Source organism: Psychrobacter sp. K31L (genome assembly GCF_017942195.1).
Lineage (GTDB): Bacteria > Pseudomonadota > Gammaproteobacteria > Pseudomonadales > Moraxellaceae > Psychrobacter > Psychrobacter glaciei.
Genome location: NZ_JAGKSC010000003.1, coordinates 115,343 through 173,013 on the forward strand (window position 1 = coordinate 115,343; position 57,671 = coordinate 173,013).

At 43.2% G+C, this 57,671-nt stretch carries 51 protein-coding genes (1 of these 51 cut by a window edge); 26 read left to right on the forward strand and 25 right to left on the reverse strand.

All coding sequences use genetic code 11. The features are described 5' to 3' along the window. The first annotated feature begins 16 nt into the window (after positions 1-16). From J5X94_RS06015 to J5X94_RS06025, 3 genes are all read left to right on the forward strand, one after another. Positions 17-1,015 carry a lysophospholipid acyltransferase family protein gene (locus J5X94_RS06015; RefSeq protein WP_228293193.1) on the forward strand — a complete coding sequence of 333 codons (999 nt, stop codon included), beginning with the start codon at positions 17-19 and terminating at the stop codon, positions 1,013-1,015. A gap of 186 nt (positions 1,016-1,201) precedes the next feature. Next, positions 1,202-1,948, forward strand: a complete 747-nt coding sequence (locus tag J5X94_RS06020; RefSeq protein ID WP_194620402.1) for a glycosyltransferase — start codon at positions 1,202-1,204, stop codon at positions 1,946-1,948. Positions 1,949-2,067: 119 nt separating this feature from the next. Beyond that, entirely contained in the window at positions 2,068-2,925 is an 858-nt protein-coding gene (locus tag J5X94_RS06025) for a hypothetical protein (protein ID WP_210540614.1), read from the forward strand. Positions 2,926-2,936: 11 nt separating this feature from the next. Here the strand turns inward: J5X94_RS06025 and J5X94_RS06030 are convergent, their stop codons facing one another. Continuing rightward, entirely contained in the window at positions 2,937-4,049 is a 1,113-nt protein-coding gene (locus J5X94_RS06030; protein WP_210540615.1) for a glycosyltransferase, read from the reverse strand. A 334-nt stretch (positions 4,050-4,383) separates the two neighbouring features. Between J5X94_RS06030 and J5X94_RS06035 the strand changes: the two genes are divergently transcribed. From J5X94_RS06035 to J5X94_RS06050, 4 genes are all read left to right on the forward strand, one after another. Beyond that, on the forward strand, positions 4,384-5,385 hold the full coding sequence (locus J5X94_RS06035) for a capsular polysaccharide biosynthesis protein (RefSeq protein ID WP_210540616.1): 1,002 nt from the start codon (positions 4,384-4,386) through the stop codon (positions 5,383-5,385). Between the two features lie 44 nt (positions 5,386-5,429). Beyond that, positions 5,430-6,596: a nucleotide sugar dehydrogenase gene (locus tag J5X94_RS06040; protein ID WP_210540617.1), complete on the forward strand. Its 1,167-nt coding sequence runs from the start codon at positions 5,430-5,432 to the stop codon at positions 6,594-6,596. Next, positions 6,596-7,609 (forward strand): NAD-dependent epimerase, encoded by a 1,014-nt coding sequence (locus J5X94_RS06045; protein ID WP_210540618.1) that lies wholly within the window; start codon positions 6,596-6,598, stop codon positions 7,607-7,609. The genes J5X94_RS06040 and J5X94_RS06045 overlap by 1 nt, the downstream gene beginning before the upstream one ends. A gap of 80 nt (positions 7,610-7,689) precedes the next feature. Further along, a complete protein-coding gene (locus J5X94_RS06050) occupies positions 7,690-8,457 on the forward strand; it encodes a hypothetical protein (RefSeq protein WP_210540619.1) in 768 nt (255 codons plus the stop codon). A gap of 73 nt (positions 8,458-8,530) precedes the next feature. Here J5X94_RS06050 and J5X94_RS06055 read toward each other — a convergent pair whose 3' ends face one another. The 6 genes from J5X94_RS06055 to glnE form a co-directional block, all read right to left on the reverse strand. Further along, the gene (locus J5X94_RS06055) at positions 8,531-9,643 is read right to left on the reverse strand and encodes a glycosyltransferase (protein WP_210540620.1); all 1,113 of its coding nucleotides are present in this window, start codon (positions 9,641-9,643) and stop codon (positions 8,531-8,533) included. A gap of 54 nt (positions 9,644-9,697) precedes the next feature. After that, positions 9,698-10,789 (reverse strand): glycosyltransferase, encoded by a 1,092-nt coding sequence (locus tag J5X94_RS06060; RefSeq protein ID WP_210540621.1) that lies wholly within the window; start codon positions 10,787-10,789, stop codon positions 9,698-9,700. A 66-nt stretch (positions 10,790-10,855) separates the two neighbouring features. After that, the gene (locus tag J5X94_RS06065; protein WP_210540622.1) at positions 10,856-11,737 is read right to left on the reverse strand and encodes a glycosyltransferase; all 882 of its coding nucleotides are present in this window, start codon (positions 11,735-11,737) and stop codon (positions 10,856-10,858) included. An 89-nt stretch (positions 11,738-11,826) separates the two neighbouring features. Beyond that, the gene (locus J5X94_RS06070; protein WP_210540623.1) at positions 11,827-12,663 is read right to left on the reverse strand and encodes a glycosyl transferase; all 837 of its coding nucleotides are present in this window, start codon (positions 12,661-12,663) and stop codon (positions 11,827-11,829) included. 106 nt (positions 12,664-12,769) lie between these two features. Further along, a complete protein-coding gene (locus tag J5X94_RS06075) occupies positions 12,770-13,699 on the reverse strand; it encodes a branched-chain amino acid transaminase (protein ID WP_194363167.1) in 930 nt (309 codons plus the stop codon). Positions 13,700-14,258: 559 nt separating this feature from the next. Beyond that, positions 14,259-17,126, reverse strand: a complete 2,868-nt coding sequence (glnE, locus tag J5X94_RS06080; RefSeq protein WP_194619827.1) for a bifunctional [glutamate--ammonia ligase]-adenylyl-L-tyrosine phosphorylase/[glutamate--ammonia-ligase] adenylyltransferase — start codon at positions 17,124-17,126, stop codon at positions 14,259-14,261. Positions 17,127-17,706: 580 nt separating this feature from the next. Here glnE and tusD point away from each other — a divergent pair. The 4 genes from tusD (at position 17,707) to J5X94_RS06100 (ending at position 19,311) form a co-directional block, all read left to right on the forward strand. Further along, positions 17,707-18,168 (forward strand): sulfurtransferase complex subunit TusD, encoded by a 462-nt coding sequence (gene tusD, locus J5X94_RS06085; protein WP_210540624.1) that lies wholly within the window; start codon positions 17,707-17,709, stop codon positions 18,166-18,168. A gap of 67 nt (positions 18,169-18,235) precedes the next feature. After that, positions 18,236-18,559: a hypothetical protein gene (locus J5X94_RS06090; RefSeq protein WP_210540625.1), complete on the forward strand. Its 324-nt coding sequence runs from the start codon at positions 18,236-18,238 to the stop codon at positions 18,557-18,559. Positions 18,560-18,613: 54 nt separating this feature from the next. Further along, entirely contained in the window at positions 18,614-18,943 is a 330-nt protein-coding gene (locus J5X94_RS06095; RefSeq protein ID WP_210540626.1) for a hypothetical protein, read from the forward strand. Positions 18,944-18,945: 2 nt separating this feature from the next. Then, positions 18,946-19,311, forward strand: coding sequence for a TusE/DsrC/DsvC family sulfur relay protein (locus tag J5X94_RS06100; RefSeq protein WP_228293194.1), 366 nt, complete (start codon positions 18,946-18,948; stop codon positions 19,309-19,311). 75 nt (positions 19,312-19,386) lie between these two features. Here J5X94_RS06100 and J5X94_RS06105 read toward each other — a convergent pair whose 3' ends face one another. Beyond that, positions 19,387-19,953 (reverse strand): tRNA (cytidine(34)-2'-O)-methyltransferase, encoded by a 567-nt coding sequence (locus tag J5X94_RS06105; protein WP_210540627.1) that lies wholly within the window; start codon positions 19,951-19,953, stop codon positions 19,387-19,389. Between the two features lie 360 nt (positions 19,954-20,313). Between J5X94_RS06105 and J5X94_RS06110 the strand changes: the two genes are divergently transcribed. Then, positions 20,314-20,454, forward strand: a complete 141-nt coding sequence (locus J5X94_RS06110; RefSeq protein WP_189584958.1) for an entericidin A/B family lipoprotein — start codon at positions 20,314-20,316, stop codon at positions 20,452-20,454. 123 nt (positions 20,455-20,577) lie between these two features. Here J5X94_RS06110 and hemW read toward each other — a convergent pair whose 3' ends face one another. Then, a complete protein-coding gene (gene hemW, locus J5X94_RS06115) occupies positions 20,578-21,804 on the reverse strand; it encodes a radical SAM family heme chaperone HemW (RefSeq protein ID WP_189584955.1) in 1,227 nt (408 codons plus the stop codon). A 383-nt stretch (positions 21,805-22,187) separates the two neighbouring features. Here hemW and J5X94_RS06120 point away from each other — a divergent pair, with 383 nt between their 5' ends. The 5 genes from J5X94_RS06120 to accC all read left to right on the forward strand — a co-directional run bounded on the left by J5X94_RS06120 (position 22,188) and on the right by accC (position 28,037). Continuing rightward, positions 22,188-22,685: an EVE domain-containing protein gene (locus J5X94_RS06120; protein WP_189584944.1), complete on the forward strand. Its 498-nt coding sequence runs from the start codon at positions 22,188-22,190 to the stop codon at positions 22,683-22,685. A 156-nt stretch (positions 22,686-22,841) separates the two neighbouring features. Continuing rightward, the gene (locus J5X94_RS06125) at positions 22,842-23,882 is read left to right on the forward strand and encodes a hypothetical protein (RefSeq protein ID WP_210540628.1); all 1,041 of its coding nucleotides are present in this window, start codon (positions 22,842-22,844) and stop codon (positions 23,880-23,882) included. Between the two features lie 484 nt (positions 23,883-24,366). Beyond that, positions 24,367-25,734, forward strand: coding sequence for an MATE family efflux transporter (locus J5X94_RS06130; RefSeq protein ID WP_210540629.1), 1,368 nt, complete (start codon positions 24,367-24,369; stop codon positions 25,732-25,734). A gap of 373 nt (positions 25,735-26,107) precedes the next feature. After that, complete coding sequence (gene accB, locus J5X94_RS06135; RefSeq protein WP_210540630.1) at positions 26,108-26,536, forward strand: acetyl-CoA carboxylase biotin carboxyl carrier protein; 429 nt, start codon at positions 26,108-26,110, stop codon at positions 26,534-26,536. Positions 26,537-26,675: 139 nt separating this feature from the next. After that, positions 26,676-28,037 carry an acetyl-CoA carboxylase biotin carboxylase subunit gene (accC, locus tag J5X94_RS06140; protein ID WP_194619846.1) on the forward strand — a complete coding sequence of 454 codons (1,362 nt, stop codon included), beginning with the start codon at positions 26,676-26,678 and terminating at the stop codon, positions 28,035-28,037. 191 nt (positions 28,038-28,228) lie between these two features. Here accC and J5X94_RS06145 read toward each other — a convergent pair whose 3' ends face one another. Together J5X94_RS06145 and leuA are read right to left on the reverse strand one after the other, a co-directional pair. Continuing rightward, on the reverse strand, positions 28,229-28,849 hold the full coding sequence (locus J5X94_RS06145; RefSeq protein ID WP_210540631.1) for a hypothetical protein: 621 nt from the start codon (positions 28,847-28,849) through the stop codon (positions 28,229-28,231). Positions 28,850-29,107: 258 nt separating this feature from the next. Continuing rightward, the gene (gene leuA / locus J5X94_RS06150) at positions 29,108-30,892 is read right to left on the reverse strand and encodes a 2-isopropylmalate synthase (RefSeq protein ID WP_210540632.1); all 1,785 of its coding nucleotides are present in this window, start codon (positions 30,890-30,892) and stop codon (positions 29,108-29,110) included. Between the two features lie 217 nt (positions 30,893-31,109). Here leuA and J5X94_RS06155 point away from each other — a divergent pair, with 217 nt between their 5' ends. Further along, entirely contained in the window at positions 31,110-31,598 is a 489-nt protein-coding gene (locus J5X94_RS06155) for an Lrp/AsnC family transcriptional regulator (RefSeq protein ID WP_210540633.1), read from the forward strand. 5 nt (positions 31,599-31,603) lie between these two features. Here the strand turns inward: J5X94_RS06155 and J5X94_RS06160 are convergent, their stop codons facing one another. The 5 genes from J5X94_RS06160 to J5X94_RS06180 form a co-directional block, all read right to left on the reverse strand. Further along, a complete protein-coding gene (locus tag J5X94_RS06160) occupies positions 31,604-32,860 on the reverse strand; it encodes a YbfB/YjiJ family MFS transporter (RefSeq protein ID WP_210540634.1) in 1,257 nt (418 codons plus the stop codon). A 94-nt stretch (positions 32,861-32,954) separates the two neighbouring features. After that, positions 32,955-34,307: an ABC1 kinase family protein gene (locus J5X94_RS06165; protein WP_210540635.1), complete on the reverse strand. Its 1,353-nt coding sequence runs from the start codon at positions 34,305-34,307 to the stop codon at positions 32,955-32,957. A 71-nt stretch (positions 34,308-34,378) separates the two neighbouring features. Next, the gene (locus J5X94_RS06170) at positions 34,379-35,167 is read right to left on the reverse strand and encodes a HesA/MoeB/ThiF family protein (RefSeq protein WP_416346170.1); all 789 of its coding nucleotides are present in this window, start codon (positions 35,165-35,167) and stop codon (positions 34,379-34,381) included. Between the two features lie 48 nt (positions 35,168-35,215). Beyond that, on the reverse strand, positions 35,216-36,088 hold the full coding sequence (gene prmC / locus J5X94_RS06175) for a peptide chain release factor N(5)-glutamine methyltransferase (RefSeq protein ID WP_210540637.1): 873 nt from the start codon (positions 36,086-36,088) through the stop codon (positions 35,216-35,218). 41 nt (positions 36,089-36,129) lie between these two features. Further along, positions 36,130-38,046: an AmpG family muropeptide MFS transporter gene (locus J5X94_RS06180; RefSeq protein WP_210540638.1), complete on the reverse strand. Its 1,917-nt coding sequence runs from the start codon at positions 38,044-38,046 to the stop codon at positions 36,130-36,132. A gap of 791 nt (positions 38,047-38,837) precedes the next feature. Between J5X94_RS06180 and katG the strand changes: the two genes are divergently transcribed. The 4 genes from katG (at position 38,838) to J5X94_RS06200 (ending at position 44,008) form a co-directional block, all read left to right on the forward strand. Continuing rightward, positions 38,838-41,021 (forward strand): catalase/peroxidase HPI, encoded by a 2,184-nt coding sequence (gene katG, locus J5X94_RS06185; protein ID WP_210540822.1) that lies wholly within the window; start codon positions 38,838-38,840, stop codon positions 41,019-41,021. A 611-nt stretch (positions 41,022-41,632) separates the two neighbouring features. Next, positions 41,633-42,562: a LysR substrate-binding domain-containing protein gene (locus J5X94_RS06190; RefSeq protein ID WP_010201236.1), complete on the forward strand. Its 930-nt coding sequence runs from the start codon at positions 41,633-41,635 to the stop codon at positions 42,560-42,562. A gap of 249 nt (positions 42,563-42,811) precedes the next feature. Further along, positions 42,812-43,831, forward strand: a complete 1,020-nt coding sequence (locus J5X94_RS06195; protein ID WP_210540639.1) for an LLM class flavin-dependent oxidoreductase — start codon at positions 42,812-42,814, stop codon at positions 43,829-43,831. 30 nt (positions 43,832-43,861) lie between these two features. Next, positions 43,862-44,008, forward strand: coding sequence for a hypothetical protein (locus tag J5X94_RS06200; RefSeq protein WP_189584903.1), 147 nt, complete (start codon positions 43,862-43,864; stop codon positions 44,006-44,008). A gap of 99 nt (positions 44,009-44,107) precedes the next feature. On the opposite strand, the gene J5X94_RS06205 is transcribed toward J5X94_RS06200, so the two are convergent. The 6 genes from J5X94_RS06205 to ispF all read right to left on the reverse strand — a co-directional run bounded on the left by J5X94_RS06205 (position 44,108) and on the right by ispF (position 50,357). Further along, positions 44,108-45,139, reverse strand: coding sequence for an ornithine cyclodeaminase family protein (locus J5X94_RS06205; protein WP_210540640.1), 1,032 nt, complete (start codon positions 45,137-45,139; stop codon positions 44,108-44,110). 67 nt (positions 45,140-45,206) lie between these two features. Next, positions 45,207-46,166: an AEC family transporter gene (locus J5X94_RS06210; protein WP_210540641.1), complete on the reverse strand. Its 960-nt coding sequence runs from the start codon at positions 46,164-46,166 to the stop codon at positions 45,207-45,209. 223 nt (positions 46,167-46,389) lie between these two features. Further along, positions 46,390-48,285 (reverse strand): tRNA uridine-5-carboxymethylaminomethyl(34) synthesis enzyme MnmG, encoded by a 1,896-nt coding sequence (gene mnmG / locus J5X94_RS06215; RefSeq protein WP_210540642.1) that lies wholly within the window; start codon positions 48,283-48,285, stop codon positions 46,390-46,392. A 272-nt stretch (positions 48,286-48,557) separates the two neighbouring features. Further along, positions 48,558-49,145, reverse strand: coding sequence for a hypothetical protein (locus tag J5X94_RS06220; RefSeq protein ID WP_228293179.1), 588 nt, complete (start codon positions 49,143-49,145; stop codon positions 48,558-48,560). A 201-nt stretch (positions 49,146-49,346) separates the two neighbouring features. Next, a complete protein-coding gene (grxD, locus tag J5X94_RS06225; RefSeq protein ID WP_010201219.1) occupies positions 49,347-49,697 on the reverse strand; it encodes a Grx4 family monothiol glutaredoxin in 351 nt (116 codons plus the stop codon). Between the two features lie 168 nt (positions 49,698-49,865). Further along, entirely contained in the window at positions 49,866-50,357 is a 492-nt protein-coding gene (ispF, locus tag J5X94_RS06230) for a 2-C-methyl-D-erythritol 2,4-cyclodiphosphate synthase (protein WP_194619872.1), read from the reverse strand. A gap of 277 nt (positions 50,358-50,634) precedes the next feature. On the opposite strand from ispF, the gene mnmA reads away from it, so the two are divergent. The 3 genes from mnmA (at position 50,635) to J5X94_RS06245 (ending at position 53,933) form a co-directional block, all read left to right on the forward strand. Then, on the forward strand, positions 50,635-51,852 hold the full coding sequence (gene mnmA / locus J5X94_RS06235) for a tRNA 2-thiouridine(34) synthase MnmA (protein ID WP_416346171.1): 1,218 nt from the start codon (positions 50,635-50,637) through the stop codon (positions 51,850-51,852). A 67-nt stretch (positions 51,853-51,919) separates the two neighbouring features. Next, positions 51,920-53,311, forward strand: coding sequence for an adenylosuccinate lyase (gene purB / locus J5X94_RS06240; protein WP_210540643.1), 1,392 nt, complete (start codon positions 51,920-51,922; stop codon positions 53,309-53,311). Beyond that, positions 53,298-53,933 (forward strand): DUF2238 domain-containing protein, encoded by a 636-nt coding sequence (locus J5X94_RS06245; protein WP_227669934.1) that lies wholly within the window; start codon positions 53,298-53,300, stop codon positions 53,931-53,933. The genes purB and J5X94_RS06245 overlap by 14 nt, the downstream gene beginning before the upstream one ends. Positions 53,934-53,958: 25 nt before the next feature. On the opposite strand, the gene J5X94_RS06250 is transcribed toward J5X94_RS06245, so the two are convergent. Continuing rightward, positions 53,959-54,144, reverse strand: coding sequence for an NF038104 family lipoprotein (locus J5X94_RS06250; RefSeq protein ID WP_010201200.1), 186 nt, complete (start codon positions 54,142-54,144; stop codon positions 53,959-53,961). 167 nt (positions 54,145-54,311) lie between these two features. On the opposite strand from J5X94_RS06250, the gene J5X94_RS06255 reads away from it, so the two are divergent. Beyond that, on the forward strand, positions 54,312-55,484 hold the full coding sequence (locus J5X94_RS06255) for a cupin domain-containing protein (RefSeq protein WP_194619876.1): 1,173 nt from the start codon (positions 54,312-54,314) through the stop codon (positions 55,482-55,484). 141 nt (positions 55,485-55,625) lie between these two features. Here J5X94_RS06255 and J5X94_RS06260 read toward each other — a convergent pair whose 3' ends face one another. Continuing rightward, positions 55,626-56,315 (reverse strand): 1-pyrroline-5-carboxylate dehydrogenase, encoded by a 690-nt coding sequence (locus J5X94_RS06260; protein WP_194619878.1) that lies wholly within the window; start codon positions 56,313-56,315, stop codon positions 55,626-55,628. A gap of 11 nt (positions 56,316-56,326) precedes the next feature. Next, positions 56,327-57,671 carry the end of a bifunctional proline dehydrogenase/L-glutamate gamma-semialdehyde dehydrogenase PutA gene (putA, locus tag J5X94_RS06265; RefSeq protein WP_210540825.1) on the reverse strand. The gene runs 1,931 nt beyond the window's last position, so the window shows 1,345 of its 3,276 coding nt (coding positions 1,932-3,276); the start codon falls outside the window, past its right edge — the gene reads right to left on this strand; its stop codon occupies positions 56,327-56,329.

A 57,671-nucleotide genomic window follows, 5' to 3' on the forward strand; every position in this document is an offset into this window, starting at 1 on the left:
CACCATGCGAATGGTCATGAATCCGTATCATATTTTCAAATTCGTGCCATTATCTGTATTGCAGATACTGGCACGTTTTGTTGCGTGGGTGATTATAAAAATACCCAGTCTGAGTATCATGCGTACCGTCAATATTAATATAGCACTAACCCGCCACGAGTTACCAGACAATGAAAAACGATCCTTAGTCAAAGATATTATTTACCACCAATGTATGACCAGTATTGAGTCTATCAAAAGCTGGGCAATGCCACCTGAGTGGAGTATTGCTCAAATACAAGATGTGCATAACAAAGACATTCTTTTAGAAGGACTGGCTAGCCCGAATGGTATGCTCGCCATCGTACCGCATTTGGGTACGTGGGAGATGATGAATGCTTGGCTCAATCAATTTGGCTCACCAACCATCATGTACAAGCCCGTTAAGGGTAATATAACTGATGACTTTATACTGCAAGGTCGATCACGCCTCAATGCAACACTAGTGCCCACTGATGGTAGCGGTGTCAAAGCCATATTCAAAACCCTCAAACAAGGCGGCTTTAGCATTGTATTGCCCGATCATGTTCCTGACCCTTCAGGCGGTGTTGTCGTACCGTTCTTTGGTGTTAAAACGTTAACCAGTACTCTCGCCTCCAAACTCGCTAGCAAGACTAAATGTGCGTTGGTCGGCTTATCTTGTATTCGCCGTGACGATGGTCATGGTTTTGATATTTATTGTTATAAACTCGATAGTCCAGCCTTATATGACCGTAATTCCGAAACAGCAGCTCATGCGCTCAATCAGTCTATGGAGCACATGATTAAAGACAACTGTAGCCACTATATGTGGGGCTATCGACGTTTTAAACGCATCCCAACTTTAGGCAATCCCTACCGTGCTAATGAAACGGTATTGGCAGATTTCATTCGTGCCAATCAAGATCATTTATCTTTGTCTGCTGCCTCGTTAGCTACTAAATCATTACCTCCTGATAGTGACGCTAATCATAAAAACGTACTAAACGATAATTAGCAGTAATAACCATACAAAATTTTGAACGTTTAAACATATCGTCAATGATAGCTGTGCTAACATTGACTCATACTTTTATGCCTTTTGCTTTTGAGAGTAACATTTTTTCATTCACATCAATACGAGTGCACTATGGTAACTGACGTAGCCGAAAATTTATCGACAAATCGCCCGCAAAAAGACACCATGCGTGCTGGACAACGGTATATTATTTGTATGAAATGGGGCGATAAGTACGGCCCTGAATACGTCAATCGTCTGTATAACATGGTCAATCGCCATTTAACGTTAGATTTTCAGATGATCTGCCTAACCGATGACAGTACAGGCATCGACACTGCTATTGCCTGTTATCCTATACCTGAAATGGATTTACCAGATGGTCCTGAACGTGGCTGGAAAAAACTGACGACCTTTAAGCCAAATTTATATGATCTAAAAGGGGTAGCGCTATTTTTAGATATCGATATCGTTATCGTTGATAATATTGATAGTTTTTTTACTTACAAAGCTAAATATAATGATAGCGTCGTCATTATCCGTGACTGGAAAAAACCATGGCGGATGATTGGTAACAGCTCGGTCTATCGCTTTAATATTGGTATGAATACCTATCCCGACTTGCTGGCAAACTTTGAACGTAACTTTGAAACCATTCGTACCCAAGTTCGTCACGAGCAAGCCTATCTATCCAACTATTTGCATGAATATCACCACCTAGAGTATTGGGATAAGACATGGTGCGTTAGCTTCAAATACCAATGTATAGCGCCCATTCCCTTTAACCTAGTGCGTAAACCTACTTTGCCTGATGATGCAAAAATCGTTATTTTTCATGGTGAGATCAATCCACCAGACGCCATTGCTGGCGGCGGCGGTAAATGGTATCGACATGTAAAACCAAGCCCATGGTTAAAGAATCACTGGCAATGATCGTTTAAATAATAACGATATTTGAATGGTTCAAAGACAGTCCAAATCATTTAAAGGCAATGCATCATGACGATATTTGAAGTCAACTACTGGGAAGAAGTCAACTACTGGGAAATAGTATGGCGCTATACTTGAGGTTACCTGCTACGGCTAGGTTTAATATTGATAATGAGCTCATCGTTATCGATGCTTTTAATGCCAATGAGCCAGAGCAAAGCCTGCACAAGAAAAACGTTAATATTATCGCCTCAGGCCCCTCTATACAGCAGCTACCATTATCAGAGCTGTTGGACACGCCTACTATCTTTGTCAATGGTAGTATCAGTCTAACTGAGAAACATTGCTTCACCGATATCGTCGGCTATGTCATTAGCGATGCACGCTTTATTCACCATCAACCTGAGATTTTACAGCAGTATTATACTGGTCAACCTCTGTATGCAACGCTAGCTGTGTTTGAAGCGATGGCAACAGCCCTCCCCAATATCATGCGGACTTACCATCACGTCATGCGTGTGTTGTATCCAGTAGACAGACCATGGGGCGTCAAATCAAATAAGCTGTCATTTAGTAAGCTGATTTTTAAGAAAAAGCTACTGAACAAGAAAATGCCGTTATCATACTTTATCAACCATCCAGATTTTATTATTGATGGCAGTTATAAAGCAGTTAATATCGGCGTATCTCTAAATATTACGCATGGCTTTGTAGAGGCAGGAACTGTCGCTTATGTGGCCACACAGTTGGCTTTCTCACGTCATGCGGCTACTATCCACTTATACGGCATCGATTTGCTCAACAGTGAGCAGCCACGCTTCTACGAAAACAAGAACAACAGCGCCCCAAGTATGCTTAGTAAGGTCATGAGCGAGCGCATTGTACCTTCGTTTAACTTGCTAAGTAGAACTTATAAGTCGCATGGTGTCTCCGTCATTAATCACTCCCCTGTCTCCAAAACCCTATTCGATGATCTCTAATACTTATTACCTCATGAATTCAACACTGAACCAAACGCTAAGTATTGCTGGGCGATGTGATTCGGCAGTAGTTGCTGATTTAGCGGTACTATATAGTGTGTGAGATTGTCTATTGCCTGATCGATGAGCATAGCCAACCCATCAATGTCATCTACTGGTACTAAGCTCTTAGCGGGTAACAGCTCCCTTGGACCAAACGGGCAATCAGTACTTATTACAGGTACGTCTAACGCTTGCGCCTCAACGATGGTATACCCAAAACCCTCAAACTTAGAGCTCATTATCAGCAAAGCCGCTGAGTCAATCAATGGATAAGGATTGGCTTGAAAACCAAGAAACTTCACACAATCGTCAATGCCAAGCGCCGTAGCTAACTGTTTAATCTCACTCTCCAGCCTCCCCTTACCCACCAAGACTAAAGGATAGCGCCGTGCTGTTTTGGCATAGGCATGTAGTAAGTCGTGATGACCTTTCATGCTATCGAACGAGGCAACGTGAATCATATAGCCTTTATACGTTATACCGAATTGGCTGAGCGCTAACGATTGCTTGGCGGCTTTCTTTATGTCATCGACAGCGCAAGGATTATAGATGGTCGTCGTCTTATTCACATTGCCTATCAGTGCCAATAAATCCTGACGCGCCCCATCGCTGACGCAGCTACACGGATGGGCGCCATAGACCATTTTTAGATGATTTATAGTCTGTACCGGCGCATCTAATAATGGATTCTGAAACTGCTTAGATAGCGCCGTATGTAGTACATTCACGATATTTGGTAATCGACTATATGCCATGATCCAGTTTATTTTATAGATGTTGGCCAATATCAGATCTGGTGTTCCTATTTGACTCAGTACATAATCATCGATACGCCTAGCGACTGCTTCATAGGCCTGTGCTTGGTTAGATTTTGGCTCGATATTTTGCTCAGAAAACACCTCGTCATATGGCACTACATGATATTGAACACGTGAATCTAATGGCATATCTTGAGTATATTCGAGACAAAGCACATGAACGTTATAATTTAAATCAGCATAAGCACGTGCCAAAGTCGTGACCATGCGCTCAGCACCGCGACCTTCCAGCGCCTTTAGTATTAATAGAATAATAGGTGGCATCAGGGTCTCAGCTCACAATTTTGTTGAGGTATAAGTAGGAAGGGTCAGCCAAATGAGTGTATCAATAGTCATAATTATTGCAGCGTTCTGACTTTATATGCTAGTCTCATCTACCTTTAGACCTTTGCTTTTATTGCTTGAAGGATAGTCATGGCTTGCCTGATTTCCCACAGCATAACAAACCATAGCATAGCAAAATAGTCATCAATTTTTATTGTATAAACCAACTAAACCTTGTCAATACTCATATCAACAAATATCATCGCTGGATTGATGTAGCTAATACAAACATCGGCGTGTTGATAGAACATGTTTACAAAAAATAGGATCAGTCATGAAGCAACCTGACGAGAAAACATTAGATGTTGTCATCGCCTGGGTGGATGGTGCAGATCCCATGCTCAAACAAAAGAGAGAAAATTATAAATCAGACAAAGTAGTCGCTTCAGATGCGATAACGGCCACGCGTTTCGCTAGTGACGACGAGATATACTATAATATAGCGTCTATCATTAAATACGTGCCTTTTTGTCGTCATATATATATTGTCACCGACCAACAACGACCAGCATTCATCGATGATTTTGCCAAGCAAAATATCTGTTCAGCAGATAAAATACGTATTGTGGATCATAAAGAGATGTTCGTTGGTTACGAGCAGTTTTTACCCACTTTCAATACCCGATCGATTGAGACGATGATATGGAACATTAAGGGACTGTCTGACTATTTCATCTATATGAATGACGATTTCTTTTTTAATCAGCCTGTGAGGATCAATGACTTTTTGGACGGTGAAAAAATTATCATTCATGGGCAGTGGCGTAAAAGTGCTGCATTAAATGCCAAGCTTAATTTTCGCAAATCTCGCTTCAAACTGTTTGGAACACCGATACAACCGAGGCACACGATAGCGCAAATGTTAAGTGCTAAAATACTTGATATGGATAAATTTTTTGAGATTCATCACTATCCTCATATTGTTGATAAAAATATTTTAAAAGCCCATTTGTTGGATAATCCTCAATTATTGACAGAGCAAATAAAGTACAAATTCAGAAATGTTGCGCAAGTAAACCCCATAACGCTGATGAATCATTTAAAAATCCAAAAAGGCCAAGCCGAGTTGAAACCCGATACGTCTATCAATTATCTAAAAAATGAAAAGGGTGTCGAGGACTTTATAACCGATTTGTACAAAGAATCTATTAAATATGGATGCATACAAAGTCTGGATTTACTTGGAGCGAACTCCTATCAAAAAATTACCGCTGCTATGGTGCAAAAATTCTCAGCCTATTTACCCTCGTCATTATTGTTAGATGACAATAAATAGCAATAAACTTAAAATAATAAACAAAAGACAACTTTGGATATATTATGAAAATAGCAGTAGTAGGTACAGGCTATGTAGGCTTATCAAATGCAATGCTATTGGCACAGCACAATGAAGTCGTCGCTGTGGATATTGTTCCTGAAAAAATAGACCTATTAAATGCAAAACAGTCTCCAATTGAAGATGAAGATATTGAAGACTTTCTATCGCATAAAAATCTCAACTTTTCTGCGACACTTGATGCTGCGACGGCCTATGAAGGGGCTGATTTTATCATCGTCGCAACACCGACCGATTATGATACCAAGACCAATTATTTCAATACATCAACGGTAGAAGCAGTGATTGAGCAAGTACTTCTAGTCAATCAGCAAGCGACTATTATTATAAAATCTACCGTGCCCGTTGGCTATACCGCTAGTATCAGAGAGCGCTATGCCACTGATCGTATTATTTTCTCGCCTGAGTTTTTGCGAGAAGGCAAAGCACTACACGACAATCTTTACCCTTCTCGAATCATCGTAGGTGCACAGTCTGAACAGGCACAGCAGTTTGCTGAGTTATTGCTTGAAGGCGCTATCAAAAAAGAGGTACCGCTACTATTTGTAGAATCAACTGAAGCTGAAGCCATTAAATTATTTTCTAATACCTACCTAGCAATGCGCGTGGCCTATTTCAATGAGCTCGATACTTACGCACAAACCTTTGGGCTTGACACCAAACAAATCATAGAAGGTATTGGCTTAGACCCACGTATAGGTAACCATTATAACAATCCGTCATTTGGCTATGGCGGCTACTGCCTACCCAAAGATACTAAGCAGCTATTGGCAAATTATGATGAGGTGCCAAGCAACCTTATAAAGGCTATTGTCGATTCTAATAGAACTCGCAAAGACTTTATTGCTGACAAAATTATCGAAAAACGGCCAAAAATCGTGGGCATACATCGACTGGTCATGAAAAGTGGATCAGACAATTTTAGAGCTTCTGCGATACAAGGTATTATGAAGCGCATCAAGGCAAAAGGTATCGAAGTTGTTGTTTATGAGCCTGCACTGCAAGAGAGTGAATTTTTTAATTCGCGAGTTATTCAAGATTTAGAAGCATTCAAATCGATGAGTGATATCATCGTGGCAAACCGCCTATCTGCTGACATACAAGACGTCTCTGATAAAGTATTCACAAGAGACCTATTCGGGAGCGACTGATGAAAGTTTTAGTCACGGGTGCTGCAGGCTTTATTGGTTTTCATTTAATCAAAGCGCTACTGGAAACAGACTTATCTGGTAAAGAGCACTTTATCGTTGGTATTGATAATCTTAACGATTATTATGACACAGGCCTAAAAGCAGAGCGTTTAGAGATATTAAATAGCGTATCAACACCAGAAAACTTTACGTTCATTAAGTTAGACCTTGCTGATCGCGATGCTATGTCAAACCTTTTCTCTGATTATCAGTTTGATACGGTTATTAACTTGGGTGCCCAAGCGGGCGTACGCTACTCTATCGAGAACCCGAACGCCTATATTGATTCAAACGTAGTTGGCTTTGTTAATATACTTGAGGGCTGCCGTCACCACAATATCAAGCATTTAATCTATGCCAGCTCTAGCTCTGTCTATGGTATGAATATCAAACAGCCATTTACGACTGCTGATTGTGTTGACTTTCCTATCAGCCTATATGCCGCTACCAAAAAATCGAATGAGCTCATGGCGCATAGCTACAGTCATTTATACAATATCCCTACGACAGGATTAAGGTTCTTTACGGTTTATGGTCCTTATGGTCGACCTGATATGGCGTATTTTTCTTTTACCAAAAAAATTCTGGCTGGTGAACCCATTGATATCTACAATAACGGTGATATGCAGCGTGATTTTACTTATATTGATGATATCGTCAAAGGTGTCATTCGCATAATGAATAGAATACCCTCTCCCCAGTATCCTACTATCACTACAGCGACTGCCCCATACAAGATTTACAACATTGGTAACAATCAACCAGTAACTTTGCGGCGCTTTATAAGTGCTATCGAAGACGCTTGTGGCAAAAAAGCTCAGGAAAATCTATTACCGATGCAAGCAGGTGACGTGCCGATTACTTATGCGGACATAGATGAGCTGGTAGATGATATTGGCTTCAAGCCTGAAACCAGTATCGAAGACGGTATTGAAAAATTTGTCGCTTGGTATAAACAATATTATTCAGTTTGAATAGGTAATTATCTCTAAAACCCATGTTATAGATGTTAAAGCTTTAATATCGTTGTATTTTCTCAAAGGATTTTGATGACATGACCACACCTTCTAATTGGCAAAGAAAATTGCTACTCATGTTTCGAAGCGAAAAAAGATTGAATGCGGGCAAGGTTATCAAAAACTATGATGGCAAAAGCTTTGACGACATGAAAGCAACAACAATTACAGAGTCAATGTGCGATATTGAGACGTTGACAGACGAACGTAAGAGCAAGGCGTTAGAATGTCATTTAAATAACTTAAAGCATCAATCCTTGGGTGAGTCTGAACTCTGCTTTTATCACAATACGCTTATTATATTGATGCGCCGTAAATACAAAATGGACAAAATATTTGCAGAATTCGAAAGGCTATGGGTGGCAGAGAACCATTATTTATTAGAAAACCTGTCACTACGCTGGATAGTTTCAGCCTGCGATACTTTCATCGATCACTCAGATAACGTCAATAGAGCCGCTATTTTGATGAATGTCATTACACTAATGAATACTGTCCGAACTTATGAGACCAAAAATTTTTTACAAGCCCCTCCTGCTGCTGAACCCATACCATTATTAGATGAAAAAACCGACATACTGTATGCTGGTGACTTGTCTCTATATGATGGTCTCACTTATTTTCGTATCGGCACCGATGACAGTCTGAGAAATATGCGCAAGCGCTATCACAAATTCTACAAAGTCGACAAATTAGCTACTACTATACTGCTCGCTGTATTCGAAAAACTACAGAATAACCAGAGTGCTTTTGCCACGCTACGGCAATTGCATAAAGATGATTGGTCTAAATGGTGGTTGGATTAATACAGAACTCTTTTGTTCTGATCTATAGTAAATTTTATATGTAGTTGAATTTAAATTAATAAATAAGAAGCAGCTAATCACTTTTAGTCATGAACGCTATATATTGTTGAGCAATTTTAATTGGCAATAGCTCATCATCAAACGAAGACTGATAGATATCAGCATTAGCCATCGCCTCATCCATCTTCTTAGCTAAAGCGTCAATATCTCCTACGGAAACAAGGTTATATGGCGGTAACAACTCTCTTGGACCTGATGGGCAATCTGTACTAATAACAGGTGTTCCTAAAGCCAATGATTCAGCAATAACACGTCCAAACCCCTCAAATACTGAAGATAAAACCATAAACCTTGCTTTTTGAATATAAGGATATGGGTTTTTCTGAAAACCTAGAAAATGCACATTGTTATCTAGACCTAGAGAAGTAGTTAACTCTTTCATTGATTCTAATAAGGCACCCTCGCCCAGTAATAGAAGTGGGAGTGTCTTACTAGTTTTTGCATAACTCTTAAGTAATACTTCATGAGCTTTCTGTGTCTTAAAACTGCCAACATGAATAATATAATCATCAAATTCTGGTTTAAATTCTGATGCCGACTCCATGATTTGTATTTTATCAATTGGGTTATATATTGTCGTTGTATTTGTAACAGCTAAGGTAGATTGAAAATCCTTTTCAACACCTTGACTGACACAGATACAAGGATGCCGAGAATAAATATTACTTAATTTTTTCTCTCCTACTTTTTTACCTTCGCTTCTAAACAACTCGATTTTTTTAGAAATAGTATTCCTGATAATATGTGCAATATTAGGTAGATTACTGTGACGCATGACCATATCGGCTTTATCTAAATTTGATAACGTCAATATCGGTATGCCAATTTCCTTAGTCACATACTTGTCTAACATTTTTGCAAAATACCAGTGTCTAAGAGGCTTAGTAGGTACAGATTTATAGGCATTCAGATCCAGCTGATGATAAAAGAGATTATCACTGAGCTCGTAGGCTACTTTAGATTTGAATCGTAAAATATGGACTTCATAACCTAATTCATAAAAACCTTGTCCAAGAGTCAAAACAGACCGCTCAGCGCCGCCACCTTGAAGACAATTGATAACCAGTAGCACTTTTTCTTTTTTATTGGAGTCTTCTTTTATCTGGGTAGTAGTAGTAGTAATCATTTATTAAATATTCTTAGAAATAGTTGTTATGAATTTAAAGGTGACGTTATTTTATTACTTTGTAGAATCCAGCCTTTGAGCAAACTCAAGATATTTCTCAGCTATTCTGGCTGGCATAAGTGACTCATTAAATGGCGCATGAAATTTTTGTGGATTATTCATTGCTTGACGCATTTTTTCGGCAATCGTATCAATATCGCCCATTGGCATCAAGTTAATTTCTGGCAGTAGCTCACTTGGACCTGACGGACAGTTGGTGCTAATAACTGGAGTACCTAGCGCTAGAGCCTCCGCAATGACCAAAGCAAAGCCTTCCCAGTCAGAAGTCAGTATCTTAAATTGCGCATGCTTAATATAGGGAAAAGGGTTGTCACGAAAACCTAAAAACACCACTTTTTTTTCTAAACCTAATTCTGTGACTAATCTCTCTATCTCGCTCTTGTGTTTACCTTGACCCAAGAGCAATAACGGCATAGATTGATCAGTTTTTGCGTAGGCTTTTATCAATATATCGTGACGCTTCGCATCTTTAAAGCTACCCGCATGGATTATATAGTTTTGATATTCAGGAATGAAAGCATCAGCCTGCTTTTGAATGCTGTCTTTATCAATTGGATTGTGGATTGCAGTCGTTGGCGTAATATGACCAAAGCTTTTGATAAAATCTTTTTCAGCGCCCTCACTGACACATACACACGGATGTTTAGTATATATCTCCACCATTCTTTTCTTCAACTGCTCAGCATCGCAATTTTTATTGAATTTGTAGAGCAGTGATACGGTGTTATGAATAATATAGATGATATTGGGCAGTTTACTGTTACTCAGGATACTATCCGTTCGATCAAGGTTAGACAATATGATGTCAGGCTGACCGATATTTTGTGAAATATATTTATCGACAGAACGCGCAAAAATTTTATCACGCCTTTCACATCCAGGTATGAGCTTATAGGGTTTGAATTTGAGTACGTGGTAATTAAGATTTGGACTTAAGTCATACTCTACCAAGGGTTTGAACCTTAAGACGTGTACCTCATAGCCTAATTGATCAAACCCTTGACCTAAAGTTAATACTACACGCTCCGCACCGCCACCTTGTAGGCAATTAATAACGAGTAACGCTATTTTTTTGTGCTGATTCATAAACTACAACCTATGGATTAAATCTTTAGTCACTTAAAAAAACCTGCAATTATTTTATCGAAACAGCTAGCGCTTAAATAACTTCGAAAACAATGACTTAGAAAACAATGATTTAGAAACGCTCGGACGAGTGACTTTATTACCACTGTAGCCTTGTTGAGATTTTTTTGGAAAATCTCCAAAAGGCTCTACTCGATAATTATCTAAATGATATCCATTGGCAAGCGCCTCATTATAATAGACATCAAAAAATTCGGACAAATCTTGTCTTGGGTGCGGCATTATCTCACCATCAAACCAATGCTCAAAGCCTTCTTCCTTCACTCTGGCTATTGCGTATTGATGACTAAACTGTGTGCCCATATCCGAATAATGTAGAATTTTAATTTCTTCTATCACTAACTCTTCACCATCTATACAGTTATAACTGTCTTGGTAAGGCTCAATCAACTGAGTATTTTTCTTAAATAGCGCCATCATTTCTTGATGACTTTTCGGATTTTTTTTGAGTTTTTCAATAGGTAAAACAGCAGTTTTTGCGGCCTCACAATCCCAAACACAAGTACATAGCCGAGTCATGTCAGCATTTGTTTTGGCCGCTACTATAGACTGCCCTTCGATAGGATGCTGCCACAACTTTGATAAATCATCTAAAACTACGACATCAGCATCCATATAAATCGCACGTCCAGAGTAATTGCAATACTCCGGAATCGCCCATCTAAAACCAGAGAAAGGAGTTGACCACTTGGTGGTATCCCAGCCTTTACCATTTTCAGGATCCGAATACCAATAACTATCAGGGTCACGCGATAGCTGCATCCATACTATCTCAACAGGTACACTGGTATGTTTATGAATACTATAATCTAGAACCATCATCTGCTCTAGATCACAGTTATTTGGATCACAGCCCACAAAGACTCTGATGGTATCGTTTGTTTTCATAACTCTATCCGTTCACTAGGGAATGCTCTAACCCTCATATTTATAAGGGTTAAAACATCGATACTAATTTTTACTAGGCCGTGTTGTGCTTATTCTTTCCAGTACTTCTCAATCCACCCTACTGGTAAGATAAAATGGCGCAAATGACGTAGTGGACTTTTTAAGTTTTTGGGCTCAGTAAGCTGTTTCAAATGTTCCTTGGCGTTATTGGCAGCATTTTTATTGTATCTGCCTTCGATCGCATGCGTAGGATATAGGTCACCAGGGAAGATAACCAAACGAGCACCTTTAGGAATCTTTGGCTCTTTAAAGTAGTTAAGCGGGAATGGCTGACGACATTTGCGTCTAAAGTGTGCCACCCATGCCTTTGGAAACAACTTGACGCCGCCGGGGGCATTACGAGTGACAAAACGCTGCTCAAAACGGTACTCATCAGCGATACCTTGCGGATCTGCTTTGAATTTTTCTTGCAATGAAACAAGCGCCCCTATCTGAAATCTAAAGCAAGAAGTCTGGCCTAAACGCTCTAATGGATTACTAGGATTATAAGACAAAATAATATCATCCGGCTCGCCATATTCAAAGAAAGGATCGAGGCTGTCTACTATAATCACATCCAAATCTACAAACAGTACTGTACCCGTCAAATCACCAAGCGTCTCACCCCACAAACGAGATTTTGGCCATTTACCGAGTGTGTTGGTTGGCATAGCAACATCTAGTGGCGGCAGTGCTTGACATTCGATTTCTGGACGTACATCGGTGGTGTCATCAGTGAAGCAGACAAAGCGAAATGGTGGTGTAATGTTACGAGACACCATGCCATACAGTTTGTTGGCATAATCAGCCCCGTACTTTGTGCCCCATTTAATACAGATGATTTGTTTGATATTCTTATTATCTGCTGTACTAGAATCTATTGGCATTGACTGCTCACTTTAATATTATGAATAAATATGATGGCTATATTAGCACAAAAAAAAGACTGAACAATTATGTTCAGCCTTTTTGGTCTTCAAAGTAACTGCTTTATCAGTCAATAAAGCTTAACCAATCCATATACTGCTCATTGCGGCCATGTACCACATCAAAGTACAAGGTTTGCAGTTTCTCAGTCAAGGGTCCACGGCCGCCATTACCGACCGTGCGATCATCGTATTCACGGATAGGTGTGACTTCAGCAGCCGTACCAGTCATGAATATCTCGTCCGCGAGATAAAACTCATCACGAGTGATACGACGCTCAACGACTTTAATACCTAAATCATCAGCGAACTGAATGATAGTACGACGAGTGATACCATCAAGTGCTCCGCCCGCTAAGTCTGGCGTATGTAGCACGCCATCTTTTACTAAGAACAAGTTTTCACCAGCACCTTGGCAGACATAGCCTTGCGGATCCATCAAAATAGCTTCGTCGTAGCCATTACGAGTGACTTCTTGATTGGCCATGATAGACACTGGATAGTTACTAGAGGCTTTGGCCTTGCACATGGTCACGTTGGTCATGTGATGGGTAAATGAAGAGGTTTTTACACGGATACCGTTTTTGATACCTTCTTCGCCCAGATAAGCGCCCCAGTGCCATGCAGCAACCATCGCGTTGATGCTGTTATCGCGTGATGACAAGCCAAGTTTTTCTGCGCCTACCCAAATGAGGGGACGAATATAGGCTTCTGCTAAGTTGTTTTGTTTGACCACGTCTTTGTGCGCTTGCTCTAGGGTTGCAGCATCAAATGGTACATCCATTTGAAAGATTTTCGCTGAGCCCAGTAGACGCTCGGTATGTTCTTTTAGGCGAAAAATAGCCGTGCGATTGTCAGCTGTCTGGTAAGCACGTACGCCTTCAAACACCGCCATGCCATAATGCAAGCTATGCGTAAGCACATGAACCTTAGCATCTGGCTGTTCAATCATCGTGCCATTCATCCAAAGTTTACCATCTTGTGTTGCCATATTCATTTTATAGTCCTTATGCTAGCACTGACGTCTAACTTTTTTAGGTAGGTTTTATTTAGGGTCTATTGAACATTCAAATGTGGAACTGGCAGTGGCTACTTTTTAGACAATACGCAGTGAAATTTTTGATGCCTAGTCATTCTAGGTTAGACAATTTCGCCATGTATTGGCAAAAAATAGCCTTGCCCTGAAAGGCTGATGCTAAAATCACCCCAAACGTTGTTGTAAACCTAGCTAAGGTCTCGACATTATCGTCGGTTTACGCCTAGTTTGGGACGATTTTAGCGATCAGCAGTCCTAATATTTGAATGTTCAACAGACCCTAATAGTATCGATCAACATCGTATGATAACACTACAGCGTCAATTTTTATTGCTTAAAACACAGCATTATTATGACGAACGACTGACAGTGTTATGATGATGTGCGACCGATTATATCATTGGCCATGCTGGCAAATGCAAGGTTTTAGTTTGTGCTTAGGTGGCTCTTGTTTATATTAAAATATTGAGTTTGAGCACATTGCCTTATTATGAGTAGACGATAAGTAAAGAAGTTACTATTATTTTTGCTCTGCTGATTCTACACCCATAAGGTGTTGCCACTGCGCTTGTACTAACGCTCGCGTCTCTTGCCATAGCGACTCATCAACGAGTAGTGACTGCTCTGACAAGGCAAGCTGGTGAGTGGCTGCACGTATCCTGAGGTAGGCATCTGTCAAATCTTGACAGACTTGCGCCTCCCAAATACCAAGTGATGCAACTTCCTCAAAAATACGCACGTTGTCACTCCACTTAGTCAAGCTTGGGTATTCATGCGAATAAGCCAATACCGCAAATTGCGCTAGGAACTCAATATCGACAATACCGCCTGCATCTTGCTTAAGATGAAACTTACCGGCTTGTTGCTGCCATTGATTGGTGCCCAAGTGTTTTTGCATTTTGATACGCATACTGGTGACTTCATTACGTACTTGATCCAGTGTCCGTGGCAGTGACAACACATCTCGGCGAATATCACAAAAGCGTACAGTGACTCGTCTATCTCCGCAAATCGCGCGAGCACGTACCAGCGCCTGATGCTCCCATGACCACGCTTTATCGATTTGATAGGTTTCAAACGCATGACAAGATACCACCATCATGCCAGCATTCCCCGAAGGTCGCAGGCGCATATCAATCTCATAAGCGCGGCCATCACGGGTTTGAGTATTGAGATAATTCATTAGCTTTTGTACCAGACGAGCGGCAAATTTCATCCCACTCACTGACTTCTCGCCAGTAGTCATGCCCTGCTCTTTTATCTTATGTAAGAAGACCAAGTCCAAATCTGAAGAATACGACAATTCTAACCCGCCAAGCTTGCCATAACCGATAATGGCAAAACCGCAATCTGCTTCAGTGACCGGGTCGCCATCTTGGCCAATGGGATAACCATAACGGTTGACGATCTCAGCAAAGGCGCGCTCTAACGCTGCTTCTAGTACTACTTCAGCAATATATGTCAATGAGTCCGACACTTTCATGATCGGACGTTCAGCCAATACATCGCTAGCAGCGACAGCCAATACTTGGTTCTTTTTGAACAGTCGCAAAACGCTTAGTAGCTCTTCTTCATCGTTAGGCTCGACGCGCAGTAACTGTTGGCGCAGGATATCGCGCAGCTCACGCTTATCTGGCAAATGGCGATAGCGCTGCTGCAAAAAGGTATCCAACAACACAGGATACTGCGCCAGCTCTTTTGCGATCCAAGGACTGGCTGATAGCATCGGTATCAGCTCAATGGTGGCATTGGGGTTTTCTGCAATCATCACCAAATATATAGAGCGGCGGCAAATAGCCTCTAGCAATGCAATCAAGCGTGGCAAAGCAGTATTGGCTAGCTGCTGCTGTTCTTGATGGGCAAGTAGCGCATGTACGATGACAGGATAAGCATCATCCAAGCGCTCTCTGGCCTCATCACTCAAGTTAGCGACCATTTTTGACTGCCAAAACTTCTGTAATAACTCACGATTGCCTTTTGTTAATACTTCGTCTAAGCGCGCAATCTGCTCTTCTAAATGTTCTGGCTCTAGGTCGGTATCTTCATTATCAGGTACTTGGCGCTCAGTGACCATACGTTCAAATGGCACATTGACATTGTCTCGATGATGATTGAGCTGGCTGAGCAAAGCATTCCAGTCGTCAAACGCTAACGTGACTGCTAGGTTGTGCTGCCAATAAGGATCATGTGGTAGACGCTGAGTCTGCTGATCATTGATCGCCTGAATAGCATGTTCAAGCCGACGCAAAAAGCGATAAGCCATTTGCAGCTGCGCGTACGTTGACTGCTCTAGATATCCAAGTTCGCACAACACTTGCATTGCTTGTAGACAAGGCTTGATCTGTAGTTGCGGATGCCGACCACCGTAAATCAGCTGAAAAGCTTGTACAATAAACTCAATGTCTCTGATACCGCCCGCGCCAAGCTTAATATTATCTAAGTCTTCACGCTGTGCAACTTGATTTTGAATCAGAGATTTCATTTCTCTGAGTGCTGAAAAAGCACTGTAGTCAACATAATAACGAAAGACAAACGGTTTAATCAGTGCCTGAATCTCATCATAAAATGGCGGCTCTATCTGCCCGACCACACGTGCTTTTAGCCAAGCAAAACGCTCCCAAGCACGTCCATGCAAGGCAAAATACTTCTGTAAGGCTGAGAGATGGATGGCCAAATCACTTCCATCACCCCATGGGCGCAAGCGCATATCTACCCGAAAGACAAAACCATCTGCCGTTTTATTATCCAGTAGTTTAATAATCCCTTGACCAAGCCGAGTCATAAAACGCTTGTTGTCTATGCTACGAGTGCCCTTCGCTTTGTCACCATTGGTCTCACCGCGCGCTTGATGCACAAATATTAAGTCAATATCGCTCGATAGATTTAACTCATGAGCACCAAGCTTACCCATGGCCATGATTGCCATGTCATCGATCTGCACATTGCCTAGCTCATTGACAAAGGTTGGTTCACCATACTTAGCAACTAAGTGCTGATAGGTATACTCCTTGGCAAATGAAATACAACCATCCGCAAACTCAGATAACTCATCGGTTAATTGCTCAAGGGCAATCATGCCTAGGGCATCTTGCCAAATCCAGCGCATCATCAACAGCATCCGTAAGTTTCGGAGCCCGCTCATGACCTTGGCTTCATCAGCAAGTTGGTAATTTTCATCTAGCGTGTAATCTTGGATCAGATCATCAATTTGCTGGCGTGTTAAGGTATGATCAAGAGGATAGCTACGCAAAAACGTCTGACATGAAACGGTCCGACTTTCCCAAATCTGATAAGCAAACTCACTTGCCGTTTGCAGGACTTGAAGTTGTTCTACGGTAGGCTGATAATCTGTACCATTGTTCACACGTGAGGGCATAGCAGGTAACATAGTGACGAAAACTCCTTACATAGAATGGTAAGACTACGTGAACCTAGCTCATAAGTTTATTGTTTTTTCTTACGAGGCAGTCACAGCATCAAATAATAATACTCAATGTGCCTACACTTGAGATAAAACCACGTTAAATAACAGTGATTCTATTTGGTTTGCGGCGCTTTATGTTAGCATAAACATCTTTGATAGAGACGACTCACCTCTCTTTTATGATATAACGATATTAGGGCATGTCATCAATTAGCACATGGATACATTTAGTGGTCTTAAAATGGCTAAATTTAGCCAAACATCGTCAGAAACCTTGTCAATATGTTCATATTTACGGCAATTTCTTCCTTGTTTGGCTGCAATTTTCCTCATTTTAAGCCGCACAATCTAAATGATGACACGCCTTAGATGTGACAGTATGATCCGCTGTATGTCGCATTATCAGTATAAACTCTGTTCTCTGTCACGCAAATTTGCACGTAGACGCTATAATAATGTCATTCAAATTAATTTATAAAAAGCATTTATAGCAACTTGGCCGTACTTTTTAAACTCTTATTTATAATATGTGATACTGCGCCTTATGACGACCACTACCCCATTATTACTGATTACTGCTGACCCTAGTCATCCATTGGCACACTTGGCGTTACGTTACGCACGCGCTTACCTAAAGAGCGCAGCCAATAGTCATGATATTGAAGACAATGACACTAATAGTACAGGCAGCAGCGATAATGCTACCACTGAACAACCACTGCTCAATGTCTTCTTTTATGGGGACTCAGCTCATATAGCCAATCGATTGCGCTGGCAGTCAGCTGAGCAAATTAACCTGACCCAAGAATGGAAAAATCTGGCTAAGCAATATCAATTGCCATTACCCGTCTGCGTCAGTACTGCGCTCAGTCGCGGGATTAGTGATAGCGAAAACGGCACTCGCCATCGGCTTGACGGTGACAATTTGGCAAAAGGGTTTACGTTAGTGGGACTCAGTGAGCTGGCAATGATGATGCAAAGCAACTGTCGCCTCATACAATTCTAGCAGCGCATTATTAACAGCGACTGCTTTGACGACGACTGCTTGTGACAAACAACTTTTGGAATAAATCATGAAATTACTGATTCAGCTGCGTACACCAACAGAAATGGCAAGTTATGAAGGTTGTGCCCTCGCTTTAACCTTGGCAACGTTTGGACACGACGTCCAGCTGTACTTAGATGCCCCTGTTTTTGGTTTATTGATGCAATCTGACTCGCGGCTGCATGGCATGATTCAATCACTTGAGCTGTATGATATGCCAGCCGCTTGGCTACCTGAGGATGTCTTTAGTGGCTGGCTCACCGGTATGTTGCCGACAGATTTGGCATCACAGCTTACACTAGTGCCAGAGGTCATCAACTCACAAGACTTTGAGCAGATACTGACCTTTTAAATCGCTACAGAATTTAGACTTATAAAATAACAAAGCACGTAATCGGATACTTTTATGGCAACTTTATATCAATTACATAGCAGCATGGACAAGCTCAGACGCAGCACAGAAGAGATATCACGCGCTTGGCACACAGGTGACAGTATTCTACTACTAGGCACAACTGTCGCTTTTATTGACTGGCTCAATGCTTATTTGAATGACAGTGAGATAGATGGCATTGCGGGTATTTATGCATTAGCAGATGATATAGCGCAGTTAACGGAAAACACCACTAGCAAGCTAAATTTAGAGAGCAAATTGACCCGTATTTTAACGGATGAAGAATGGGTCGAGCTGACTCAAGACAGCCAATTTGATAAAGTGGTGACCACTGCCTTATGACTATGCCTATACCTATACCTATACCTATACCTATACCTACTACGATGGTGACAACCGATATCGCCTTAGATCAAGACGGTCATTTATGTGATCACACTATTTGGTCGCCTGCGATTGCGCAGCAGCTGGCAAATACACTGGATATCAACTTGATTGCTGAACATCTAGAAATTCTACAACAGGTGCGCGCCTTTTTTGTCAAATTCAATCATGCGCCTGCCACGCGTCCGCTCATTAAATGGCTACAGAAAACCTTGCCTGAGCAGGATATAAGCAATCAAAAGTTGCAGCAATTATTTAATACTGGATTGGTCGCGCGTCACGTCAATCGTCTCGCTGGATTACCCAAACCTCCTAATTGTTTATAGAGTCACACTGATTTCTGTCCGAATTTGGACGTTTAAAACATGACTTCCAATCAGAATCAATAAGTATATCAACCGCTATTTAGGGTCATATACTGTCAGAGTGTCATAACCAACACTACGACCTTCATCACCTACAAAACCCTGCTGACGCCATATCTCATATAAGCATATCGCCACACTATTGGACAGATTCAAACTGCGTGAATCTGCCAGCATGGGCAAGCGTAACCAATGATCGGCACCAATACTTTCACGAATATCATCCGCCAGTCCTGCCGTCTCAGAGCCGAATACTAAAGCAATATTGGGGGGCAACGCATTTTTTTCACCATCATCACCATCAGTGGCCTGCCCACTAAAATTATAATCATAAAATGGCTTGCTCAGCTTGGTAGTCAATGCTGTGATGACATGACAGTCAGATGCTATGAGCGCTTGCCTAGCAGCTGCCCAATCGTCATGTACCTGCAGGTGGGCATACTCATGGTAATCCAATCCTGCACGGCGTAGCTTCTTGTCGTCCAGCTCAAACCCTAAAGGCTTCACCAAATGCAACTGCGCCCCACTATTGGCACATAAACGAATAATATTGCCAGTATTACTGGGCATTTTTGGTGCTACCAGCACGATATGAATAGTCATTGTCACTCCATCAATTGTCTGAATATCATTATTTTAATTCTCTAGCAAATTTTATATAAATAGAACTTGGTGTCAGGCTGGCTTAGTCTACTATTGTTAGTAGCTTCGCTCATTGTCTTTATATGAAAGTTATCTTGAATAGAATATATATCAAGCGTAATTAAAAGTTACAGTTTACTGGCAAAAATTACATTTTGATACTGGGCATATATTTTAACTTTCTTTATTATGGCTCTACTGGATTGCGAGATAATATATACACATTGTTATCGTATCCTGTAATCCTTCAGTTAGGCTTAAGCAATTTGCTTAGCGTCGCTGCTGTTACTTATAACTACCCATTTATTTTGAGGAATTATTATGAAAAAATTAATCATTGCATCTTTGACGGCTATGTTTGTATTGACTGGTTGCAACACTTTTAAAGGTCTAGGTCAAGACGTATCTGGCGCCGGTGATGCTGTAACTGGTAGTGCTCAAGAAGTTCAAAACAAAATCTAATTATTAATTCATTAGACTTGTTTTTAAAAGGCTTACCATTTATTTGGTAAGCCTTTTTTTGTTTCCATATTTTATCTTGTTGAGCAATCATTTTGCAGCATCTTTAAAACGAGCAAAGTCCTGTTATAAGAACGCTCTTAATATTTGGTTTAGATACCTGCTGCCTAATACTGTTGGCTTTAGCTGCTGACGATCATCTACGAGTAACCCCTGCTTGACTAGCTTATCTACTTGCCCAGCGACACTGTCATAGCAAAGTCCTGTTCGATCCTCAAACAGTGCCCACGACACACCATCGTGCAGACGTAGTGCATTTAGCATAAACTCGCTCACCAATTCGTCACTAGCAATCTGTTGCCAACCAATCATTTTTGGGAAATGTTGGCTGTCATGAGATGTCTCAGTTATATCTTGATAGTCGACATAATCCTTGGGTAAACGTGACTTACTAAAACGATAAATACCTGATTTTGCTACTAACTCACTACCTTGACCTTCATGTTTTTTTACAGTCACCTTGCCGTGAGCACCCGCGCCAATCGCCAAATAATCACCAAACTGCCAGTAATTGACATTGTGGCGGCACGGCTTATCGGAAGCACCAGACCATGCCGACACTTCATAATTGTCATAGCCCAATTGCTGTAGCAATGCCTGACCGGCTTGCTCAATATCAGCGAGGCTATCCTCATCTGGCAAAATGGGCTGACTGCGATAAAACACCGTGTTAGGCTCAATCGTTAGCTGATACCAAGAGATATGGGTCGCGCCAGCATTATGCGCGGTTTGAATATCACTAAGTGCTTCAGTCAAGCTTTGCTGCGGCAAGCCATGCATCAAGTCGACATTGACGCGCTCAAACCCAGCACTCCGTGCCGCCTTAATCGCTGATAATGCTTGCTTGGGATCGTGTATGCGCCCGAGGGTTTTGAGCTTATCCGCAGCGAAGCTTTGCACACCAATTGACAAGCGATTGATACCGACATCCAGATATTGAGCAAATGGCGCGTGTTCAAGCGTACCCGGATTGGCCTCCATCGTAACCTCAATGTCATCTGCGAATATAAAACACGCACGCAAGCCCGCAAATAAACGCTGATACTGCGCAATCGGCAGTAGTGATGGTGTCCCACCGCCAATAAATATCGAGCCAATTTCACGCCCTTGAGTCAACGACTGCTGCATTTGAGCATCCAATAACAAAGCATCGACGTATTCGTCATACATCGATAGCTGACTGTCTACTGGCAGCTCATGCGAATTAAAGTCGCAATAAGGGCACTTCTTCACACACCATGGAATGTGAATGTAGAGTGCTAACGGAATATTCATCACGTTTATATCAGTCATATGAGCATCGCTATTGGTAAAATCGAAGGCATTAGTCTTATTTAGTATGTAGGATTGACTATAGCTATAAAAAGTATCGCTAGGATAACGGTTAGAGGCCTCAATGAAAAGCATCGTGACAACAAAATAACTCACAAAACCACTCACAAAATCTATGTTAATACTGGCATCTGACAGGCAATATAGCCATTACTCACAGAAATTGGTCGTTAATAAACCACCGCTATAGTAGATTCACTTTAAAAAAGAGACAGTGTAACTGGGATGAATTTTTCGTCGCCTCTGTAATAGCAGCAAGCAAGGAAAATTTATACCAGTCACACCTAACTGGCAATATATCGATTTTATTCTGAACTGACTATACCAATAAAGGAATACCAGATATGGCCTATTGGCTTATGAAATCAAACCCAAAGTTTTTTAGTATTCAGGACTTGCAGCGTTTAGGCACAGAAGGTTGGGATGGCGTGCGCAACTATCGTGCCCGTAATTTTATGCGCGATCACATGCAAGTCGGTGACAAGGTATTCTTTTATCACTCTAGCGCCAAACCCTCTGGCGTTGCTGGCATTATGACCGTCAGTCAAGCAGGCTATCCCGACCCCACCCAGTTTCATCCCGAACATCGTCACTACGACCCTATCGCCACCGAAGATGAGCCACGATGGTACATGGTAGATGTCACCTTTGAGCAGGCATTTATAGAGGTCTTACCATTATTAGAGCTCAAGTTTTTGCCCGCACTTGAGGACTCATTGCTGCTTAGGAAAGGCTGTCAGCAGTTAACCGTTATTCCTCTAGAACCCAAACACTGGCAGGCTATCATCGATATGGCAGAAACGCTTGATTTGATATCCGCCAATAACAATCTTGCACTGTAACCATTGCGTATGTTTTCTATGACATCAATTAACACTTATTCATGCGTTTGCCTTTTAAATTTTGCTATATTTATCAGCCCAAATAAAAAACTATATACCCAACAGCAATATTCTACCTTTTTGTAACCGTCATATTTTAATCATCAGGACTCGTTTATGAGCGCACCCAAACTAGTATTGTCTTTATTAACCGTTAGTATGCTCGGCCTAACGCTGAGTGCTTGCGGCAGTGATAGCGATAAGATCAAAGAAGAGTATGACCGTGTAGAAGATCAGGTTAAAGATGAATACGATCGTATAGAAGACAAGGTCAAAGAAAAGTATAAAGAGGCCGAAGATAAGCTGACCGATGACGAAAAGAGTATGGCAGAGATTTTAGAATCTGTATTTTTACCAGAGGAATCATTTGACAACTTCTTAGACAAGCTCACTCCAGAAGGCGGACGCGGTGGTCTATATGTCGGACACTTCGTCGAGCTAAACGACGGTGATAGTAATGACATCGATATCGGTGCGGTCTACTTCGACATCAGTAATCAAGGTGCGGGTAGCGTCGATGGTAGCTTTAGTTATCAGCAGCAAGCTTGCCAAGAAAACAATGCTTTGGGCATAAACTCAGCGCTCAAAATCGATAACTATATCGCTGGGAAAGTCACGGGTAGCCTCGATACGTTAGAGTTTTTGGATGTCAAATATGTCAGTGACTTAGGGTTAGAGACGCCAAACTTGCTCACCACTTTTGCAGGGAGCTTTGAGGAAAAACAAGCTGGCTCACCGTGGAAAGGCAGTTTTGAATACCTAGACGGCTTAGGCGGGCAAAAACTGTCCAGCGGTGAAGACAATTGCAAGGTGACCTATACCCTAAGCGATCGCTCTAACTTTACCACTTACGCGCTCGATTACGACCTTGGCAAGATGAACCTCGATGTGACGGGCAATGGTAGCCAAAAAACCGTTACTTGGCAGAATCCAATCAATACTCAGCATGTATTGGTCAGTCAAATTGATGTTAATAAAGCCGAGTCTGGTGCTAACGGTTACGTCCAAAACCTCGTGTTGAGCAACCTTGAGACACAGTTTACACCGGTGATTCCAAACAGCTCGACCAACTACGCTATCGTAGTGCAAGCGTTCGATGCTAATAACAACTTGATCGGCTATCAAGCAGTGGTACAAGATTTGCCAGAATCCCGATAAATTTTGGCCATATAATAGACTTTCTTGTAGAAGCCTAGGGCGTGTCTTCATTTCAAAAATGGTGATAAAAATGAGATAAATTGCCGTCAAACAAGAAAAATAGTGCAGATAATATCGGGATATTAACCAGCTATTTGACGATGTTTGGCAAGATTTAGCCATTTTTAGCCCGTTCAGATGACTATCGAGTGAATTGAAGACACGCCCTAGGTTTAACCCACGTGATGGATGTTACTAAGCGCCATAAAACCTTTCTAAAACGTTGACATCCCAGTCTGGCTTCTTTACCATCTTATCTACTTATGACCTGTCAATCTATCACTTGGATTGACGGGTTATTTTTATTTAAGTGTCTTTACTTATCGAATTGCTTGTCTTATTTATTGTCAGTACAACGCCACTGTTGCTGTCTCGCTATTGAGTGGTCGATGACAGTATTTGTCTATCAACACTAACCACCGCGAATTATGAAAAGTTGCTAATTATGGCTTTGCCAATATCCTTTACCGATTTCAAAAGCTACAGTTTACGTTTGGGCGTGCTCGCCTTACCCATCTTGATTACTCAGTTTTGCCAAGCAGCACTGGGTGTCGTCGATGCTATCATGGCAGGTCAAGTTTCTGCCCTCGACTTGGCAGCGGTCGCTGTTGGCTCTGGTATTTGGCTGCCACTGTTCTTATTAGCCACGGGTATTTTAATCGCCACCACCCCTCTCATTGGGGAAGCTATAGGACAGAATAAACACAACCAAGTACCACATATCACTCAGCAATCCTTATGGACAGCGGGTGTGATTGGGATTCTTGGGTTTATTATTGTCAATCTTGCACCCAATGTCCTTGGTATCATGGGCGTCCCCGAAAATATCCAACCGATAGCGTCACAGTATTTACATGGGGTGTCGTTTGGTTTTCCTGCACTGGCGGTCTATGCCGTCCTACGCAGTTATTGCGAGGCGCTTGGGCGACCTGAGCCGGTGACAGTGATTAGTATCATTGGCCTGATCGCAGATATCCCACTCAACTATATCTTTATCCATGGTCTGTTTGGCATGCCAGAAATGGGCGGCGCTGGCTGCGGGGTCGCAACGGCATTAGTATTATGGATAAACGTCTTATTGCTCGTCGCTTATACCAGCTTTACTAAGCGCCAGCAATTTGCCAGCACGCGCTTCTTTTATAGTTTTGCCAGACCCAATCGCACACAGATAAAAAAACTGCTCAAGCTTGGCATCCCGATTGGCATCTCAATCTTCTTTGAGGCCAGTCTATTTAGCTTGGGAGCACTGGTCATCAGTCCATTGGGTGAGCTGGCAACTGCCTCGCATCAAGTGGCGCTGGCGGTGACATCGCAGCTGTTTATGATACCCATCTCGGTTGCCATGGCACTGACCATTATGGTGTCCAATCGCTTTGGTGAAAAGAACCTGCTGGCGCTGCGCCATGTACAAGCGACTGGACTTATCTGGACCGTGCTAATTGCCATTGTTTGTATGCTTGGAATCTGGCTGTTCCGCCCACAACTGGCAGCCGCGTTCACGGACAATGTAGAAGTCAGAGCGCAAGCCATGCACCTCCTAATCTTTGCCCTTGCTTACCAACTATTTGATGGCTGGCAGGTCAACATTGCGGGGATACTGCGCGGTATGCAAGACACCACGATACCGATGTGGGTGACGCTATTTTGCTATTGGTTGGTTGCCTTGCCACTTGGCATCTATTTGGTGCGTTTCACGGATGTGGGCGCGCAAGGGTTTTGGATGGCATTGATCACGGGTTTGTTTTTATCCTCTATCCTTCTCACCTTGCGTCTACGCTATCAACAAAAGCGCCTCAGGATACTTTGGGCTTAAAGTTGCTATAGTCGGTTCAATATAGTCGGTTCAATATAATTTGGATACAAGGAAGGCGAGCGAAAGTACTACAACGAGTAGACTAAGCAAGGCTGACACCGTATCCAACTTATATAGGATTGACGACTATATCATTCTTATCTAATCGTAGTGTCTAGTAACCAATGCTGGCACTACTTGGCCACATAGACTATGATAAATCACTGATGATTTCTTACTCATAAGAAAAGCTTACGTCAAAATATGTAAAATTTCTCAGTTAACAACTGTACATTGATTGCTCATTGCCATGAATCTAGGTATCATTAGCAATTACTTAGACAATATTTCGTTACACTATTTCTTGAATTTAGTACAAGGCATTATAAAAACTATGGATATTGAAAAAATACGTACCCTAATCGCCCTCATGGAAGAAAGTGAACTGGTCAATTTAGAAATCAGTTCGGATGATGAGCATATTAGTCTGACAAGGCATTATGACACGCCAGTACCAACGATGATGGCTGCGCCTGCTGCTGGAGTAGCGACTGCTGCTGCTGACACAAAACCGGCCATAAAAGCTGGTAGCGTTGAAACCTCACCAATGGTTGGCGTGTATTATTCAGCGCCTAGCCCGAATGATCCACCATTTGTGAAAGTCGGACAAAAGGTGCAAGCAGGTGATACGCTTGGCATTATCGAAGCCATGAAAATCATGAATCCTCTTGAAGCGACTCAAAGTGGTGTCGTTGACGAAATTTTGGTAGATAACTCTGAAGTCGTACAGTTTGGCCAGCCTATGATTCGCTATAAAGCGTAATAAGATTCGCCAAACTTTACTTCGTTATGATTGATATCTCGTTATTGCTCATCGCGCCCCACCATTACATTTGATGATGGCAATCGATGACTGGCATAGCGAGTGAATCGTTAACTACCGCTTCGACAAGGATGACCCCATGATAAAAAAACTGCTCATCGCCAATAGAGGTGAAATCGCACTACGCATCGTTCGTGCGTGTAAAGCGCTAGGAATCGAAACTGTAGGCGTCTACTCAACGGCTGACGCCAATTTGATGCACCTGCGTTTTGTTGATGAGGCCATTTGTATTGGCAAGCCAAATGCCAATCAAAGCTATCTTGATATCAATACTATTTTAACCGCAGCAGAAATCTCTGGTGCTGATGCTATCCATCCCGGTTATGGTTTTTTGTCTGAAAATGCCGAATTCGCTGAGCGTGTCGAAGAAGCAGGCCTAACCTTCGTTGGCCCTAATGCCGATCATATCCGACTCATGGGTAATAAAGTCTCCGCTATTAATGCCATGAAAAAAGCAGGCGTACCTACCGTGCCCGGCTCTGTTGGAGCGGTGACCTTGCACAATGCGGAAGAACAAGCACGCAACATTGGTTTTCCCCTATTGATCAAGGCGGCGTCTGGTGGTGGTGGTCGTGGGATGCGTGTGGTTGAGCGCTTCGAAGAGGTCATCGGACAAGTGCAAGCAGCAAAACAAGAAGCTGAGCTATGGTTTGGTGATGATACCGTCTATATGGAACGCTATCTACAAAACCCACGTCATGTCGAAGTACAAGTACTGGGCGATGGCAATGGTAATGCGATTCATCTGTATGACCGTGATTGCTCATTACAACGTCGTCATCAAAAAGTCCTAGAAGAAGCCCCTGCGCCCGATATCCCTGATGATGTGCGCGAGCCTATCTTAAGGGCATGCGTCAAAGCTTGCGAGCTGGTCAAGTATCGCGGTGCCGGTACGTTTGAGTTTTTATTTGAAAACAACGAATTTTTCTTTATTGAAATGAATACTCGGGTACAGGTAGAGCATCCCGTTACTGAGATGATTACGGGTATCGACGTCGTCGTTGAGCAGCTAAAAATTGCCGCAGGTTACGGCTTGTCTTACCGTCAAAGCGAGATTGAAATTCAAGGTCATGCGATTGAGTGCCGTATCAATGCTGAAGATCCAGCGACCTTTATGCCATGTCCTGGTACCGTCAATCAGTTGTTTGCCCCAAGTGGTGCTGGTGTTCGATTCGATTCGCATTTGTATCCTGGGTATGAGATACCGACGTATTATGATTCGTTGATAGGTAAGCTTATCTGTCACGGTCAAACTCGCCAGCAAGCCATCTCTAAGACACTACATGCGCTTGATGAATTGGTGATTGAGGGCATCAAAACCAATATTCCTTTACATCGTGACGTGATATTAGCGGATGATAGTTTTGTACAAGAAGCACAAAACATTCACTATCTAGAAAGAGAATTATTAACAGCACACAAAGCCAAATCAAAGTCTTAGTTTGCCACTTTATTTTTGTATAACGATAATGAGTAAAATCATCATTTAGCGTTGATAAATAGACTTGGTAAACAGACCTGATAAATAGAATTAAAAAACCCGCTATCTATTAAGATAGCGGGTTTTTTAATGGGCTCACATAAAATTTAATTTTCTTTATAGATAATAATATTAATAGAATGTATCAAACATTATGGCAATACTCTGTTGAAGTTCATAAAGCATTCTCTGCCATCAGGGTCAGCGCACCACTGCATTTGGTTGCCATCATGGTTCAAAAACGCTATCAGCGCTTCATCAGTTTGATCAATCTTATTACCAGAGCAGTCTACTTCATTATTGTCATATACCGTTCGAATGGCAATCACAGGTAAGCCTTCTTCGCGATGAGTGACCAGATAGCGACCGTACGTCCATTCTTCACCACTGACAGCCCACATTTCATTGTCGGCACCAAAGTTATATAACTCACGGCATTGATTGGAAGCCAACGCTGACGCCATTAAATTATTGCGAGTGTTCGGCTGAATATTGAGAACACGCTCTTCGCTTTGTGTAAGAATCCCACCGTCTGTACCAGCATTTATTTTTGGCTCATCACCTTTGCTTGCTGGCGTGTCTACCAATGCCGCTTGCCTAGCCTCAGCCTCTTTAGTCATGGTCATACTACTGTCTAAGTCTATTTCCCATTGTCCAGCAATGGCAGGACTAATATGCGTCGTAATCGTCGGCTTACTAACTACTTCGCCATTCACTGGCAAGGAAGCCAGAATAGAGGCCAATGTAAATGAAGCAAATGATATCGGTTCCATAATCAACCTTTTTATTTATAATAATTGAGCAATACGCACATTAGCGTAAGTCTTAGACACCAAAAACACAAGTAACATTATGCTATTGGGTTTATGACACACGGAATCTAATAGCTTATTAATTATTTTATCACACGTGTCTGTTTTAACCACTCAAACAATAACGCCATGGTTCTCTCTGACGAATCGTAAAGAACCATGACGTTATGCGTGGGCAGTATCAACGCTACTAGCGCGCTATGTACTACTGTTAAACTATTAAGCAGCCGTAGTATTTAATGCTTGAGCAAAGGCGGATAATGCTCCTTTTAACATCGCTGATACCGTGCTGCTACAGGTGCCAATACCAGAGTAAACTTCGCCATCAACATTCAATTGAATGTAAGCGGCAGCATTGGCATTGGTTTTGTTATCACGATTGTTATCATCATCGATGCCATTACCGCTATTGTGCTGCGGATTGATCGCGTGCTCAGCATAATTGATGATATGTAGCGACTTGCCAGTATGCTGAGCAAGACCATTGATAAATGAGGATAATGGACCATTACCCGTGCCATCGATAGTAATGGTATCGCCATTCATCTGTACTTGACCGTTGAAATAAACCTGTCCACCTTTATTGTTCACGCTGTAGTCTAGTAGCTCAAAGCTGCCTTGACGTAAATAGGTGTCCTCAAAGGTCTGTAAGATTTCATCATTTTGTAATTCGCGCGCCACTGTTTCGGCTTGCTGCTGAACCACGCGGCTAAAGTCAATTTGCATCCAACGTGGCAAGTTAAAGCCATAATTGCGTTGCAAGATATAAGCGACCCCACCTTTGCCAGACTGGCTGTTGATACGTACCACATCTTGGTAACTGCGACCAATGTGTGCCGGATCAATAGGTAGATATGCCACATCCCAAACGTTATCGGTTTGGTCTGTATGTTGCTCATTATAATCGAGAGATTTTTTTATGGCATCTTGATGTGAGCCACTGAAGGCAGTAAAGACCAATTCACCAACATAAGGATGACGTGGATGCAGCGGCAAGTTATTGCATTCGCTGACCACTTGAACGATTTCACTCATATTGCTAAAATCAAGATCAGGATCAATACCTTGGCTAAATAAGTTCATCGCCATGACCATAATATCCATATTACCGGTACGCTCACCATTACCAAGCAACGTGCCTTCAATACGATCTGCACCCGCAAGCACCCCTAGCTCAGCAGCGGCAACGGCACAGCCACGGTCATTGTGCGTATGCAAACTGACGATCACATGCTCGCGCATAGCAAGATGGCGACAGAAATACTCAACTTGATCGGCAAAGACATTGGGCATAGATGCTTCAACGGTCGCCGGTAAATTAAAAATTACTTCTTGACCATTCTGCGGCTGCCAAACTTCACAAACCGCATCGCAGACTTCTACCGCATACTCAGTCTCTGTCTGGCTAAAGCTTTCAGGCGAGTATTGAAACACCCATTCTGTTTCAGGGTATTTTGCCGCATATTCTTTCAATAGCTTGGCACCTACGATAGCAATTTCTTTAATCTCAGCTTTGTCTTTGCCATAGACTTTTTCACGTTGGACACGGCTGGTTGAATTATAGACATGGACGACAGCACGTTTTGCGCCTTTTAATGATTCAAACGTACGGGCAATTAAATGTTCACGTGCCTGTACCAAGACCTGCAACGTCACATCATTAGGCACATGGTTTTCTTCAATAAGTTTGCGGGCAAAATCAAACTCAACTTGCGCCGCTGATGGGAAACCAATCTCGATTTCTTTAAACCCTACATCGACTAAAGTTTCAAAAAAGCGCATTTTTTGTTCAATAGTCATCGGATCGATCAAAGCCTGATTACCATCACGCAGATCGACACTTGCCCATATTGGTGATTTCTCAATCATTTTGCTTGGCCATCTGCGATCTGGTAATGAGGGCGCAAACGCAAATGGACGATATTTTTGATAGTCAAAAGCGGCACTTTTTGGTGTCTTTTTGGCAGTCGGCGTGGCTAAAGTGCGTGTGGCTTGGTCAGACATAATCAATCCTTAGGTAATATGAAATTTATATTTTAGCGAATAAGGCTGCTGATTAGATCAGTATTGAGCATACGAGATAACTAAAACTTATACTCTAATAATAGCAAAGTTTATGAGAGAGAAACCTGCTTTATTACACTATAATTAGATTTTATTTAGTGAAATAAAGCGTTTTTGTAGATATAATTAGATTATTTCACTAGCGAGTAACTATTCCATGCCTAGTAGTCATTCTGATAGTCCCATATTGACTGATATTGATGAGACCGATAGACGTTTATTGTGTTTATTACAGACTGAAGCCCGAACGAGTATCACCGAGCTTGCCGAACGTGTTAATTTATCTGCGACCCCTTGTGCCCGCCGCATCAAACGCTTAGAAGATACTGGCGTCATCACTGGCTATCATACCAAAACAGATGCGCAAAAACTTGGCTACCCGCTCGCCGTATTTATCGCAGTCAGTATGGATCGTCATACGGCTGAGCGTTTCGAGCAGTTTGAGCGCAAGGTCCAGAGTTTTGAGGAAGTGATCAGCTGTAGCATCGTCACAGGGCGCACAGAAGACTATCTTATTAAAGTGAGAGTGCGCGATATGGCGCATTACGAGGAGTTTTTATTACACCGGCTCAATCGTATCGAAGGCGTGGCGCAAGTGCATACCAGTTTTGAGCTACGAGAAGTGTTTAGCCGCAGCGTGGTGTAAAGGGTTTAAGCACTTGTGGGTGACTGTCGGTGGAACAATATCAGCAATATTAATCCAATAATAAGTCCAATAGCAGCAACGAGCAACCCTGCATTAAAATTGTCGTCCTGCCCTGCCAAGGCCACAGTCACCAATGGCCCTAAAAACTGCCCCAATGCATAAGCCAGTGTTGCCAATGCGATCAGCAAATTAGAATAGGCAGGATTGATATTTTTAAACAAAGTGAGTGTCATCGATACCATACCAACGAAAGTTAGCCCTAAGATAGCGGCATTACCATACAAGCCAAGCGCACCGTCGAACCATATGGGCAAGCACATACCAAATGCTTGCAATACCGTCAAACCCATCAAGGTTTTGGTTTCCCCAATTCGCTTGGCAAGTGCTCCCCACAAGGGGTTTGATAACATGGCAAAAATACCAACAACCAGCCAAATCAATAGTCCAGCATAAGTTTGCGCTGTTAACCGCTGCGCTGCCATCACTGGCAAAAAAGTCGCAGAACTGATATAACCAAACCCAGCAAGTACATAGCTCACAGAAAGTAGCGCAAGGGCTTTATGGCGACCAGCAACGGCTTCGTATAAGGAATGCTTAAAATTTAAATAGGTTTGATGCACCGATATGTGGTGTTTAGCGCGAATGTGCTGAGATTCAGTATGCTGTGACTGTCTTGGTTTTATAGCATAGAGCAGCCACAAAAGCGGCAGACTAGTAAGACCTGCTACTAGCCAAATCACATCAAAATGATAACCCAATATTAACAGCCACCACGTCAGTATGGCGGAGGCGCTAATGCCAACACCAATACCTGCATAATGTACTGCCGAAAGTACAGAGCGACGCTCAGGACTGAGATTTTGAATCACAAACGAAGAGCTTAAAATCATTGCCACACCGCTTGCAATGCCTGCCAGCAAGCGAATGATATACCATAAATTTAACGACATAGACGGTACAACCAGCAGCATCGTTGTGACGATACTGACCATGACCCAAAGCGTCATGACCTGCCATGTAGCGCGCTGAGGTACGAACATGGCAATGAGCGCGCCGATAAAGTATCCAATATAATTGATTGAAGCCAACCAGCCTGCAATCGTCGTCGATAACGATAACTGCACCATAATATCAGGTAAGGTGGCGGTAAAGAGAAAACGTCCATAGCCCATAACCACTGCCATGCAGTAAAGACCGATACAGGCAATGGCAGCTTCGTTGGTAATCGTAGGGAAAATACGGTTTTTAAAAGCCGTCATCATGACAGAGCTATTTTTGCGACCATTAGCACACAATCCTTTGTGTTAAAGCATTCAAAAGCAGCGATAAGTTAATAATGAAACATACAATAAAAACTTACGATACATTTAGTGCTGGTGGCATGGTTGCATCTGTCTCTGTATGTCCCAGCATTTGCACACGTTGATCACTAAACATATCCATATCAGGTGCAAGCGTACGCATAAAACGGTCAAAATAGAGCATCTGCTTGGTCAATAAGGCAAAATCACGTGGAAAATGGATACCATGACGCTTACCGACTTCTACGATTTCTAGCATCATTTTATTCATCTCATCGGCTTGCTCTTTGCTGTTAAAAGGCACACCGCTGGTAAAGGCTTTGTCCTCCGCCATGATGGTTTTCATCATACGCTGCAAATCATTGCCCAATGCCACCACATCGACTTTATTACCACCATGCGTCATCTCCATATCAATCATATGGCGTGCCATTGATTGATAGTCACTGTCCTGCATGGCTTGCATCATGCCCATACAAGCCCGCCAGCTTTCGGCTTTAAGCTTACCGACAATCCCAAAGTCCAAGAAACCAATACGGCCATCAGTCAGCAGCATCAAATTGCCCGCATGCAGATCAGCATGGAAACTATTGCACAGCATGAGGCTGGCAAACCATGTGTTTAACGTATCTGCCATAACTTGCGCAGGATCAGCGCAGTATTGGCGCATGAGCGACTCATCGACCATAGAGACGCCGTATAAGCGGCTCATGGTTAGTACGCGCTTGGTGGTCAGCGCTTCATATACTTTGGGCGCGACCACGCGAGTGTTACCTGATACTGCTAAGAACTGCTGAAAATCACGGATGTTTTGTGCCTCGGCAATAAAGTCCGTCTCAGCAAGCATTCGCAAACGAATCTCATCGATAATAGGTGCAATACTCGCAAACTTCATCGATGGCATGAGTAGCTCAACTAACTTAGTGACGCCATGCAATACGCCCAAATCCGTCTGCATGATGGTCTCGACGCCCGGCTTTTGCACCTTTAGCACAACCTCATCACCATTGTGCAAACGCGCTGCATGGACTTGGGCAATAGAGGCTGACGCTAGTGGCTTTGGGTCGATATGGGCAAACTTATCATCAAGCGTCATGCCATCAATCGCCAGCTCTTCTGTGAGCACCTGTTCAATATACGCAAAAGACAATGGCGTCGTCTGATCCAAACAACTCTGGAATGCCTTCACATAATCGCGTGGAAACAGCGACGGCGTACTGGCAATAAACTGGCCAATTTTGATATAAGTCGTACCCAACTGCTCAAAGGTTTCTTTGAGTAGCATGGCGTCAGGTTTTTCACCTTTTGCCACTCTCAGCGCAGATAAACCTGCCACGCTAGCTGTTTGGCGAACACGATTAACAACATTAAAAGTATGCTTTATTAAATGCGGACGATGAATTTTCATAAGAAACAACTATGGTAATAAAAGGGATATTTGGGGATAGATGATTACAAAAGCTAAATATCGAGCCATTGCTAATGACTGCTACAAACAGGACATTGTGGATCTTGACGATATCCCATCAGCCGCTGCTGCATCTGACTACCATCCCATATGAGCAGCTTGTTTGTCAGTGGATTTTTGGTTAATCCCAAATATTGCAACGCGGCATTGGCTTGCAAATTGCCCATGACAGCAGTGGTACTCGCAAGCACACCAGAATTAGCACATGTACGTTCTTCAGCGGCTTCGTCGAGCACTACTGAGCCAAATACGCAGTGATAGCAGCCAGTGTCCAAATGTGGCTCAAACAGTGCTAGCTGACCTTGCATCGCAATCGCTGAGGCGGATAACAGCGGAATCTGATAGCGCACGCTGATACGATTGATAATATCACGCGTGGCAAAATTATCCGTACAGTCCAGTAGCAAGTCAGGCTTACCAGAGGCTATATCGAGCAATTCATAGGCATTGTCTTCATCTAACCGCGCCACTGTGCCGCGAGTCTTTATCAAAGGATTGATGCGCTCTAACATGGCTGCTGCGGTCAGTGCTTTGGGCTTACCGATATCGTCAGGTAAAAACAGCGTCTGGCGTTGTAAGTTGCTTGCCTCAATTTCATCATCATCGATCAGATGGACATGGCCTACTCCAGCACGTACCAATGTCTCAGACGCAGGGCAGCCTAGACCGCCTGCCCCTATCATCACCACGCGTGCTGACTTGAGTCGCAGCTGAGCATCCATATCCCAACCATTTAATAATACCTGCCGTGCATAACGGAGCAGCTCGTCATCTGATAGCTGTACCAGCGCTTCTACCATAGTCATTCAAAGCCTATAATCAAATAAGTTTACTAATAAAAAACCTGTCTACTGAACTTGCCCTAGCGTGACGCGATCATTACCACCATAGTCTTTTACGGTATGTACTGACTCAAACCCACTATCCAAAAACAACTGTCGAACAGCATCACCTTGATCATATCCATGCTCGATAGCCAATAATCCACCTGCGCATAGGTATGTCGTGGCATGGGAGACAATATGCTCGATATCAGCCAGACCTTGATTGGGCGCACTTAATGCGCTGATCGGTTCAGCTGTTAGATGGGCCAAATGCTCGTCTGTCTCGTCAATATAAGGAGGGTTTGACACGATGATATTAAACTGTGGCTCATCGAAAATAGGCAGTGCCTGATACCAACTGCTTTGAATAAATTCAACATTGGAAACATTATTGCTCACGGCATTATGCTGAGCCACTTTAAGCGCCTCTGACGATAAATCAACTGCCACAACTTGCGAATTAGCGTGCTTTAACTCATGAGCGAGACTGATCGCAATACAACCTGAACCTGTCCCCAAGTCTAGCAATCGCTTATTATCGAGTTGCGTTGGCTGAGCGTTTATCCAGTTTAATACCTGCTCGACCAATACTTCGGTATCAGGCCTAGGAATCAAAGTATGCTCGTTCACCTTAAAGTTAAGCGACCAAAACTCCTGCTGTCCAGTCAAGTACGCAAGCGGTATGCCTTGCTGCATTTTCACCACACCAGCATTGAACTGCGACATCTCTCTATCAGTTAGCTGATAATCTTCATCCATCATCAACGCTATCGCAGGCTTATCAATGACATACAGTAGCCAATCCGTAAACCAAAACGACGGTAGCTGATTATTTGACTCATCATTCGTCAATTGCTGTATGTGCTGCTTGATGTTACGAATGGTCGATACGGTCATAGATAACTCTTAAAATATGGTGGACGAAAATACTGCTTAGCTTACTCTGACGCGCGCGGTAATTCTTTGGTGTCGGTCAGGTTAGGATTGGTTTTGCTCAGCTTATCACCTATACCATTGCCACTGTTTTCATCATTATTGTCATCGCCATAAATATCATCGTTGTCACCAATGACGATATGTTTATCGACAAAGTAAATCAACACCAAGATTGGAATACCAATCGCAAAGGTAAAGATAAAGAAAAATGGATAACCCATATTATCGACGATGGCACCCGAATAGCCGCCCATCACTTTGGGTATCAGGGTCATGAGTGAGGAAAAAATTGCATACTGTACCGCGGTAAAACGAATGGATGTCAATGCCGATAAGAAGGCAATAAATACGGCGCTTGCAAGGCCCGCTGCCAAGTTATCAAAAATCACCGCCAAATACATGAATGGCAAACTGCCTGGATTGTACGTCAATAGCACAAACAGTAAGTTGGTCGCACAGGCTAAAATCGCGCCAATCATCATGGCATGCATCATACGGAAACGCTGAGCCAATAGCCCGCCTAAAAAACCACCTGCAATCGCCATGATCACACCGACCAGTTTTACGGCATTGGCGATGTCTGTTTTGCTAAAGCCCATATCTTGATAAAAGACGTTTGAGATAACCCCTGCCACGATATCTGAGATGCGGTATAGACCAATCAATAATAATAGTAATAGCGCTTTTTTGCCATAACGGCGAAAGAAATCTAAAATTGGCTCAACCCAAGTTGCCATGGCCACTTCTTTTTTGACCAGACCCACTTGTACCAATACATAGCCTGCCACCATCGCCGCACCTAAGCTCACGAGCAGATGCAAGGTTTCTACAAGGAAGCTGACAAACGCCCCTTCAAACACTGGCAGGACTTGTCCCATCACTATATAAGCGGCGATAAACGCAATCACTGAAAACACAAACAATGCTACTAATCTGACGTAGTCTTCACGAGTTTCAGCGACCAATGACGCTTTATTAATGATTTTGGGCTGGTTAATAATGAAGTAAAGTAGCAACAACGGTGCGCACGCGACCAATGCCAAAAAGTAAAACTTAATAGCTGGCATCAGCATTAGTGGTATCAACGCCACCGTGCTATCAAACACTGTATTGATCAAAATATTGATCAGGTAGATAACACCAAACAGCAAACCCGGTACGAGCAGTAAACCAGAGTACACAAGGAATATTTTTAAATTGCTTTTTTGCTTTTGGGTTTGTACCGTCTCAGCGGTTGGCTCATAGCTGGCAAACGTCGTTAGCACCCCTAATGTCATGACTCCTGCCATGATATAGTAAGTATTACGCCATGCCTCATAACTATAAAAAGTCTCATTTGAGCCGAAATAATCCGCCAAATACAAAGCGCCCGCCCCAGCCACGATCATACCGATACGATAGCCTGACACATAGATAGAAGACAAAATAGACTGCATAGAGGGCGGTGCCAGCTCGATACGATAAGCATCAATCACGATATCTTGTGTGGCAGAAGAGAAGCCAAGCAGCACGGCAGCGCCTGCCATATAGACCAGTACATCCTCACTGACAGGGTTCACTTTTGCCATCAAAATGATCGCCAACACAATGAGTAGCTGCGACACGACCATCCAGCTGCGGCGACGCCCAAGCCATTTTGTCAAAAACGGCACAGGGAGCGCATCAATCAATGGTGCCCAAATAAACTTGAACGAATAACCCAATGCTGCCCAACTAAACATGGTCACAACATTTCGGTCAATGCCTGCTTCTCGAAGCCATAATGATAAGCTTGAAAAAATAAGCAATATCGGAATACCCGCTGAAAAACCCAAAAACAACATAATAATGACACGGGGATCCAGATAAGCTTTAGCAGCCTCTCCCCAGGATTTTTTGACAAGTGCCTGATTGGGTGGCACAGATTTAACAGCAGACATAATAACTCACCGAAACTTGAGACAAAAAACACAACTGCGCACAATTTTTATCAATCATTTATAACAAAAATCCGCTATCAGCTGTCGCCAAAAAGGATTGATAAAAATTGCTCAGCGTTGCACAAAACGAGCATTACCACAAAATTCAATTATGGTACTTGAGAACGCCTACCTTGACTAGATATTTTTGCATTAACTTATTGATAGCATACGTCATGCGATGGCTTATATTTCTTGATAGTCACGCAAAAAATTGTATTGTCTCAGCAAGGTTACCTCAGCTCTCTTATTTCTTACTACATCCTCTTTTGAAAGATCTCTGACAATGACATTATTTATAGGTAATATAAAGGTAGCAATAAAATTGACGCAAGCTTGATTGGTTGGGCGTACTCTATAGGTTTAACTTTAACTGGCAATGATAAACACAAGCGTTAATAAAGATTTAAATAAACAAAACATCAAGCTTTTTATGATTGGTAATTTAAAATCTATAATCCTTATATATTAGTTTTATAAATATATAGAGCTTCGCTATGCTCTATGTATAAACAATGATTATCTCGATTAACTGTTTTTTCTTTTTATTATCACAACCTAGGAGTTATAACATGTCCGACTCAACCAATAACATAACTGACAAAAACACAGCGCAGGATACTGCCGGTTGTCCCGTAAACCACGGAGACAATAATGCACCAACTAACACGACCTATGATCAAGGTGATGATAAGGGACCGACGATTCATAGTGAAAACGTCGATCATACGCATGCACCGCAGCGACCTAGTATGGGCGGCTGTCCAGTTATGCATCAAGCACATACTACCACTGCCTCTGCTGCAACTGATTGGTGGCCAAACAGCCTAAACCTAGACATATTGCATCAGCAAGACAAAAAAACTGATCCAATGGGTGAAGAGTTTGATTATGCTGAAGCTTTTAAGCAGCTTGATTTAGAAGCTGTCAAAACTGATTTAAAAAACCTAATGACTGAGTCACAAGAATGGTGGCCAGCCGATTGGGGTCACTATGGTGGCTTGATGATTCGTATGGCATGGCATTCAGCTGGTACCTATCGCGGTGCTGATGGTCGCGGCGGCTCTAACACTGGTAACCAACGCTTTGCACCATTGAACAGCTGGCCTGATAACGTCAACCTTGATAAAGCCCGTCGTCTATTGTGGCCAATTAAGAAAAAATATGGCAATAAATTATCTTGGGCTGATTTGATGATTTTGGCAGGTAACATGGCTTATGAATCTATGGGCTTTAAAACCTTAGGTTTCGCTGGTGGCCGCGCTGATATCTGGCATCCAGAAAAAGACATCTACTGGGGTTCTGAGCGTGAATGGCTTGCTGCTACCGAAAACCGTTATGACAGCGATGAAGACCGTGCATCACTCGAAAACCCACTAGCAGCAGTGCAAATGGGCTTGATCTATGTGAACCCTGAAGGGGTCGATGGCAACCCTGACCCGCTCAAAACAGCGCAAGATATGCGTACCACCTTTGCTCGTATGTCGATGAATGATGAAGAAACTGTGGCTTTGACAGCTGGCGGACATACCGTTGGTAAATGTCATGGTAATGGTGATGCGACGATATTAGAAGATGAGCCAGAAGCTGCCGATGTCAAAGAACAAGGTCTAGGCTGGCGCAACCCTAAAGGCAATGGCAATGCAGGTGATACCGTCTCAAGTGGTATCGAAGGTGCATGGACGACCAATCCTACCCAATGGGATCATGGCTACTTTGAGTTACTCTTAAACCAAAACTGGGCGTTGACCAAAAGCCCAGCAGGCGCGTGGCAGTGGGAACCAACGGATATCAAAGAAGAAGATCGTCCGTTAGATGCTCATGATCCAAGCGTTCGTCGTAATCCAATCATGACCGATGCGGATATGGCCTTGATTAAAGATCCTGTCTATCTTGAGATTTCAGAGAAGTTCCATCAAAACCCTGAATATTTTGATGAAGTATTTGCCAAAGCATGGTTCAAGCTGACTCACCGTGATTTAGGTCCTAAAGCTCGCTACTTAGGTGCAGACGTGCCAATCGAAGACTTTGTATGGCAAGACCCTATTCCAACAGGAAATGCTGACCTAACTGCTGATGATATTGCGACGCTAAAATCACAAATATTAGACAGCGATCTGAGCCGCCGTGAGTTAATCATTACCGCTTGGGATAGTGCTCGCACATTCCGTGCTTCAGACTATCGCGGTGGTGCAAATGGTGCACGCATTCGTTTGGCTCCGCAAAAAGACTGGACAGGCAATGAGCCTGAGCAATTACAACGCGTGCTTGAGACATTGACACGCATTCAAGCTGGTTTTGACAAAGATGTCAGTTTGGCTGATCTTATTGTGTTGGCTGGTAATGCCGGTATCGAACAAGCAGCGAACGAGGCCGGCGTAGACGTTACTGTACCATTCAAAGCAGGCCGCGGTGATGCTGATGGTGACATGACCGACGCTGAATCTTTTGCAGATTTGGAGCCTTTACACGATGGTTATCGTAATTGGGTCAAGCGAGACTATGCGGTATCGCCTGAAGAGATGCTGCTTGATCGCACTCAACTAATGGGCTTGACCGCGCCTGAAATGGTGGTATTGGTTGGTGGTATGCGAGTTCTCGATACCAATCATGGTCAAAGCCAACATGGCGTCTTTACTGACCGTGCTGGCGTACTTACCAACGACTTCTTTGTCAACTTAACAGACATGAACCACACGTGGCACCCTGTAAAAACAGGTGATGATACTGCCGGTAACTATGAAGTACGCGAACGCAGTACTGGCAAGATAAAATGGCAAGCGAGCCGTGTGGACTTAGTGTTTGGTTCAAACTCTATACTACGCGCTTATGCTGAGCTATACGCGCAAGACGATAATTTAGAGAAGTTCGTTCGTGATTTCGTTCGTGCTTGGAACAAGGTCATGAATGCCGATCGTTTTGATATCGCTGACTAGCCTTTTGTACTTAGTCTGACGCTATTTATTAAGGTTGACGGTACGGATTAAATCCAAACTCTACAAACAGCTATCTTTTAAAAGGTGGCTGTTTTTTTGTTGAATAATGCGCTTTTATTGCAATTTCAAAACTAGGGCGTGTCATCATTTAGATTGTGAGGCTTAAAATGAGAAAAATTGCAGCCAAACAAGGAAGAAATTGCCGTAAATATGAACATATTGACAAGATTGCTGACGATGTTTGGCAAAATTTAGCCATTTTAAGACCACTAAATGTATCAATGTGCTAATTGATGACATGCCCTAGTTATAGTCACAATACCCTAAAAACGCTACGATACTGCTGATATTAATTTTTTGTAGCCTCTGTCGGCACAGGTACAGCAAGAAAGCAAAATTGATATCAGCAGTGCGTCATGTATCGATATTACTTTTCACTGACTATAGCAATTAGATTATAACTTCTATATTCCTAATTATTATTAATTCATAGCTATTTATTATATACAAGAATAATAGATTTGATTTACACTGGTCGCTTACGGCATATTTGTTCGTTTTTATTTCTATATACAAACAGGATTTGTATATTTATACAATAGGATTCAGTTATGGCAATCGACGTAGTGGTCAATCAGCGGCACTTGCAAATTCAACTCAAGCAGTTGGAGACGGTGTGGCATACGGTGATCAATGGCTATAACCTAAGTCAAGCGGCAACGGTACTGCACACCAGTCAGTCAAGCTTATCCAAGCATATCGCAGCGCTTGAAAACCAACTAAAAACTGAAGTGTTCGTGCGTCAAGGCAAGCGCTTGACCGGTCTGACGACCATGGGCACAGCGCTCATGCCGCATATCGAGTCCATCTTTGCTGAAATCCGTACGATTGAGAATCTAAGCCTCGATTTTAACAACCCCAATGTCGGTACCTTAACCATTGCTACCACCCATACGCAGGCGCGTTACGTGTTGCCGCAAGTGGTCAAAGAGTTTAAAGAACGCTTTCCTAAAGTGAATCTAATCTTGCAACAGGCGGATCCTGAGACCATCGCCCAGATGGTGATACGTGGGCAAGCTGACATCGGTATTGCAACCGAGTCGTTGCTCCATAATAACTATCTGCGCTGTTATCGCTATTATGACTGGACACATCGCGTTATCGTGCCAAGCGATCATGAGCTTGCCAGTTACGAATCTATTGATTTGCCGACCCTCGCCAGCTATCCAATTGTTACCTATCACGGTGGTTTTACCGGACGCGGTGCGATTGATAAAACATTTACAGATGCAGGTCTTGAGCCAGACATCGTTTTAGCAGCACTCGATGCCGATGTGATCAGCACTTATGTTGGTCTTGGTTTAGGGATTGGTATTATCGCAGAAATGGCTTTTGAGCCAAGTCACTATCAGAACTTAACAGCTATTCCAGTAGATCATTTTGGCCGCTTTACCAGTTGGATGGCCGTACGTGACGATGCCGAAATTCGCCAATATGGGCGCGCTTTTATGGAATTATGCCAAAAGCAGTTTAGCCAGTAGGCTCAGGCTCAGCACAGTAAATTCAGTTCCATAAGCTCAGCTAAAATGACATTTACTTAAAGAAGAAAAGGCATCGCTATCATCAAATAGCGATGCCTTTTTTTGTTATCCTTATTTACATCTGCCTTTATATCCATAATAACTACCCCATTATATGAAGTGACAAGCGTTCAATGGTTGCTATAAACAGCCTATATAAGACTGTCAGAACGACCATGAATGCTTTTAACTTTATAAAACAGGTGATCTATGAGTAATACCATTCCCTTATCTTTTTTAGACTTAGCCCCCGTTCCTGAAGGTCATACCATTGCTGAAGGTATCGCCCAGACGATTGAGACCGCACAGCTTGCAGAAAAAGTCGGCTTAAACCGTTATTGGATGGCAGAACATCACAACATGCCTGGCATTGCGAGTGCGGCGACCTCAGTACTACTAGCGCATATCGGCAGTCAAACCAAGCGCATACGTATCGGAGCTGGTGGTGTGATGCTTCCTAACCATGCTCCACTGGTGATTGCTGAGCAATTCGGGACGTTACAAGCGCTCTATGGCGACCGTATCGACTTAGGTTTAGGACGTGCTCCTGGTACAGATGGCGCGACTTTTCAGGCACTACGCCGTCAAATGCAAGATGCTGATCGTTTTCCACAAGATGTACAGGAATTAATGTACTTTTTAGGCAATACGACTGACAACAGTCCTGTCCAAGCATTCCCTGGCGCTAAATCAAATATTCCTATCTGGATATTAGGCTCATCGCTTTTTGGGGCGACATTGGCCGCACATTTAGGACTGCCTTACGTGTTCGCTTCCCACTTTGCACCGCAAATGCTTAGTCAGGCAATCTCTACTTATCGTGAACAGTTCAAGCCGTCAGCTTATTTAGACAAGCCATATGTGATGGTAGCAGCGAACTTACTCTTGGCTGATGACGATGCGACTGCCCATTATCACTTTACCTCAGCGCAGCAGAGCTTCGTACGCTTGCGCCGTGGTGAAACGGGTCAAATGCCAAAACCAACTTACGATATGGATAGCATCTGGAGTCAAGCCGAGAAAATGATGGTGGACAATGCGCTATCGATCTCGTTCATTGGCTCTGTTGAAACGGTCAAGCCCAAATTGGCTAAGTTCCTTGCCCAATATCAGCCAGATGAGTTGATTGTCACTGCAAACGTCTATGATCAAGCAGCACGTTTGCGTTCACTTGAACTTACACCTGAGCTAAACTTATTTACTTTACAATCGGCAGCCGCACTTGCATAATTATTCATAACTTTTAATGAGATTATGGTTATGGAACCGTCTGCCTTTATTGGTTCGTCAATATTTTTGTACATTATAGCGTTCATCGCTGTTATGGTCGTTGGTGGGTATTTAACGTATCGTACCAGTCCAAAACGCAAGCAGCGCCGTGAAGATAAACGCGATAGAGATAACTAAAGCTAATGTCAAAAGCCCCCTTTTCTTATTTGAAAAGGGGGCTTTTTTATTGCTGATTAAGGTATAGCACTTTTGCCAATTGTTCTGTGATAAACAGTATTACCAATCAACTGATGAGCCGATATTTTTTTGCACAGCCTGCTTGGCAATATACAGAGCGACTGCCGCATCGAAACTGGCGGCACCTACTGATTTAAATAGGGTGATGCCTTTTTTAGACTTAGTCATATCTTCTTTTAGCTCGCCTGTTACCAGTGCTTGTAAATCTCCACTAAGGTCATCCCATGTCCATGAGCAGTCAGAAGCATTATGCGCTTGAATCAAATCGCCAGCCTCGTGACGACTACCAGCCAAATCATCCACGACGACCGTATTGCTACCTGCTACCACATCATTGCTAATCTCTTTCATCGAGGGCTGATAAGCACCAACGGCATTGATATGTGCATCAGATTTAATTTGTTCGATGCCAAATAGACCTTCGGTTGCGCGAGTCGCTACGTTGATAATATCGGCATCACGGATAGCTTCACCGATCTCTTTGCAAACCTGAATCTCAACGTCCCACTGCGCATAATCACGAGCAAATTTAGTCTTAAATTGCTCAGCACCTTCATTGTTTCTGTTCCATAAATACACTTTTTTAATATCAGGGCGCACTGTCATTACAGCATGCAGCTGCTCATAAGCCATACCGCCACAACCGACAACCGCCACACTTTGGCAATCAGACTTTGCCATGTATTTGGTTGCTATACCTGATAAGGCGGCCGTACGCACTTGCGTAATATAGATGCCATCCATAATCGCTAATATCTCACCTGTATCATTGTTGGAGACAGTGATGATAGCGGTGGTCGTTGGCATATTACGACTGGGATTATCAGGGCAAATGGTGACTAGCTTCACCGTGGTGTACTCTTGGTCACCATCATAAATAGTCGCTGGCATTGATAAATGCGAGCCTGAGCTGTGACTCTTATCTTCACTAAAGGTCTCAATAACCAAGCGCTCAGGTGCTTTAACCCAATTAGGATGTGCTGCTTGCTGAGTTAATAAGGTTTCAATCGCCTCAATCGCAGCTTGCATATTGAGATGTTCGGTCACTACCGCTTGATTTAATAATTGCATTGACATGGCTCCTCTTTGGATTTTTATTATTGAACTCGTCTCTTATCTTATCATGTTAAAACGGGTGCTACATCAGCCCCAATGCACGCAACGTTGCCGCGCCAATCGCCATTCCAAACATGCCTACGACGGTGGTAAAAGCTAAGATATTCGCCGCTAACACATCATTGCCACCCATGGCTTTTGCCATCACGTAGCTGGCGGCAGCTGTGGGTGAGGCTGCCATCAAAAACAATACACCCATATGCACACCTGATAGACCAAAACCCAATCCAATAGCGATGGCGATCAATGGCGCAATGACAATACGACCGATACTGGCCTGCATGGACAACCCAGAAGGGTGCAGCATTGACTTCAAATCAATACTGGCACCGGCGCAAATCAAGGCTAACGGCAATGCCACCGCGGCGAGTAAATCACCAGTCGTATGAATCACACCTGTAATAGGTGGTAGCGGTAATGCCTTATAAGCAAATGCCGCTACTAATGCGATGATCAATGGGTTGGTAAACAGCTTTTTGACAATCATGGTACTGCGACTAACCCACGTATCATCCATGCTTTTAGACACGCGACTGAGGGTTATAACCGCTAAGATATTAAACAATATCGTGACCACACCCATATAGACTGCGCCGATACTTAAGCCCCGCTCCCCATAGGCATTAGCCACCGTTGCCAGTCCAATAATGGCCATATTGCTCCGAAATATGCCTTGTACAAACACCCCTTGGTCAGCTGGTTTGCTCACAAAATATTTGGCGTAAATCTCTGCACCAATAAACAAAATAAATGTCACCAAAATACCAGCCACTATCAGCGTGATTTGTTTGCTGTAATCGACATCACTATCGACAACGCTAAAAAAAAGCAAACACGGCAAACAGTAATTAAAGACAAAGCTCGATGCTTGGTCAATAAACGTTTGGCTTGCCTCACCACGTCTTTGCATAAAAAAACCCAACCACATCAAGGCAAGGTTGGGCAGGACAATAGTAATGGCAAAGACAATAGCATCAATCATAAATAGGCTCAATTCGATGACAAGCCCATCATAATATGGACATCAACGAGATAAATTAACAAGTAATAATGAAACTCTCTGACCCAGTATAGAGACAAAGTAGCCTGTAAAACAAGGTTGTGTCGTTTTCTTTTAATGGCAACTGTATTTTTGACAAATAAAAACCCGTGATAACGTATTATCACGGGTTTTTTTGTACTCTATATGCGTGATTGTGCTAAGTTTAAGAGCCCAAAGCCGCTTTCGCTTTTTTGTGTTTTTTGACCGTCATTGCCAAGAGCTGTATGGCAGCAGGCGTAACGCCGCTCACACGTCCAGCTTGAGCCAACGTGGCAGGACGGACTTGCGTAAGTTTCTGTACTATCTCGTTTGATAGACCTGACACCACACTATAATCAAAGTCTAACGGCAAAGCTGTATTTTCTAGACGCTTCATTTGATCGATGTCTTCTTGCTGACGATCGATATAACCTGCGTATTTGACAGAAATCTCTATCTGCTCACCCACCTGTGTGTCGACTTTTGAGTCTGTAATAGCAGCTATATCAGCAAAGTGAATCTGCGGACGCTTAAGCAAATCAAAGGCTGTCGATTCTTTAGAGAGCACTTCACCAGTTTGCTCAGTGACTTGTTTACCTAGCGCATTAGAAGGTGTTGCCCACATGTCTTTTAGACGTGAAGTCTCTGTCGTAATCGCTTCCATTTTTTCTTGATAAGCCTGCCAGCGCACATCATCTACCAAGCCAAGCTTACGACCCGTCTCAGTTAAGCGTTGATCTGCATTGTCTTCACGTAGCAGTAGGCGATATTCTGCGCGGCTCGTGAACATGCGATATGGCTCAGTCGTTCCATGGGTAATCAAATCATCGACAAGCACACCAAGATACGCTTCATCGCGGCGCGGTGTCCACGTCTCAAACTCACTATTATTAGTGGTGACGAGTGCCGCATTAGTACCTGCTAGTAGACCCTGCACGCCCGCTTCTTCGTAGCCAGTCGTTCCGTTGATTTGACCAGCAAAGTATAAACGATCAATAGACTTGGTCTCAAGCGTTGGCTTCAAGTTTTGCGGATCAAAATAATCATATTCAATCGCATAACCTGGACGGGTAATATGCGCATTTTCTAACCCTTTCATACTATGAATAAAGTCTAACTGCACATCAAACGGCAAACTGGTTGAGATACCGTTTGGATATAGCTCGTGCGTGGTCAGACCTTCTGGCTCGATAAATATCTGATGGCTGTCTTTATCCGCAAAACGATGGATTTTGTCTTCAATCGATGGGCAATAACGTGGACCAACCCCTTCGATTTTGCCAGAGAACATCGGTGAGCGGTCTAAATTCTCACGGATGATGTCATGAGTGCGCGCATTGGTATGCGTGATATAGCAGTTGACCTGCTCAGGATGCATGGATACATCACCCATATAGCTCATCACTGGCAACGGTGTATCACCCGGCTGTACCGTCATCACACTAAAGTCAACGCTACGTGCATCGATACGTGCGGGCGTGCCTGTCTTTAAGCGACCAACGGGTAATTTTAATTCACGTAAACGATCAGCCAGCTTGATAGACGGTTGATCTCCTGCGCGTCCACCCTTTGAGTTTTCAAGTCCGATGTGAATAACACCGCCTAAGAAGGTGCCTGAAGTCAAAACCACTGTTTCAGTCTTAAAGATAATGCCTGTCGAGCTGACAACCGCCGTTGCGCGACCATTTTCTACCAAAATATCATCAGCACCTTGCTGAAATAAATCCAGGTTAGGCTGGTTCTCTAATGTATGACGGATAGAGGCTTTATAAAGAATACGATCCGCTTGCGCACGTGTCGCGCGTACGGCAGCACCTTTACGGCTGTTCAATACGCGAAACTGAATACCCGCTTTATCAGTTGCTAGCGCCATGGCACCGCCCAACGCATCAATCTCACGTACCAAGTGTGATTTACCAATTCCACCAATCGCTGGATTACAGCTCATCTGCCCCAACGTCTCAATATTATGCGTCAACAGCAAGGTCTGCGCGCCCATACGTGCGGCTGCCAAGGCAGCTTCCGTACCGGCATGACCGCCACCGATAACTACCACGTCGTAATGTTTTGGATATTGCATGCATGCCTCGCTTGAATGACGATATTTCTGGCGACAAGTTATGGATTATTGACCATAACTTGTCGCGTGATAAATAGGCGTCAATCGTATTTTAAGAACGGATAAGGTAAATCGCTAAAGACCTTTAGAAAAAAAAGGAGCTTAATAGATAACCCATCATTATAACAATTTTTTGATGCTTAAAAAACGTTACTGCAAAAACTATTGAAATTAAGCTTTCGCAGTACCCTTTAACCCATGAGCACTTTCTCGCAAATGCTAAATTATCATGATTACTTCAGGTCTAAGCTGTTACCAGGACTCAGCGGTACAATACGATCTGCCTGACCACTACCCAGCATATGATGGCTACCATAACCCTCTGGATTGATCTGTAAATATGCATTCATCAAACCAATGGCATCACCATCGTCACTGGCTAAAATCTGTTCTTTAATCATATCTACTGGCGGCAATGGTAAGTTCTTAAGTAGTGCCAAGCGCTGATCGTTATCCCCTTTATTGACAACCAGCTCAATAAGCTGGCGCGCGTCAATCGGTAGATCTGGCGTGTTTTGTGCCAGCAAAGCTAAATGGTAAGCACCTGCCGTATCTTGATCAGCGACAATGCGCTGTTCGATAGCAATATACGTCGCTTCTGTCGCGCCGCCTGCCACACTAAGCTGATGAATACATTTGAGTGCTGAATTTGGCTCGTTACCTGCAATTTCTGTAATGCGCGTCGATTCACTTTTTAAGTAGTCACGGCGCTTTTCAATCGCAGCTTGCTCGGCGGCTTCTTGCTGCTTATCTTTTTGGTCATTTTCTTGATCAGCCGCTTGTGGTTCAGTGAGTTCATTATTATTTAATTTAGTATTCATAAGGCTCTCTTATTATGTAAACTGGGTTTATCTTGAACACTATATGGGGTTAAAACCTATAAAAACAATCAATTGCATAGACAATAAAAAACCCGAGCAGCCAGTCCAATCTGTTAAGAGAGGCTACTCGGATTCGCTGTGCGTCATTATTATGCGACGATTATTTAGACATTAATACAGTCCAATAAAAGCGCTTAAATATTAGGCAGCAGGGCTGTTTGCTTCAACCAACGGCTTAAGCTCACCTGATTGATACATCTGCAAAATGATATCTGATCCGCCCATCAACTCGCCATCAATCCATAACTGCGGGAACGTTGGCCAATTGGCAACTTTTGGCAACGTTGCACGGATTTCTGGGTTTTCTAAAATATTTACAAAGGCAAACGGACGACCGATCTGAGTAAGAACCTCAATCGATTTAGCAGAAAAGCCACATTGTGGAAATTGCGGCGTGCCTTTCATGTATAAGATAACTTTATTATCTTTGATTTGATCACGGATCAATTGTTCAACATCGTTTGCAGCAGTATTTGGGGTTTGTTCACTCATAAAAGCTCCTATTGATAAAGCGGTTCATTAAAACGGTTATTTATATAACAAAATAATTATATGAAGATATGGGGCAATCGCCATAGTATTACAAGCAAAATCTACATATCGGTTCAGCCAATCATTCTTTTAGTCAATCGCTCTCTAGCTAGGTTCGATGACGTTAGGTTAGATGGCAGGAACTAATAATACCACGGCATTAGCCATGATGCCTTCTTGCCGACCGGTAAAGCCTAGTTTTTCAGTGGTGGTAGCCTTAACGCTGATATTTCCAATATCAGTATGTAAATCACTGGCGATGTTGTCACGCATGGCTTGACTGTGCGGCGCCAGCTTTGGACGTTCGCACATTACGGTGATATCAGCATTGCCTAGCCGATACCCTGCTTCTTGTACTTTACCATAGACATAACGTAGCAAAACTCGTGAATCCAAGCCTGCATGCGCCGCATCGGTATCAGGGAAATGCTGACCGATATCACCAAGTGCCAGTGCACCAAGCAGCGCATCCGCGAGGGCGTGTAGCACTACATCTCCATCAGAATGCGCCAGCAAACTGTGAGTATGCTCAATGGGCACACCTGCTAATATGACATATTGCTGCTGCTGACCATTATTATGAAAAGCATGAACGTCAATACCTTGACCAATTTTTATCATTATTGTTCCAAATTGAGCGTGATTAAAATAATTGAAAACCACTATCTGAATTTTTAAAGCTATTTTCTGACGGTAAGACCGCTTAGCTCGCCACCAGTTTTAATTAACTGGTATAATATGACGCTTATTTTATCATAATACCCAGTCTAAGAGATAAGTCCAAAAGATAAGCTGAGATTATCAAATCGCTAAGCCTGTTACCCTAGGGGTTACATTAATTTCAGTAGTCGTTCAAATTTGGATAAGGTATAAAAAGTTGAGCCGCTCTATGTCAGTCATGCCAAATACTTCAAGCATACCCGTTTCTGATTCTTTTAACGCCCAGCGTACTTTAACGCTTGCCGATATCGATAATCCTAGCAGCAAGCATGTGATTGTCGGTATGTCAGGCGGGGTCGACTCTTCCGTATCGGCCGTCTTGCTTCAGCAAGCAGGCTTTAAGGTCGAGGGTCTGTTTATGAAAAACTGGGAAGAAGATGACGGTACGGAATACTGTACAGCGATGGACGATTTGGCCGACGCGCAAGCGGTATGCGATAAAATAGGTATGAAGCTGCACACTGCCAATTTTGCCATGGAATATTGGGATCGGGTTTTTGAGCATTTTTTAGCGGAATATAAAGCTGGACGCACTCCCAATCCTGATATTTTATGTAATAAAGAGATTAAGTTTAAGGCGTTCTTAGACTATGCTTTGACGCTTGGTGCCGACTACATCGCTACTGGTCACTATACGCGCCGCAGTATGAATTATACCAATGCCGATGGTGATGAGGTCGCTCAGCTATTACGCGGCTTGGATAATAACAAAGACCAAAGTTACTTCTTACATGCGGTTGGTGGCGATAAAATTGCCAAGACGTTATTTCCAGTTGGCGAGCTCGAAAAACCTGTCGTACGTCAGATTGCAGAAGAGCATGATTTGGCGACTGCCAAAAAGAAAGACTCTACAGGTATCTGCTTCATCGGTGAGCGCCGTTTTAAGGACTTTTTACAACAATACCTGCCTGCCCAAAAAGGTGATATCGTGACTGACGATGGGCATACCATCGGTACTCATGATGGCTTAATGTATTACACCTTAGGACAACGTGGCGGCATCGGTATTGGCGGCGTGAAAGATCGTCCTGAAGAGCCTTGGTTTGTATTGGCAAAAGACCTAGACAAAAACCGTTTGATCGTTGGTCAAGGGCACGAACATCCAATGATGCTCAGTAATGAGCTAACCGCTTATAAAATGGATTGGGTTGATGGTCTACCACCTGCGGAAGTTTTTACCACAGAGGGTTTACTCTGTATGGCAAAAGCACGCTACCGCCAGCCAGATCAAGCCTGTCATGTATTTGCTATTGATGATAAAGGTTTAGAGGTAAAAGTGGTGTTTGACGAGCCACAACGCGCAGTCACTCCGGGTCAGTCAGCCGTTTTTTATATTGATGAGGTTTGTTTAGGCGGTGGCGTGATTGCGTCAATTGATGCGCCTTGCGGATTTTAAGCATATTTTTTCTTGTATTTTAATATTTTTTAACTTCGTTCACTTTCATAACCAATGAGGCATGACCATGACTCCACTTACCGCACTCTCCCCGATTGATGGCCGTTACGCATCAAAAGCTGACAGTTTACGTCCTTATTTGTCTGAATTCGGTCTAATCAAAGCTCGCGTCACCGTTGAGATTCGTTGGTTGCAGTCATTGGCTGACAACAGCGCAATTGGTGAATTAGCAGCATTTGATGACCAGACCAATGCTTTTTTGAATGCAATCGTTGATGACTTTAGTGAAGCAGATGCCCAAGCCATTAAAGACATTGAAGCCACGACCAATCATGATGTAAAAGCCGTTGAGTACTTCATCAAAGACAAATTCCGTGGTCAGGACGCCTTGGTTGATTCTCTTGAGTTCATCCACTTTGCCTGTACCAGTGAGGATATCAACAACTTATCGTATGCATTGATGCTGAAAGACAGCCGTGAGATTGTAGTTGCTAAGATGCAACAAGTGACCGATAGCATCGTTGATTTGGCTATTACTCATGCAGACCAGCCGATGCTGTCACGTACCCATGGTCAAACAGCTAGCCCCACGACCCTTGGTAAAGAAATGGCAAACGTGGCCTACCGCCTAGCGCGCCAAATCAAGCAAATCAACCAAGTAGAATTATTGGGTAAAATCAATGGCGCTGTCGGTAACTATAATGCGCACTTCTCAGCTTATCCTGATGTTGATTGGCAAACGCATGCTGAGCAATTTATTAATGAGCGTTTAGAGCTAGCCTTTAATCCTTACACCACGCAAATTGAGCCGCATGATTACATCGCTGAGTTGTTTGATGTAGTAAGACGCTTCAATACCATTTTGATCGATTTTAACCGTGATATTTGGCAATATATCAGCTTAGGCTATTTCAAACAGCGTCTAAAAGACGGCGAAGTGGGTTCTTCTACCATGCCGCATAAAGTCAACCCGATTGATTTTGAAAACTCAGAAGGCAACTTGGGCGTTGCGAATGCGATGTTGGCACATTTGGGCGAAAAACTGCCTATCTCACGTATGCAACGCGATTTATCAGATTCAACCGTACTGCGTAATATCGGTGTTGGTTTGGCGCAAAGTATGATTGCTTTTGACGCTTGCTTGAAAGGCGTTGGTAAACTTGAATTGAATGCACAGCGTTTGAATGACGACTTAAACAATGCACAAGAAGTATTGGCTGAGCCGATTCAAACCGTGATGCGTCGCTACCGTGTGGAAAACCCATATGAGAAGCTTAAAGCATTGACCCGTGGGAACGCCATGACTCGCGAAGCCATGCTAACGTTTGTTGAAAGTGATGAGTTGTCTGCCGTTAGCGATGCGGATAAAGCACGCCTACGTGACATGACACCAGCGACTTATATTGGTAATGCTACTGAGCAAGCCCTTACCATTAAAGATTGGATTGCAAAACTTTAAATCAGTAGCTGTCAGTACCATTGCGGTATTCATCGTAATGGTGCTGGCAAGTATTGAGCCTCTAGAATGGTCAAGCTACCTACTACATCAGTTGGGTACCTTGATTTTTTTAGGGTTGATGCTGTTCTCATATCGCTACTGGCATATTAGCTCATGCTCCTATGTCCTCGCTTCGATGTTCCTATTCGTTCATATTATAGGCGCACGTTATCTATATTCATATGTGCCCTATGATGATTGGACACAGCTCATATTTGGTGTCAGCTTAAACGATTTGTTTGGTTGGCAGCGTAATATGTATGACAGGCTCGTACATTTTAGCTATGGGCTTTTGCTATTCAGTGCGATGGTTGAGAGCTCAAAATTTATTTTTAAGATATCATCCATCAAACTTTTGATGGCCATTGCACTCATGATTAATATGTCATCAAGCCTGCTTTACGAGCTATTAGAATGGGGAATTGCAGCGACTTTATCGCCAGAAGCGGCAGAGGCTTACAATGGTCAGCAAGGTGATAGTTGGGATGCCCACAAAGACATGGCGTTAGCACTACTCGGTGGGCTGATTGCTGCGGTGATTACTCTATTTCAAATTCGTCACGATAATGTCGTGATCAAGTAGCCAGAAACAACAGCCAAATAATAAACTAATCATCTTTTTTGTCGTCATCACTGTCGCCCGGTATGATGGCTTTACCTACAGCGACGGTACCTTTAACCACACCTTTAGTGGTTTTATAAGCGATTTTAGCTGGTACGGTTACTATCTTGTGTACACAGGCTTGTAGTAAAAAAATACTAGCGATAATGACGATAAAATGTAATTTTTTCATAAACTTCCTACGATTGATGGGGTGCTCTGATATTGACCATTAACAAGTAGCAATTAACGTCAATAAGACTGGTTATCAGATAAGCGATAATCATAAACTATTAGAACCTTCCTATAAAGCACTCCTCACGATTAATCTTATACCCATTTTCAGATATGGACTTATCAATGACCTCAATTCCCCTTTGTTTGCCCGACGCCATTACTCCTGAGCAATTTTTGAGCGAGTATTGGCAAAAAAAACCATTGCTTATCAAGCAAGGTTTACCACAACTTATTGGCATGTTTGAACCTGACGACATGCTTGGTCTAGCCCTTGAAGAAGACGCCAGCGCGCGTCTGCTGACCCAAGCAGCCAGTAAAAAAGAAGGTCAAGCGCAATGGCAACTCAAAAAAAGCCCACTGGTTGAGGCTGATTTTGACAACTTGCCCGATCAATGGACCGTGCTGGTACAGAATATGGAACAGTGGTCACCAGAACTTGGTCAATTGTGGCAAGCCTTTGACTTTATTCCGCAATGGCAACGTGATGACATCATGGTTTCCTATGCGCCAAAAGGTGGTTCAGTCGGCAAACATTATGACGATTATGATGTATTTTTAGCGCAAGGATTTGGGTCTAGACGTTGGCAGCTGGGTAAATTCTGTGATAAAAATACTGAGTTCGTCGCTGATGAGCCGATTCGATTGTTTGATGATATGGGCGAGATTATATTTGATGAAATACTAGAAGCCGGTGACGTGCTTTATGTGCCGCCTAAGTTATCTCACTTTGGTGTCGCACAAGATGATTGCCTGACTTTCTCTTTTGGCTGTCGTCGTCCAAATTTAATGCAAATCATCGATAGCTTGGCTGATATCGCTACCAACGATAGCGACTTATTTGTCCCAATGCTGTTGCCACAAGCGCTGCAAGCATCAGGTGAATTGCAAGCAGATAGTATCAATGCCATCAAAGATCAGCTATTACAAATGCTACAGTCTGAGCGTGGTGATGATATCATTCGCCAAGCAGTGTCTGAAGTCGTCAGCAAGCGCCAGTATGATGCACTGATGCCAGAAGAGACGTTAGACACCGATGAGTTGATACAAGCTCTAGCAGAAGGTGCCACGTTGCAAGCGGACTATAGCAATCGTCTACTCTATAGCCAGACTAGTGAGGGCACTACGCTATATGCAAATGGTCAGCGCATTGACGGGCTTGACGAGGCAGCAGGCGCTGTATTGGTGCGTTTGGCTAATGGCGAACACCTAAATAGCCAAGATGTGACGGATATTGATGCAGATGATTTGAGCGAATGGCTAGAGAACGGCTGGGTGTGGATCGACGCGGCTGAATAACTTTGCACAAAATTGCACGTAATTTGCTTATCTAGACATGAGAAAACCGATACCTGATTGATTCAGATATCGGTTTTTTATTCATATTACTTTTTAAGTTAGAGTCTTTATTGTGACATCAGACATTACTTAAATCCTTGGCTAAGTACCAAGCTCAAGCAAGCTCGCATTACCACCAATAGCAGTGGTATTAATCGTTCTTACCCGCTCGGTGACAAAGCGATGAAGGTAATCAGGCGTTAGCATTTCTGACATGCCTTCCATATCAGTCACAGCAATTACTTGCGTCAAAATACCATCTGTATTGGCAAGCTCTTGACTGATTGTCTGTATTTCGCTGTTATTACCTGCAACAGCAACTTGCGCGAGACGGTCAATGTATAACAGCGTGATCGTTTGCGAATCATTAGCCACACTCAATACATCATCGCTAATGCCAGTTTCATAGAGTACTTTTGCTGCTTCATCACACATCTCAGCCTGACTAGGACAATGCAATATCACTTCATTGCCCGTCAATAATGCAGCGATTAGCTGTCCAAGTACTGCCATTGCACGCGCAGACTCACCGCCGATAACCATCGTCTTACCACGACCAGTGACATATAAGTCGTTGGACTCACCCGTTGCACCCGTCATACGCTGTACTTCATCCAGACTGGGCGCGGCGCTCAATAAATGATGGAATAGACGCTTTGCCTTGTTGACATCACCAGTCAGCAGCGCCAGTTTTGGGATGGCTGCTTGTAGATACGTTGCACGATTGACTGCGCCAAGTAATCGCCAAGCTTCACAAACCTGGGCATGATTTTTTTTAAATTCAGTCGCCATGTTGCTGCTCCTTATGCGATTTCTGGTTGAGTAAGTGATTCAGTTTTAGTATTGGTAGCAGTGTTTTTCTCAGTAGCACTTGTTTGCTCAGTAGCGACTGACTCAGAGCTTAGCTGCATGAGACGGGCGACGTAATGTGGACCACCCGCTTTTGGACCCGTACCCGATAGACCACAGCCACCGAACGGTTGGACGTTTACGACCGCACCGATTTGGTTACGGTTAACATAGGTATTACCGACAAAGGCACGACGTTCAATATGCTCAACAATATTTTCAATACGGCTGTGAATACCTAGCGTTAAGCCAAAGCCAGTAGCATTGATAGCATCGATAAGCTTGTTTAAATCACGGGCTTGATAACGTAGCACATGTAATATCGGGCCGAAATGCTCACCACCAATCACGTCGATACTTTTGACTTCAATCGCGGTTGGTAACACAAAGGTAGACTGCTCTTGACTCACAACCGAGCTGGCACTCATCGGTGTCTGCGCCAAGATATTCGCCGTTGGCTCAGCGACCATACGTTCGATATGCGCCTCAAGACCTTGCTTGGCATCATTATCAATGACTGGGCCGACATCGGTAGCTGCATACAGCGGGTTACCCACGACTAGCTCAGCCATATTGCCTTGCAGTAGCTCAATCAACTCATCAGCCACTTCTTCTTGTACACATAGTATGCGACAAGCTGAACAACGCTGACCTGCCGAGCCAAAGGCAGACAGTACGGCATCTCTGACCACTTGTTCAGGCAAGGCTGTCGAATCGACAATCATGGCGTTCTGACCACCTGTCTCAGCGATAAACACAGGCAACTCCCCGCTGGCTTGCGCATGATCATTTAGACTTTGATTGATACGTTGCGCGGTTTGGGTCGAACCAGTAAAGATGACACCAGATAAATTGTCAGCGGCGGTTAATGCCCCACCCACTTCACCTGCTCCAGTGACAAACTGTAGCGCCTCGACTGGCACCCCAGCTTGATACATCAGCTGCGCACCGAAATGCGCGATCAAACTGGTTTGCTCAGCAGGTTTCGCGACAACGGTATTACCCGCGGCGAGTGCTGCCACAATCTGACCGGTATAAATAGCCAATGGGAAGTTCCAAGGGCTAATGCATACAAAGGTGCCGCGCGCTTTATACACTTGGCGCGACTGCTTGCCAGATAGGTCGGTAAACTCATGCGCTTTTGCGTCTAAGCGTTCCGCTTCATCCGCATAAAAACGGCAGAAATCAACGGCTTCTTTGATCTCATCAATACTGTCTTGCATGGTCTTGCCAGCTTCAACTTGGCACAATGCCATCAGTTCAGCATAGTTTTCTTCGTAGAGGTCAGCGGTTTTGCGC

Bases quoted from the DNA above. Each gene is read 5' to 3' on its own strand.
- J5X94_RS06205 (WP_210540640.1), bottom strand. From the start codon at position 45,139: ATGCAATTATTAAATCAAGCGGTAGTGACCGAACATCTCAATATGCAA.
- J5X94_RS06020 (WP_194620402.1), top strand. From the start codon at position 1,202: ATGCGTGCTGGACAACGGTATATTATTTGTATGAAATGGGGCGATAAG.
- J5X94_RS06170 (WP_416346170.1), bottom strand. From the start codon at position 35,167: ATGGTAGAAGCGCTGGTACAGCTATCAGATGACGAGCTGCTCCGTTAT.
- J5X94_RS06220 (WP_228293179.1), bottom strand. From the start codon at position 49,145: ATGAATACTAAATTAAATAATAATGAACTCACTGAACCACAAGCGGCT.
- J5X94_RS06110 (WP_189584958.1), top strand. From the start codon at position 20,314: ATGAAAAAATTAATCATTGCATCTTTGACGGCTATGTTTGTATTGACT.
- J5X94_RS06120 (WP_189584944.1), top strand. From the start codon at position 22,188: ATGGCCTATTGGCTTATGAAATCAAACCCAAAGTTTTTTAGTATTCAG.
- purB (WP_210540643.1), top strand. From the start codon at position 51,920: ATGACTCCACTTACCGCACTCTCCCCGATTGATGGCCGTTACGCATCA.
- J5X94_RS06030 (WP_210540615.1), bottom strand. From the start codon at position 4,049: ATGCCACCTATTATTCTATTAATACTAAAGGCGCTGGAAGGTCGCGGT.
- J5X94_RS06095 (WP_210540626.1), top strand. From the start codon at position 18,614: ATGGCAACTTTATATCAATTACATAGCAGCATGGACAAGCTCAGACGC.
- glnE (WP_194619827.1), bottom strand. From the start codon at position 17,126: ATGTTACCTGCTATGCCCTCACGTGTGAACAATGGTACAGATTATCAG.
- J5X94_RS06125 (WP_210540628.1), top strand. From the start codon at position 22,842: ATGAGCGCACCCAAACTAGTATTGTCTTTATTAACCGTTAGTATGCTC.
- J5X94_RS06160 (WP_210540634.1), bottom strand. From the start codon at position 32,860: ATGATGACGGCTTTTAAAAACCGTATTTTCCCTACGATTACCAACGAA.
- J5X94_RS06050 (WP_210540619.1), top strand. From the start codon at position 7,690: ATGACCACACCTTCTAATTGGCAAAGAAAATTGCTACTCATGTTTCGA.
- J5X94_RS06045 (WP_210540618.1), top strand. From the start codon at position 6,596: ATGAAAGTTTTAGTCACGGGTGCTGCAGGCTTTATTGGTTTTCATTTA.
- J5X94_RS06100 (WP_228293194.1), top strand. From the start codon at position 18,946: ATGCCTATACCTATACCTATACCTATACCTATACCTACTACGATGGTG.
- J5X94_RS06250 (WP_010201200.1), bottom strand. From the start codon at position 54,144: ATGAAAAAATTACATTTTATCGTCATTATCGCTAGTATTTTTTTACTA.
- mnmA (WP_416346171.1), top strand. From the start codon at position 50,635: ATGCCAAATACTTCAAGCATACCCGTTTCTGATTCTTTTAACGCCCAG.
- tusD (WP_210540624.1), top strand. From the start codon at position 17,707: ATGACGACCACTACCCCATTATTACTGATTACTGCTGACCCTAGTCAT.
- accB (WP_210540630.1), top strand. From the start codon at position 26,108: ATGGATATTGAAAAAATACGTACCCTAATCGCCCTCATGGAAGAAAGT.
- J5X94_RS06260 (WP_194619878.1), bottom strand. From the start codon at position 56,315: ATGGCGACTGAATTTAAAAAAAATCATGCCCAGGTTTGTGAAGCTTGG.
- J5X94_RS06065 (WP_210540622.1), bottom strand. From the start codon at position 11,737: ATGAAAACAAACGATACCATCAGAGTCTTTGTGGGCTGTGATCCAAAT.
- leuA (WP_210540632.1), bottom strand. From the start codon at position 30,892: ATGTCTGACCAAGCCACACGCACTTTAGCCACGCCGACTGCCAAAAAG.
- J5X94_RS06130 (WP_210540629.1), top strand. From the start codon at position 24,367: ATGGCTTTGCCAATATCCTTTACCGATTTCAAAAGCTACAGTTTACGT.
- katG (WP_210540822.1), top strand. From the start codon at position 38,838: ATGGGCGGCTGTCCAGTTATGCATCAAGCACATACTACCACTGCCTCT.
- J5X94_RS06025 (WP_210540614.1), top strand. From the start codon at position 2,068: ATGGCGCTATACTTGAGGTTACCTGCTACGGCTAGGTTTAATATTGAT.
- J5X94_RS06145 (WP_210540631.1), bottom strand. From the start codon at position 28,849: ATGGAACCGATATCATTTGCTTCATTTACATTGGCCTCTATTCTGGCT.
- J5X94_RS06195 (WP_210540639.1), top strand. From the start codon at position 42,812: ATGAGTAATACCATTCCCTTATCTTTTTTAGACTTAGCCCCCGTTCCT.
- J5X94_RS06155 (WP_210540633.1), top strand. From the start codon at position 31,110: ATGCCTAGTAGTCATTCTGATAGTCCCATATTGACTGATATTGATGAG.
- accC (WP_194619846.1), top strand. From the start codon at position 26,676: ATGATAAAAAAACTGCTCATCGCCAATAGAGGTGAAATCGCACTACGC.
- J5X94_RS06090 (WP_210540625.1), top strand. From the start codon at position 18,236: ATGAAATTACTGATTCAGCTGCGTACACCAACAGAAATGGCAAGTTAT.
- J5X94_RS06040 (WP_210540617.1), top strand. From the start codon at position 5,430: ATGAAAATAGCAGTAGTAGGTACAGGCTATGTAGGCTTATCAAATGCA.
- hemW (WP_189584955.1), bottom strand. From the start codon at position 21,804: ATGACTGATATAAACGTGATGAATATTCCGTTAGCACTCTACATTCAC.
- J5X94_RS06055 (WP_210540620.1), bottom strand. From the start codon at position 9,643: ATGATTACTACTACTACTACCCAGATAAAAGAAGACTCCAATAAAAAA.
- J5X94_RS06070 (WP_210540623.1), bottom strand. From the start codon at position 12,663: ATGCCAATAGATTCTAGTACAGCAGATAATAAGAATATCAAACAAATC.
- J5X94_RS06210 (WP_210540641.1), bottom strand. From the start codon at position 46,166: ATGATTGATGCTATTGTCTTTGCCATTACTATTGTCCTGCCCAACCTT.
- J5X94_RS06200 (WP_189584903.1), top strand. From the start codon at position 43,862: ATGGAACCGTCTGCCTTTATTGGTTCGTCAATATTTTTGTACATTATA.
- J5X94_RS06165 (WP_210540635.1), bottom strand. From the start codon at position 34,307: ATGAAAATTCATCGTCCGCATTTAATAAAGCATACTTTTAATGTTGTT.
- mnmG (WP_210540642.1), bottom strand. From the start codon at position 48,285: ATGCAATATCCAAAACATTACGACGTGGTAGTTATCGGTGGCGGTCAT.
- J5X94_RS06255 (WP_194619876.1), top strand. From the start codon at position 54,312: ATGACCTCAATTCCCCTTTGTTTGCCCGACGCCATTACTCCTGAGCAA.
- J5X94_RS06180 (WP_210540638.1), bottom strand. From the start codon at position 38,046: ATGTCTGCTGTTAAATCTGTGCCACCCAATCAGGCACTTGTCAAAAAA.
- ispF (WP_194619872.1), bottom strand. From the start codon at position 50,357: ATGATAAAAATTGGTCAAGGTATTGACGTTCATGCTTTTCATAATAAT.
- J5X94_RS06035 (WP_210540616.1), top strand. From the start codon at position 4,384: ATGAAGCAACCTGACGAGAAAACATTAGATGTTGTCATCGCCTGGGTG.
- J5X94_RS06060 (WP_210540621.1), bottom strand. From the start codon at position 10,789: ATGAATCAGCACAAAAAAATAGCGTTACTCGTTATTAATTGCCTACAA.
- grxD (WP_010201219.1), bottom strand. From the start codon at position 49,697: ATGAGTGAACAAACCCCAAATACTGCTGCAAACGATGTTGAACAATTG.
- J5X94_RS06075 (WP_194363167.1), bottom strand. From the start codon at position 13,699: ATGAATATGGCAACACAAGATGGTAAACTTTGGATGAATGGCACGATG.
- J5X94_RS06105 (WP_210540627.1), bottom strand. From the start codon at position 19,953: ATGACTATTCATATCGTGCTGGTAGCACCAAAAATGCCCAGTAATACT.
- J5X94_RS06190 (WP_010201236.1), top strand. From the start codon at position 41,633: ATGGCAATCGACGTAGTGGTCAATCAGCGGCACTTGCAAATTCAACTC.
- prmC (WP_210540637.1), bottom strand. From the start codon at position 36,088: ATGACCGTATCGACCATTCGTAACATCAAGCAGCACATACAGCAATTG.
- J5X94_RS06015 (WP_228293193.1), top strand. From the start codon at position 17: ATGAATCCGTATCATATTTTCAAATTCGTGCCATTATCTGTATTGCAG.